At 72.2% G+C, this 55,577-nt stretch carries 47 protein-coding genes; 40 read left to right on the top strand and 7 right to left on the bottom strand.

Annotated elements, in window-relative coordinates:
* Positions 1–40 precede the first annotated feature (40 nt).
* Both ACFWTE_RS14370 and ACFWTE_RS14365 read left to right on the top strand, forming a co-directional pair.
* Positions 41–172, top strand: coding sequence for a hypothetical protein (locus ACFWTE_RS14370; RefSeq protein ID WP_378779822.1), 132 nt, complete (start codon positions 41–43; stop codon positions 170–172).
* A 30-nt stretch (positions 173–202) separates the two neighbouring features.
* The gene (locus ACFWTE_RS14365; RefSeq protein WP_378779821.1) at positions 203–961 is read left to right on the top strand and encodes a hypothetical protein; all 759 of its coding nucleotides are present in this window, start codon (positions 203–205) and stop codon (positions 959–961) included.
* 65 nt (positions 962–1,026) lie between these two features.
* On the opposite strand, the gene ACFWTE_RS14360 is transcribed toward ACFWTE_RS14365, so the two are convergent.
* On the bottom strand, positions 1,027–2,259 hold the full coding sequence (locus ACFWTE_RS14360) for a DUF349 domain-containing protein (RefSeq protein WP_378779820.1): 1,233 nt from the start codon (positions 2,257–2,259) through the stop codon (positions 1,027–1,029).
* 452 nt (positions 2,260–2,711) lie between these two features.
* Here ACFWTE_RS14360 and ACFWTE_RS14355 point away from each other — a divergent pair, with 452 nt between their 5' ends.
* Together ACFWTE_RS14355 and aspS are read left to right on the top strand one after the other, a co-directional pair.
* Complete coding sequence (locus tag ACFWTE_RS14355) at positions 2,712–3,389, top strand: MBL fold metallo-hydrolase (protein WP_378779819.1); 678 nt, start codon at positions 2,712–2,714, stop codon at positions 3,387–3,389.
* Positions 3,390–3,659: 270 nt separating this feature from the next.
* Complete coding sequence (gene aspS, locus ACFWTE_RS14350; protein ID WP_378779818.1) at positions 3,660–5,420, top strand: aspartate--tRNA ligase; 1,761 nt, start codon at positions 3,660–3,662, stop codon at positions 5,418–5,420.
* Positions 5,421–5,522: 102 nt separating this feature from the next.
* Here the strand turns inward: aspS and ACFWTE_RS14345 are convergent, their stop codons facing one another.
* Entirely contained in the window at positions 5,523–5,657 is a 135-nt protein-coding gene (locus ACFWTE_RS14345) for a hypothetical protein (RefSeq protein WP_378779817.1), read from the bottom strand.
* A 586-nt stretch (positions 5,658–6,243) separates the two neighbouring features.
* Between ACFWTE_RS14345 and ACFWTE_RS14340 the strand changes: the two genes are divergently transcribed.
* Positions 6,244–8,316: a SpoIIE family protein phosphatase gene (locus tag ACFWTE_RS14340; RefSeq protein WP_378779816.1), complete on the top strand. Its 2,073-nt coding sequence runs from the start codon at positions 6,244–6,246 to the stop codon at positions 8,314–8,316.
* A 61-nt stretch (positions 8,317–8,377) separates the two neighbouring features.
* Positions 8,378–9,787: a replication-associated recombination protein A gene (locus ACFWTE_RS14335; protein WP_378779815.1), complete on the top strand. Its 1,410-nt coding sequence runs from the start codon at positions 8,378–8,380 to the stop codon at positions 9,785–9,787.
* 277 nt (positions 9,788–10,064) lie between these two features.
* Here the strand turns inward: ACFWTE_RS14335 and ACFWTE_RS14330 are convergent, their stop codons facing one another.
* Positions 10,065–11,627, bottom strand: a complete 1,563-nt coding sequence (locus tag ACFWTE_RS14330; protein WP_378779814.1) for a serine/threonine-protein kinase — start codon at positions 11,625–11,627, stop codon at positions 10,065–10,067.
* 387 nt (positions 11,628–12,014) lie between these two features.
* Between ACFWTE_RS14330 and ACFWTE_RS14325 the strand changes: the two genes are divergently transcribed.
* From ACFWTE_RS14325 to ACFWTE_RS14165, 33 genes are all read left to right on the top strand, one after another.
* Positions 12,015–12,407 carry a DUF948 domain-containing protein gene (locus ACFWTE_RS14325; RefSeq protein ID WP_378779813.1) on the top strand — a complete coding sequence of 131 codons (393 nt, stop codon included), beginning with the start codon at positions 12,015–12,017 and terminating at the stop codon, positions 12,405–12,407.
* Positions 12,404–12,685: a hypothetical protein gene (locus ACFWTE_RS14320; RefSeq protein WP_378779812.1), complete on the top strand. Its 282-nt coding sequence runs from the start codon at positions 12,404–12,406 to the stop codon at positions 12,683–12,685. The genes ACFWTE_RS14325 and ACFWTE_RS14320 overlap by 4 nt, the downstream gene beginning before the upstream one ends.
* A 557-nt stretch (positions 12,686–13,242) precedes the next feature.
* Complete coding sequence (alaS, locus tag ACFWTE_RS14315; RefSeq protein WP_378779811.1) at positions 13,243–15,912, top strand: alanine--tRNA ligase; 2,670 nt, start codon at positions 13,243–13,245, stop codon at positions 15,910–15,912.
* 544 nt (positions 15,913–16,456) lie between these two features.
* Positions 16,457–16,651 (top strand): hypothetical protein, encoded by a 195-nt coding sequence (locus tag ACFWTE_RS14310; protein ID WP_378779810.1) that lies wholly within the window; start codon positions 16,457–16,459, stop codon positions 16,649–16,651.
* A gap of 352 nt (positions 16,652–17,003) precedes the next feature.
* Positions 17,004–17,489, top strand: coding sequence for a Holliday junction resolvase RuvX (ruvX, locus tag ACFWTE_RS14305; RefSeq protein ID WP_378779809.1), 486 nt, complete (start codon positions 17,004–17,006; stop codon positions 17,487–17,489).
* Positions 17,489–19,909 carry an endolytic transglycosylase MltG gene (gene mltG, locus ACFWTE_RS14300; protein ID WP_378779808.1) on the top strand — a complete coding sequence of 807 codons (2,421 nt, stop codon included), beginning with the start codon at positions 17,489–17,491 and terminating at the stop codon, positions 19,907–19,909. Before ruvX ends, mltG begins: the two co-directional genes overlap by 1 nt.
* Entirely contained in the window at positions 19,909–20,733 is an 825-nt protein-coding gene (locus ACFWTE_RS14295; protein ID WP_378779807.1) for a shikimate dehydrogenase, read from the top strand. Before mltG ends, ACFWTE_RS14295 begins: the two co-directional genes overlap by 1 nt.
* Positions 20,734–21,138: 405 nt before the next feature.
* Complete coding sequence (gene infC / locus ACFWTE_RS14290; RefSeq protein ID WP_276567191.1) at positions 21,139–21,723, top strand: translation initiation factor IF-3; 585 nt, start codon at positions 21,139–21,141, stop codon at positions 21,721–21,723.
* 185 nt (positions 21,724–21,908) lie between these two features.
* On the top strand, positions 21,909–22,103 hold the full coding sequence (rpmI, locus tag ACFWTE_RS14285) for a 50S ribosomal protein L35 (protein WP_267948934.1): 195 nt from the start codon (positions 21,909–21,911) through the stop codon (positions 22,101–22,103).
* Between the two features lie 168 nt (positions 22,104–22,271).
* A complete protein-coding gene (rplT, locus tag ACFWTE_RS14280) occupies positions 22,272–22,643 on the top strand; it encodes a 50S ribosomal protein L20 (protein WP_378779806.1) in 372 nt (123 codons plus the stop codon).
* A gap of 27 nt (positions 22,644–22,670) precedes the next feature.
* The gene (locus ACFWTE_RS14275; RefSeq protein ID WP_378779805.1) at positions 22,671–23,513 is read left to right on the top strand and encodes a TrmH family RNA methyltransferase; all 843 of its coding nucleotides are present in this window, start codon (positions 22,671–22,673) and stop codon (positions 23,511–23,513) included.
* Positions 23,514–24,047: 534 nt separating this feature from the next.
* Positions 24,048–25,283, top strand: coding sequence for an ATP-binding protein (locus ACFWTE_RS14270; protein WP_378779804.1), 1,236 nt, complete (start codon positions 24,048–24,050; stop codon positions 25,281–25,283).
* A gap of 179 nt (positions 25,284–25,462) precedes the next feature.
* Complete coding sequence (gene pheS, locus ACFWTE_RS14265; RefSeq protein WP_378779803.1) at positions 25,463–26,581, top strand: phenylalanine--tRNA ligase subunit alpha; 1,119 nt, start codon at positions 25,463–25,465, stop codon at positions 26,579–26,581.
* Positions 26,581–29,070 (top strand): phenylalanine--tRNA ligase subunit beta, encoded by a 2,490-nt coding sequence (gene pheT / locus ACFWTE_RS14260; RefSeq protein WP_378779802.1) that lies wholly within the window; start codon positions 26,581–26,583, stop codon positions 29,068–29,070. Before pheS ends, pheT begins: the two co-directional genes overlap by 1 nt.
* A 465-nt stretch (positions 29,071–29,535) precedes the next feature.
* Positions 29,536–30,762, top strand: coding sequence for an aspartate aminotransferase family protein (locus tag ACFWTE_RS14255; RefSeq protein ID WP_378779825.1), 1,227 nt, complete (start codon positions 29,536–29,538; stop codon positions 30,760–30,762).
* 242 nt (positions 30,763–31,004) lie between these two features.
* Positions 31,005–31,499, top strand: coding sequence for a MarR family winged helix-turn-helix transcriptional regulator (locus tag ACFWTE_RS14250; RefSeq protein WP_378779801.1), 495 nt, complete (start codon positions 31,005–31,007; stop codon positions 31,497–31,499).
* Between the two features lie 194 nt (positions 31,500–31,693).
* Complete coding sequence (locus ACFWTE_RS14245; RefSeq protein ID WP_378779800.1) at positions 31,694–33,109, top strand: NAD(P)/FAD-dependent oxidoreductase; 1,416 nt, start codon at positions 31,694–31,696, stop codon at positions 33,107–33,109.
* A gap of 158 nt (positions 33,110–33,267) precedes the next feature.
* Entirely contained in the window at positions 33,268–34,296 is a 1,029-nt protein-coding gene (argC, locus tag ACFWTE_RS14240) for an N-acetyl-gamma-glutamyl-phosphate reductase (RefSeq protein WP_378779799.1), read from the top strand.
* 18 nt (positions 34,297–34,314) lie between these two features.
* Positions 34,315–35,091 carry a bifunctional ornithine acetyltransferase/N-acetylglutamate synthase gene (locus ACFWTE_RS14235; RefSeq protein WP_378779798.1) on the top strand — a complete coding sequence of 259 codons (777 nt, stop codon included), beginning with the start codon at positions 34,315–34,317 and terminating at the stop codon, positions 35,089–35,091.
* A complete protein-coding gene (argB, locus tag ACFWTE_RS14230) occupies positions 35,088–36,086 on the top strand; it encodes an acetylglutamate kinase (RefSeq protein WP_378779797.1) in 999 nt (332 codons plus the stop codon). Before ACFWTE_RS14235 ends, argB begins: the two co-directional genes overlap by 4 nt.
* Complete coding sequence (locus tag ACFWTE_RS14225; RefSeq protein WP_378779796.1) at positions 36,083–37,294, top strand: acetylornithine transaminase; 1,212 nt, start codon at positions 36,083–36,085, stop codon at positions 37,292–37,294. The genes argB and ACFWTE_RS14225 overlap by 4 nt, the downstream gene beginning before the upstream one ends.
* Complete coding sequence (argF, locus tag ACFWTE_RS14220) at positions 37,291–38,235, top strand: ornithine carbamoyltransferase (RefSeq protein WP_378779795.1); 945 nt, start codon at positions 37,291–37,293, stop codon at positions 38,233–38,235. Before ACFWTE_RS14225 ends, argF begins: the two co-directional genes overlap by 4 nt.
* Positions 38,235–38,768, top strand: coding sequence for an arginine repressor (locus ACFWTE_RS14215; RefSeq protein ID WP_378779794.1), 534 nt, complete (start codon positions 38,235–38,237; stop codon positions 38,766–38,768). The genes argF and ACFWTE_RS14215 overlap by 1 nt, the downstream gene beginning before the upstream one ends.
* Before the next feature lie 125 nt (positions 38,769–38,893).
* Positions 38,894–40,312, top strand: coding sequence for an argininosuccinate lyase (argH, locus tag ACFWTE_RS14210; protein WP_378779793.1), 1,419 nt, complete (start codon positions 38,894–38,896; stop codon positions 40,310–40,312).
* A 296-nt stretch (positions 40,313–40,608) separates the two neighbouring features.
* Positions 40,609–43,134, top strand: a complete 2,526-nt coding sequence (locus ACFWTE_RS14205) for a nitrate- and nitrite sensing domain-containing protein (RefSeq protein ID WP_378779792.1) — start codon at positions 40,609–40,611, stop codon at positions 43,132–43,134.
* A 1-nt stretch (position 43,135) separates the two neighbouring features.
* Positions 43,136–43,570, top strand: coding sequence for a roadblock/LC7 domain-containing protein (locus ACFWTE_RS14200; RefSeq protein WP_378779791.1), 435 nt, complete (start codon positions 43,136–43,138; stop codon positions 43,568–43,570).
* Positions 43,567–44,061 carry a DUF742 domain-containing protein gene (locus ACFWTE_RS14195; protein WP_378779790.1) on the top strand — a complete coding sequence of 165 codons (495 nt, stop codon included), beginning with the start codon at positions 43,567–43,569 and terminating at the stop codon, positions 44,059–44,061. Before ACFWTE_RS14200 ends, ACFWTE_RS14195 begins: the two co-directional genes overlap by 4 nt.
* On the top strand, positions 44,042–44,638 hold the full coding sequence (locus ACFWTE_RS14190) for an ATP/GTP-binding protein (RefSeq protein WP_378779789.1): 597 nt from the start codon (positions 44,042–44,044) through the stop codon (positions 44,636–44,638). Before ACFWTE_RS14195 ends, ACFWTE_RS14190 begins: the two co-directional genes overlap by 20 nt.
* A gap of 157 nt (positions 44,639–44,795) precedes the next feature.
* A complete protein-coding gene (locus tag ACFWTE_RS14185; RefSeq protein WP_378779788.1) occupies positions 44,796–45,713 on the top strand; it encodes a sirohydrochlorin chelatase in 918 nt (305 codons plus the stop codon).
* 273 nt (positions 45,714–45,986) lie between these two features.
* Entirely contained in the window at positions 45,987–48,632 is a 2,646-nt protein-coding gene (locus tag ACFWTE_RS14180; RefSeq protein WP_378779787.1) for a nitrate- and nitrite sensing domain-containing protein, read from the top strand.
* Positions 48,622–49,074 carry a DUF742 domain-containing protein gene (locus ACFWTE_RS14175; RefSeq protein WP_378779786.1) on the top strand — a complete coding sequence of 151 codons (453 nt, stop codon included), beginning with the start codon at positions 48,622–48,624 and terminating at the stop codon, positions 49,072–49,074. The genes ACFWTE_RS14180 and ACFWTE_RS14175 overlap by 11 nt, the downstream gene beginning before the upstream one ends.
* A gap of 68 nt (positions 49,075–49,142) precedes the next feature.
* A complete protein-coding gene (gene lhgO / locus ACFWTE_RS14170; protein WP_378779785.1) occupies positions 49,143–50,366 on the top strand; it encodes an L-2-hydroxyglutarate oxidase in 1,224 nt (407 codons plus the stop codon).
* Positions 50,367–50,613: 247 nt separating this feature from the next.
* Entirely contained in the window at positions 50,614–51,024 is a 411-nt protein-coding gene (locus tag ACFWTE_RS14165) for a hypothetical protein (RefSeq protein WP_378779824.1), read from the top strand.
* Between the two features lie 54 nt (positions 51,025–51,078).
* Here the strand turns inward: ACFWTE_RS14165 and ACFWTE_RS14160 are convergent, their stop codons facing one another.
* The 4 genes from ACFWTE_RS14160 to ACFWTE_RS14145 form a co-directional block, all read right to left on the bottom strand.
* A complete protein-coding gene (locus tag ACFWTE_RS14160) occupies positions 51,079–51,768 on the bottom strand; it encodes a DUF1524 domain-containing protein (protein ID WP_378779784.1) in 690 nt (229 codons plus the stop codon).
* Positions 51,769–51,913: 145 nt separating this feature from the next.
* A complete protein-coding gene (locus tag ACFWTE_RS14155) occupies positions 51,914–52,495 on the bottom strand; it encodes a permease (protein WP_378779783.1) in 582 nt (193 codons plus the stop codon).
* Complete coding sequence (locus ACFWTE_RS14150) at positions 52,495–53,124, bottom strand: TetR/AcrR family transcriptional regulator (RefSeq protein ID WP_378779782.1); 630 nt, start codon at positions 53,122–53,124, stop codon at positions 52,495–52,497. The genes ACFWTE_RS14155 and ACFWTE_RS14150 overlap by 1 nt, the downstream gene beginning before the upstream one ends.
* Positions 53,117–53,926, bottom strand: coding sequence for an alpha/beta fold hydrolase (locus ACFWTE_RS14145; RefSeq protein ID WP_378779823.1), 810 nt, complete (start codon positions 53,924–53,926; stop codon positions 53,117–53,119). The genes ACFWTE_RS14150 and ACFWTE_RS14145 overlap by 8 nt, the downstream gene beginning before the upstream one ends.
* 311 nt (positions 53,927–54,237) lie before the next feature.
* Here ACFWTE_RS14145 and tyrS point away from each other — a divergent pair, with 311 nt between their 5' ends.
* A complete protein-coding gene (gene tyrS / locus ACFWTE_RS14140; RefSeq protein WP_378779781.1) occupies positions 54,238–55,536 on the top strand; it encodes a tyrosine--tRNA ligase in 1,299 nt (432 codons plus the stop codon).
* Positions 55,537–55,577: the final 41 nt, after the last annotated feature.

The raw sequence follows: 55,577 nt of genomic DNA, 5'->3' as shown, positions 1-55,577 counted from the left end.
GGCCGCGGCACGTCCTCGTTGACATGCTGGTAGGCGATCGGTGGCCGCGCTGATCCTCACCGCCGGGGTGTTCGCCGACGTGCACGGCCGCAAGAAGGTCTACCAGGCTTCCTCCCGCATGGCGCACGGCCAAAATGATTACTACGTGTTATCAAATATGCACGTAAAGTAATTACCTGTGCTCTCACACGGAGGAAGCACCATGGCCGTGACCACGGCGATGTCGGCGCTGGGCCTGGCCGCCCTGATCGCCCTGCCCGGTGCCCACCACGCGCCCGGTACGGGCCCGTCGTCGGACGACGGGCCCGTACCGGGAGCGGAGAGCCTGCACGTGTCACTGGAGAGCCGCTCCGACGACGAGCGGCTGGGCCCCGGGGACCAGGTCGGGTACACGATCCGGGTACGCAACTCCGGAGCCGGGGAGCTCCCGGAGGCCGAGGTCGTCCAGTTCCTTCCACCGACGGTGCGCTACGTCTCCGGCTCCGCCGGAACCAGGACCGGGGTCGAGGACGAACGGGTGACGTGGACCCAGGACCTGGCACCGGGAGAACAGGCGAGCTTCCGGGTCACCGTCGAGATCACCGGAGTCCTGGAGGACGGCGCGCATCCCGTCACCGCCGTGTGCCTGCGGCCGGAGCCCGGCGCCGCACTGGCCGCCTGCTCCTCCGCGGTGCACCGGGTCCACGGATCCGTGCCCCCGGTGTGGGTGGCCGCGGGACTGCTGCTCGCGGTCGCCACCGCGGCCGGCGCCGCCGGCCTCCTGCGCCACCGGGGCCCGCGGCGGCCCCGCCCCGCCCCGGAGGCGCCCGACAGCCACACGCCGGCGCCCGCCCCGAACGTCCGGACGCTCACGGACCGGGCCACCGTCCACGAGCTGGACACGCCCCGCTGGCGGTACGCACGGGCGGGGCGGGGGAGGACACCGGGAACGGCGTCCGGGCCCGCCGCACACGGGCCCTGACAGGCGGACGGACCGCGCCCCGCAAGGGGGGCGCGGCCCGTCCACCGCCGCAAGACCCGACCGGCTCAGCTCAGCTCGTCGAGGGCCTTCTGCGCCTCGGACAGCCACGAGCGGCGCGCCTCCAGCGCGTCCTCGTGCTCCTTGACACGGCGCGCGTCGCCCCGTTCCCTGGCCTTCTCCAACTTGGCCTCCAGGCCGGCGATCGCCGACGCCAGCTGGGAGACCGTGTCCCGGGCGCGGGCGAGCGCCTCCGGGTTGCTGCGCTCCCACTCGGCGTCCTCGGCCCGGCGCACGCCGTCCTCGACCTGCCGGAAGGCGCCTTCGAGCTGGTCGCGCACGTCGCGGGGCAGCTCGCCGGCCTCCTCCCAGGCCTCCTGGAAGTCGCGCAGGCGGGCGCGGGCCCGGCGCGGGTCGGAGATCCCCGGGATCTCCGCCCTGGCCTCGGCCAGGATGCGCTCCTTGGCGTCGGCGTTCACGCGCAACTCGGCGTCGCGCTCGGCGAAGGTCGAGTTACGCGCGTCGAAGAACCGGTCCTGGGCGGCCTTGAAGCGCGTCCACAGCTTGTCCTCGCTCGCTCTGTCCGCGCGGCCGGTGCTCTTCCACTGCTGCATGAGGTCGCGGTAGGCGCGGGCCGTGGGCCCCCAGTCGTCGGAGCCCGACAGGGACTCCGCCTCCGCGACGATGCGCTCCTTCTCGACGCGCACCGAGTCGCGCTCCTGGTCCAGGTTCGCGAAGTACGTCTTGCGCCGCTTGGAGAAGGAGTTGCGCGCCGCGGACATCCGCTTCCACAGTGCCTGCTCCGTGGGGCGGTCGGCCCGGGGGGCCTTCTTCCACTCCTCGATGAGCTCCAGCATCCGCTCGCCGCCGGACTTCCAGTGCGTCGTCTCCGTCGCGACCCGCTCGGCCTCGGCGACGATGCGCTCCTTGGTCTCCCTGGCCTGGCCGCGGGCCTCCTCCTGGGCCTGCTTCTGCTCGACCTTGCGCTCCTCGGCGCGGTCGGTGAGCGCGTCCAGGCGCCTGCTCAGGGACTCCAGGTCGCCGACCGCGTTCGCATCGGTGACGGCGGTGCGCAGCTTGTCGATGTTCGACATCGCGGTGGCGGCGGACAGGTCCGTGCTGCGGAGCCTCTTCTCCAGAAGCTCCACCTCGGTGACCAGGGCGTCGTACTTGCGCTGGAAGAACGCCAGAGCCTCCTCCGGCGCCCCCGCCTGCCACGATCCGACGACCCGCTCACCTTCGCTCGTGCGGACGTAGACCGTGCCGTCGTCGTCTACGCGGCCCCAAGGGTCCGTGGTCACCGTGTCCTCCTGCTGTCATGAGCCCGGCCGTGGGGGGCGGGCTCGGGTCGTCGCGCCGCTCTCGCGCCGCTTCGTGATGGGAACCACCGTGCTGAGCACGATATCCATACGATTCGACGGGCGGCGACGCGCCGTGATTCACATCGGCGCAGATCATGCGTGTCCGCGCGTCCCCGTGTGTCCCTCCGGGCCGCGCACCCGCCCCGAAGAGGCGCAGGTCGGGGCCTCGGCGCACACGACGACGGTGACCAATATGGCATTACCACGCGGTTTGGCAAAGAGGCCAGCCGTGCGCGGTGATCGAATGGTGATCAAACGCTTTCGGCGACGCCTCGGACGGGTCGCCCCTCCTCCCGTGCCTCGGTAGGCTCTGCACCTGAGGGTTCGCACGTCCGAACCGCGGGCCCGCCCCTCCGACCGCGCACCCAACCGAGGACAGGACGACAACCGCCGTGCTCATCGCCGCACTTCCCACCGGGCCCCTCGCCGCGAACTGCTACGTGCTCGCACCGGCCCCCGGCGGCGACTGCATCATCGTCGACCCCGGCCAGGAGGCCGCGGAACAGGTCGAGAAGGCGTTGGCGGAGCACTCCCTGACCGCCGTCGCGGTCCTGCTCACCCACGGGCACTTCGACCACGTGTGGTCCGCCGCCGAACTCGGCGAGCGCCACGGTGTGCCGGTCCACGTGCACGCCGAGGACAGGCGGCTGCTCACCGACCCCGCCGCCGGAGTCGACCCGGGCTTCGCCGCGCAGCTGTCCTCCCTGCTGGGCGAGGGCCCCCACACCGAGCCCGCCGACCTCGTCGAGGTGGCCGGAGGCGACACCCTGGCCTTCGCCGGGCTGGACGTCGAGGTGGAGCACACCCCCGGACACACCCCCGGATCGGTCGTCTACACGGTGACCACGGAGGACGGGGTCCCCGTCATGTTCGCGGGCGACCTCGTCTTCGCCGGATCCATCGGACGCACGGACTTCCCCGGCGGCGACCACGAGGCCATGCTGCGCAGCCTCGCCGACGCGGTGCTGGCCCGGCCCGACAGCGCCCAGGTCCTGCCCGGCCACGGTCCCGCCACCACTGTCGAGCGCGAACGCGCCACCAATCCGTACCTGCGCGATATCGCCGGCTGACCGCTGCCTCGGACGAACCACCTGCGCAGGAACGACGTGATGACCACCGAACACCACCGAGGCGTCGACAGCCCGAGCGCGTGCCCCTGGCCGCGCGGCGGACGAGATACCCGCACCGGTCCCGCCTGAGGCGGGTCCCGGTGGTTTTCACACCGCCCTCCCCGGGCCGCAGGGCCCGGGTGCGCGTGGGCGGTGTGCACAGGACTGGCCCGTACCAAAGCGCAGGTCGGGCACACTTGACACGAACCAAGACGCTGAAGGAGAAGTTCGTTGATACGCACGCATGAGGCAGGTGCGTTGCGCGCCGAGCACGCCGGCGCGACCGTTGTCCTCGCCGGCTGGGTGGCACGCCGCCGCGACCACGGCGGCGTGGTCTTCCTCGACCTGCGCGAAGCCTCCGGAGTGGCCCAGGTCGTCGTCCGCGAGGACGACCTCGCCCACGACCTCCGCGCGGAGTACTGCATCAAGGTCACCGGCACGGTCCGGGTCCGGCCCGAGGGCAACGAGAACCCCGAGATCCCCACCGGCGCGATCGAGGTCGCCGCCGACGAGATCGAGGTGCTCAGCGAGTCCGCCCCCCTGCCCTTCCAGCTGGACAGCGCCGCGGACGTCGCCGAGGAGACCCGGCTGCGCTACCGCTACCTGGACATCCGCCGCCAGGAGATGGCGGAGAACCTGCGCCTGCGATCCAGGGCCACCTACGTCGCCCACGACGTGATGCGCGACCTCGGCTTCGTGTACGTCGAGACGCCCTACATGACCCGCTCCACCCCCGAGGGCGCCCGCGACTTCCTGGTCCCCGTCCGCCTCCAGCCGGGCCACTGGTACGCCCTCCCGCAGTCCCCGCAGCTGTTCAAGCAGCTGCTCATGGTCGGCGGCATGGAGCGCTACTACCAGCTCACCCGCTGCTTCCGCGACGAGGACCTGCGCGCCGACCGGCAGCCGGAGTTCACCCAGATCGACCTGGAGATGAGCTTCGTCGACGAGGAGGACATCTTCGCCGTCGGCGAGACGCTGTTCACCCGCCTGCTGCGCGAGGTGCGCGGCATCGACCTGCCCGAGCGGTTCCCGCGGATGCGGTTCGCCGAGGCCATGGACCGTTTCGGCTCCGACAAGCCGGACCTGCGGTTCGGCCAGGAGCTGGTCGAGGTCACCGAGTACTTCTCGGACACCCCGTTCCGGGTCTTCAAGGCCCCCTACGTGGGCGCCGTGGTCATGCCGGGCGGCGGGTCCCAGACCCGCAAGGAGCTGGACGCCTGGCAGGAGTGGGCGCGCTCGCGCGGTGCCAGGGGCCTGGCCTACGTGCTCGTCCAGGAGGACGGCAGCCTGGGCGGCCCGGTCGCCAAGAACCTGTCCGACACCGAGCGCGAGGGGCTGGCCGCCAAGGTCGGCGCCGTGCCCGGCGACGCCGTCTTCTTCGCGGCGGGCAAGCGCTCCGACAGCCAGGAGCTGCTGGGGGCGGCGCGCCTGGAGATCGGCAAGCGCTGCGACCTGATCGACACCTCCCGCTGGGAGATCCTGTGGATCACCGACATGCCGCTGTTCGAGGAGGCCGACGAGGAGGGCGCCTGGAAGCCGGTGCACCACCCCTTCACGGCTCCGGCGGTCGAGGACGAGGCCGACTTCCAGGACCACCCGGGCACCACCAACTCCCGGGCCTTCGACCTGGTGCTCAACGGCTACGAGCTGGTCTCGGGCTCCATCCGTATCCACCGCGCCGAGATGCAGCAGCGCGTCTTCGACACGATCGGCCTCAGCAAGGCCGAGGCGGAGTCGAAGTTCGGGTTCCTGCTGGAGGCGTTCAAGTTCGGACCGCCCCCGCACGGCGGCCTGGCCGTGGGCTGGGACCGGATCATCATGCTGCTGGCCGGCCAGCCGACCATCCGCGAGGTCATCGCGTTCCCCAAGACCGCTTCGGGCGGTGACCCGCTGACCGGGGCGCCCACGCCGATCACCGGGGCCCAGCGGGCCGAGGCCGGTGTGGACGTGGACCCGGAGGCCGAGGCGCAGGCCAAGGCGGACCGGAAGTAGGCCGGGAGGGTCCCGAGGGCTCTGCCGCGGGGGCGGTGCGCGATGACGCGCGCCGCCCCCGCCGTGCTCCCGGGAGTGTGTCCGGACCCCGGGGCGCGACGGTCACCGCTTTCTGCCGCCGCAGCTCCAGCAGGACTGGTCGTCCTCGGTGTTGCTGCTGCCGCACAGACGGCAGTCCCAGTCCAGCACAGTGCCGCGGACGAACGTCATGACGGCACGCTTGAGCACCAGTGACATGGGCGTGTCCTCAAGGGGTCGGAGAATTTCACACTGCATGTTCGGTGCCCGAATTCGGCCTACTTTGAACCTTCCTAAACGGTCACACGGAGAAGTCTGTCGACTATCGGGCGTAGGCACCCGGGGTGAAGGTGACCGAACACGGCCGCGGTGTCCCGGTGCGGATGCGCCGGGGGCCGCCATCCCCTACCGTTGAAGGCGAATCACCCTTCCCGCGCCGCGATCCACACGTGTCCTGGAGTGAACACGATGTGCCGGTGGGGATGTCCCCCTTCGCGTGCGGAGTGGTGGCGGAGTGCAGTCTGCGCTATTGAGTCACACGCGCGTAACGATTCATGTCCCGTGTCCGGACTAATACGGCCACGGGCGTGGAACCCGGCGCCCACCCCCTTCACTGGTGGACCATGGTGGTCCGGGTCCGACCGGGTCCCGTCGGTGCCGGACGGCGCAGGACGTGCCGCCCGCTTCGGCCCACCACCGGAACAGACCCTGCCCCGGACACTAGAATGAGCCGATCGGCACGTTCCAGGGTGACCGCGCCTGAACGCGGGTGTGACGTCCGAGACGACATGAGGATGAGTCATACGTGAACGGAAAACGCGCTTCGGGCGACGGCTCCGAGAGCACGCTCGCGGGGGCGTTCGCCCATGCTCCGGAGCCCATGGTGCTGGCTGCGGCCGACGGCGCGATCGTGCACGCCAACCACGCCTTCACCGAGCTCCTCGGATGTGAGGGGAGCGACCTCGCCGGCCACGTGTGGCACGACCTCCTCGACGGCGACGACGCCCAGCGCGGGGCACGCGCCCACGCGGAGGCCGTCGCCGGGAGCCGGGGCCGCCGTTACCGCCTGCACCTGGGCGTCACGGGCAAGGGCGCCCGCCTGGTCGAGGTCGAACTTCGCCCCCTGCCCGCTCGCGAGGACGCGGGGACGGCCGACGGCGGCGACGGGCCGGGGGACGGCCGCGTCGTCGTCCTGATGCACGTGCTCTCCACCGAGGAGGCGGACCTGCGGGTCGTCGGTGAACTCCGCACCGACAACTCCGACTCCGTGCTGTGGAGCCTGGACCTGGGCACCGGCCGACTGCGCGAGCTCTTCGGCCCGACCCCGCTCGGCGCCCTCCTGGCCGGGAACGACCGCGAACTCGAACGCATCCTCGCACGGGTGCACCCCGACGACATCGCCCGCGTCCGGGACGCCATGGCCGCGTCCTTCGCCGGACGGGACTACGAACAGCGCTTCCGCGTCTTCGACCGCCTCGGCGACGAGCGCTCCCTGCACGTGCGCGCACGCTTCGTCCCCGGAGACCCCGACCGGCTCGTCGGCATCGTCGACGACGTCACCGAGCACGTCCAGCTGGTCCGCCGCCTCGCCGACCGCCGCCGCACCGAGGCCGAGCACGGCCGCCTGGTCACCGAACTGTCCTCCAAGCTCGTCTCGGCCACCACGGTCGACAAGGTCATGGACCTTCTCAGCGAGGAGTTCCTGCCGATCTTCGGAGGCGTCCAGGCCGCCGCCCTGTACGTCGAGGACGGGCTCCTGCGGGGCTCGCCCGGCGCACGCACCCGCGGCGGCAACATCGACCACATAGACGGCCGCCGGGCCGACGACACCGACTTCCCCATGGGCGCGGTCATCCAGGACCGCCAGCCCCGCTTCTTCGAGAGCCGGGCGGAGATCATCAGCCGCTTCCCCGCCGCCGTCGAGCTCATGCGCCAGGTGCGCGGCCAGGCCTGGGCGACCGTGCCCATCTTCGGCGACGGCAAGGTCGCCCTCGGCGTCTGGCAGATGGTCTGGGACCGCCCCCACCACGCCAGCCGCGACGAACGCGCGCTCATGCTCACCTTCGCCGGCCTGGCCGGCCAGGCCCTCCAGCGCATCAAGGCCCAGCAGGCCGAGCTCGAACTGGCCGACGCCGTACAGCGCCGCATGCTGCCCCGCCAGGTGGCGAGCTTCCCCGACATGGACATCGCCACCAAGTACCTGCCCTCCCGCGCGGACTGGCGGATCTGCGGCGACTTCTACGACGTCATCGAACTCCCCGACAACAAGGTCGGGCTGCTCGTCGGCGACGTCCAGGGGCACGGCGTCGAGGCCGCCGCGGCCATGGGGCAGATCCGTGTGGCCTTCCGCGCCTACGCCACCAACCAGTCCGACCCCGGTGTCGTCCTCGGGGAGACCAACCGGCTGCTCACCGAGACCGGAGAGATCGTCTTCGCCACCTGCGGCTACCTCGTGATCGACCGCGAGAGCGGCGTCATGCAGGCCGCCTGGGCCGGACAGCCCCCCGTCGTACTGGCCTCCGGGCACGGCTACGAACTGTGGGAGCCCGAGACCGGTCCGCCCCTGGGCGTGCTCGCCGACTCCGAGTACGCCGTCACCACCCGCATGCTCCCTCCCGGCAGCACCCTGCTGCTCTGCTCCGACGGCCTCGTGGAAAGCTCCGAACTCCCCATGGGAGAGGGACTCGCCCAGGTCGGCGAAGCCCTCGCCGAGCACTACGAGAACCCCGAGGCGGCCGCGCACGTCCTCGCCGAGATGGCTCCCGCCGGTCGCGGCGACGACATCGCCCTGCTCATCACCCGGATGACCCCGGTCCCCGCCGAGACCGCGCCGGACACCGCCACCGTGTCGACCACGACCGCGACGCCCGCGCCCTGACCCCGCGGGGCGCCGCCGCGTTCCGGCCCGAACGGTCTCCCGCCCGGCCTACCCTGGGTAGGTGTCCGAAACACTGTTCGACGATGCCGGGGCCGAAGCGGCCAGGGGACAGGAACCGCTCGCGGTGCGCATGCGCCCCCGCACCCTCGACGAGGTGGTGGGCCAGCGGCACCTCCTGGGGGAGGGCAGCCCGCTGCGCCGCCTGGTCGAGGACGACGCGCCCATGTCCGTGTTCCTGTGGGGCCCGCCGGGAACAGGGAAGACCACCCTGGCCACGGTCGTCAGCAGGGTCACCAAGCGCCGGTTCGTGGAGCTGTCCGCGGTCAACGCCGGGGTGAAGGACGTCCGCGCGGTGGTGGACGAGGCCAAGCGCCGGATGGGCATGCACGGCACACGCACCCTCCTGTTCGTCGACGAGGTCCACCGGTTCAACAAGACCCAGCAGGACGCGCTCCTGCCCGCCGTGGAGAACCGGTGGGTGAGCTTCATCGGCGCGACCACCGAGAACCCGTTCTTCTCCGTGGTCAGCCCGCTGCTGTCCCGTTCGCTCCTGCTCTCCCTCGAATCGCTGGACGACGACGACGTCCGCGCGCTGGTGCACCGCGCGCTGACGGACGAGCGCGGGCTGGGCGGCCGGTACGCCCTCTCCGACGACGCCGCCGACCACCTCGTCCGCCTGGCCGGGGGCGACGGGCGCCGCTCCCTGACCTACCTGGAGGCCGCCGCCCTGGTGGCGGGACCCACCCCGCCACAGCCCGGCGGAGCCCCGAACGGGGACGGTTCCCCCGCAGCTGAGGACACCTCCGACGGCGCGCGGCCGGGGCCCGGACCGGTGACCATCACCGCCGAGAACGTCGAGCGCGCCGTCGACCGGCACGCCGTGCGCTACGACCGCTCGGGCGACCAGCACTACGACGTCATCAGCGCCTTCATCAAGAGCATGCGCGGCTCGGACCCCGACGCCGCACTGCACTACCTGGCCCGGATGATCGAGGCGGGGGAGGACCCCCGCTTCCTCGCGCGCAGGATCGTCGTGCACGCCAGCGAGGACGTCGGCATGGCCGACCCCACCGCCCTCCAGACGGCCGTGGCGGCCGCCCGGGCCGTGGAACTCATCGGCATGCCCGAGGCGCGCATCAACCTCGCACAGGCCGTCATCCACATCAGCCTGGCGCCCAAGTCCAACTCCGTCATCACCGCGATCGACGCCGCCATGGCCGACGTGCGGGCGGGCCACGCCGGGCCGGTGCCCCCGCACTTGCGCGACGGCCACTACAAGGGCGCTGCCGAACTCGGCCACGGCAAGGGCTACCGCTACGCCCACGACTTCCCCGGCGGGGTGGCACCCCAGGAGCACGCCCCCGAGGGGCTCACCGAACGCGAGTACTACAAGCCCACCCAGCACGGGGCGGAGCGGCGGTTCTCCGAGGTGCTCCAACGCATCAAGGGCGTGCTCAAGAGCGGAGGGTAGGCACGCCGAAGGAGGGGGACGCAAGTCCCCCCGCCCACCCTTTTACGTCCAGTCTCCACGCGAACGGGCGGGTGGCACAGCCCCCGCCCGCTCCTGTGGACAACCCTGCCCCTCCGCCCGGACACCGCACCTGTGGCACGCGGCGTCCGGTCGGGGCCCAAGGGCCCGGGAACCCGGGAGCGCGGGCCGAAGCGGCGCACGGGGACGGGGCCCGTGTTCTGTCCCGAAGCGTTGCCGCTGCGACGTGAGGGGCCGGTGGCCCTCTCCGGTCACCGCACTACTCGGTGTACAGCTCTGTGATCTGCACGATCTCGCGGGGGCCCTCGCCCGACTCCCCGTCGGCGAAGGTGACCTCCACGATCACGACGGGTCCCCACGACAGGTAGTCGACGAAGTCGTTCCCGGTCAGCTCCCAGGTGCCGCGCCCCTCCTCGTCGAGGAACACGTGGTCGGGGGCGGCGCAGAACTTCGCGCACAACACCTCGGCGTCGGGCGCGACCGTCGCCTCTGCGGGCTCCCCGGCCTCGTCCCACTGCTCGGCCCACGCCGAGTGGCTGGGCACGCCCTGGCCGCGCACCGGTTCGTCGTCGCGGTCCACCGGGGTGTAGACCCACGGCCCCTCCGCCAGGTCGTCCTGGTCGGCCGGGTCGAACCGCACCACCAGGGTCTGCGGCTCGTCGTCGGCCGACGGGCTCTCCGCCGCGGTGTCCTCCTCCGAGGCGTCCGAGACCAGGGCCTCCTCCTCCGCGGCCCCCAGCAGCTGCGACACCCCCCACACCCCGGCGCCGACCAGCGCCAGCGCGATCACCGCGCTCCCGGCCACCAGCACGGCCTTCGTGGGACGCCGGTTGGACATCCGCCCCTCCAGGCGGATCACCTCGGGCACCCGCGCGGGAGGCTCCACGGCGTGCCACTCACGCTCCAGGATCCGCGTCAGCTCGTCACGGCCGGTCGGCGCACCGCCGGAGGCGGCGCCCTCGTCGTCGTGCTCCGACTGCCAGACCGCGATGACCGCCCCGATGACCTCGCGCAGGCTCGGACGGCCGTCGGCGTCCGGGGCCAGCGCCCGGCCCACCACCGGCTGGAGGCCCTTGGCGAGCCCGTTCAGGTCGAAGGTCCCGTTCGCGGCGCGCTCGGCGATCTCCTCGGGCTCCCCGGGGCCGAAGGGGAGCCGGCCCGTCCCGGCGAACGCCACGATCGCACCCCAGGCGAACACGTCGGAGGCGGGCGTGGCCGCCCCGCCCCGGAACCTCTCGGGGCTGAGCCAGGTGGCGCCCAGTCCCCGCATCCGGTCGGGGGAGGCGGCGACCGCGCAGTCCATGATGTGCGGGCCGTGCGACTCCAACAGCACCTCGCTGGGGCGCAGCGACCCGTGCGCCACCCCGCGCGCGTGCAGCACGGACAGGCCCTCGGCCAGACCGGTGGCCAGGGCGATCAGCTTGCCGGTGCCCAGACCTCCGCGCTTGGTCACGTAGTGCGACAGCCGCTCGCCCGCCAGGTAGGGCATGGACAGCCACGGCGGGTTCGCGTCGGTGTCGAAGGCCAGCGGCACGATGACGCGCTTGGAGTTCACGTTGGCCAGGGCGCGCAGGCGCCTCTCCAGGGCGGGGTAGACGTCGGGCGACTCCAGCTCGGGGGCCCTGAGCACCTTCACGGCGACCAGCCGGTCGCTTGAGGTGGGCGACGACACGTCGACGGCGGCGTAGACGGTACCGGTGGCCCCCTGCCCCAGCCGCCCGAGGACGAGATAGGGACCGATCCGTGAAGGGTCGTCCGGATAGAGGGGGGCGAGGTCCGGCGGTACCAGTACGGAGATCTCTCGGGGAGAACGAGGGCTCATGGGTTTCCTGTCGACGCTTCTGGGGCAGGGGAGGCTGGGTGTCCGGCCATCGTAGTGAAGTTCCCGCCCCGTAGTGATTCTCCAGCAGAGCCGGGCCCGCGTCGATCCCCGCGTCCTCCACCGGCCACCGTGCGTGGGGGGCCAGAGGGTACGTGATCGTCGCCACCCCACCCGCCACCGTGGCGTCGCCGCGCGCCCGTCGCCGGGACGCGATAGGGTCAGCCGAAACCGGCCCGACCCGTCCGCGGAGGCCCGGTTCACCACCCGGGAGGCCCGACCCGGCGCAGTCACCGGCTCCCCCGCACACCCGGCCCCCAGCCCCGACGCGTGAGCGAGGGGGCCGCCGCACACACTTGAAGTACACCTCTATCTGCTCACGGAGCCCGCATGCTTACCGGAGGAGAGGTCGCCGCGCTCGTCGCCGCGGTGGTCTGGGCGGTGCTGGCCACGTTCATGTGCGTGGCGCTCGTCAAACTGATCAAACTCATCAACGAGGCGACCAAGGTCGTCTCGGAACTGGGTGACCGCACCCCGCCGCTCCTGGACGACGTCGCGTCCACGGTGGAGCGCACCAACACCTCGCTCGAACGGGTCGAGGAGATCACCGCCAACGTGCAGGCGTCCTCGGAGGACGTCTCCACGATGACCGCGCTGACCCGCTCGGTGGTCACCGGCCCCCTGGTACGGGTGGCCTCCCTCTCCTACGGGGTGCGCCGCGTGCTCGGCCGGCGCCGGGCCCTGGCCGTGGTGCGGAGCCGCAAGAGGAAGGCGAACCGGTGATCGGCAGGCTGTTCTACCTCACAGCGGGAGCCGTCATCGGCGGCTACGCGGTCCACCGGGTCAACCGGGCCAGGCGCGCCCTCACCCCCGGCGGTATCGCCGAACGGGTGGAGGGCCAGGTCACCGAGTACCGGGGTGCCCTGCGCGAACTCAACGAGGACCTCGCGGACGCGGTCCGCGAACAGGAGGAGGAGCTCCTCCGCCGGTACGCCCCCGCCGGAGAGCGGGGCCTGCCCGCCTCCCGCCGACGCGCGGCGCGGGAGATCCCCGAGGGATAGGTCCGGGGCGGTCCGCTTCCCCCCGCGGGCCCGGCGCGGCCCGAGGACACGCGCGACCGCTGCGGCCCGAGGACACGCGCGACCGCTGCCCGCCCGCCCCGGTGCCGAGACCGCCCGCCGTCGGGGCGGTCCGGACCATGGCCTCCACCGGCGTCGGGGCGGCCCTCCTCCCGCCCCGGTCATGGGAGGCCTCTTCCCGGTCCCTTGCGAGTCCGGTGGACCCGGGGACCCGGGCGAGCTCCTCGTCGGCACGGCCACCCTCGGGGTCCACGGGGCGCCGCCACCTCCGAGGCCGCCCCCCCCGGCCAGCCGGGCCCCGGCTCCGCACCCGGGCCACCGCCGGGCCGGGGCCCGGCGGTGGTCAGCGGCGATAGCCTTGGAACAACCAGGCCGCCGCGGTTGTCGTCATCAGGACGGGCCCCGGCGGCCACCCGTAAACCACGCGCGCTGGCAGGCGGTTCCCCCTAGCATGGGCCACCACCGACCACGCGTCAGACGGTCCCGAGCAGGGACAACCCGCCGCCCAGGGCGGCGGAGCCGAGCACAGGAGGGCATCAATGGAGACGGCAGAGATCGCGCGCCGCTTCCTCAGTTTCTTCGAGAAGAACGGACACACCGTGGTGCCCTCGGCGAGCCTCATCGCCGAAGACCCCACGCTGCTGCTGGTCCCCGCAGGCATGGTCCCGTTCAAGCCCTTCTTCCTGGGTCAGCGCACGCCCCCCCACGCCACCGCGACCAGCGTCCAGAAGTGCATTCGCACCAAGGACATCGAGGAGGTCGGCAAGACCTCCCGGCACGCGACCTTCTTCCAGATGCTCGGGAACTTCTCCTTCGGCGCCTACTTCAAGGAGCAGGCGATCCCGCTGGCCTGGGAGCTCGTCACCACCCCGGTGGAGGACGGCGGCTTCGGCATCGACCCGGACAGGTTGTGGGTGACCGTCTACCTCGACGACGACGAGGCCGAGCAGATCTGGCGCGAGAAGGTCGGTGTGCGGCCCGAGCGCATCCAGCGCATGGGGATGGAGGAGAACTACTGGTCGATGGGCGTCCCCGGACCCTGCGGACCGTGCTCCGAGATCTTCTACGACCGCGGCCCCGAGTTCGGGGTCGAGGGCGGTCCCGAGGCGGACGAGAACCGCTACATCGAGATCTGGAACCTCGTCTTCATGCAGTACGAGCGGGGAGAGGGCGGTGACAAGGGCGGTTTCCCGATCCTCGGCGAGCTGCCCAAGAAGAACATCGACACCGGCCTGGGCCTGGAGCGCCTCGCCGCGGTCCTCCAGGGCGTCGACAACATCTACGAGACCGACATCATCGGCCGCGTCCTGCACCGCGCGGCGGAGCTGACCGGCACCCGCTACGGCGACAAGCACGACCAGGACGTCATGCTCCGCGTGGTCGCGGACCACGTGCGCAGCGCGGTCATGCTCGTCGCGGACGGCGTCAAGCCCGGCAACGAGAAGGCCGGGTACGTCCTGCGCCGCATCCTGCGGCGCTCCATCCGCAACCTGCGCCTGCTGTCGGGTACCGACACCTTCCATCTGCACGAGCTGACAGAGGTCAGCATCGACGCGATGAAGGACATCTACCCCGACCTGGTCGACAAGGCCGACGTCGTCCACGGTGTGATCGACACCGAGGAGCGGAACTTCGCCGACACCCTGCGCGCGGGCACCACGCTGTTCGGCCGGGCGGCCGAGCGCACCCGCCAGGCCGGCGGCACCACCTTCTCCGGGTCGGACGCCTTCCAGCTGCACGACACCTACGGCTTCCCGATCGACCTCACGCTGGAGATGGCCGAGGAACAGGGCCTGACGGTGGACGAGGCGTCCTTCCGGGAGCTGATGCAGAACCAGAAGGACACCGCGAAGGCGGACGCGAAGGCGAAGAAGCTCGGCAACGCCGACATCTCCCTCTACGCCCAGCTCCTGGAGGGCGCCGGGACGACCGACTTCCTCGGCTACTCCGACGCCGAGAGCGAGTCCCATGTCAAGGGCATCGTCGTCGGCGGCGTCTCGGCTCCCGCGGCCCGCGCGGGTGAGAAGGTCGAGATCGTCCTGGACCGCACCCCGTTCTACGCGGAGAGCGGCGGCCAGCTCGCCGACACCGGCACCCTGACGGTGGACGGCCGCGGCGTCGTGGACGTCGAGGACGTGCAGAAGCCCATCCCCGGCCTGTTCGTGCACCGGGGCACCGTCCGCTCGGGCGAGGTCGTCCTGGACGACGTCGTTCACGCGAACATCGACACGGGCCGCCGCCACGCGATCGAGCGCTCGCACTCGGCGACCCACCTCATCCACTCGGCGCTGCGCAACGCGCTCGGCCCGTCGGCGGGTCAGGCCGGTTCCGAGAACCGCCCCGGCCAGCTGAGGTTCGACTTCACCTCCGACAGCGCGCTGGGCGGCGCGCGCCTTGCCGAGGTCGAGGAGGAGGTCAACACGGTCCTGGCCGGCGACATCGCGGTGAGGACCGAGGAGAGGAGCCTGGACGAGGCACTGAAGATGGGTGCCCTGGCCATGTTCGGTGAGAAGTACGGCGACCGGGTGAGGGTCGTGCAGATGAGCGACTACTCCGTCGAGCTGTGCGGCGGCACCCACGTCCCCTCCACGGCCAGGCTCGGCATCGTGAAGCTCCTCGGTGAGTCCTCGATCGGCTCGGGCGTGCGACGCGTCGAGGCCGCGGTGGGTGTGGACGCGTTCAAGCGGCTGTCCAAGGAGTCGGCTCTGGTCGGCCAGTTGTCGGAGCAGCTCAAGACCCCCCGTGAGCAGCTGCCCGAGAGGATCGACTCGATGGTCTCCCGGCTGCGCGCCGCGGAGAAGGAGATCGAGAAGCTGCGGGCCTCCCAGGTGCTCCAGGCGGCCGGTTCGATCGCCGACGGCGCCCGCCGCCACGGTGCGGCGCTGGTCGTGGCGGCCTCCGCCCCGGAGGGGGCGAGCGGCGACGACCTGCGCACCCTGGTCCTGGACGTGCGCGGACGCCTGGGGGAGGAGGAGCCGGTGGTCGTGGCGATGACCGCCGTGCCCAAGGACCGCCCCGTCGTGGTGATCGCGACCAACAAGGCCGCGCAGAAGGCGGGGATCAAGGCCGGCGACCTGGTGGGCGTCGCGGCCCGCGCGCTCGGCGGCGGCGGCGGCGGCAAGCCGGACATCGCCCAGGGCGGCGGCACCGACCCGGCCAAGGTCGAGGAGGCGCTGCGCGCCGTGGAGGCGCGCGTCGCCGGCGCCTAGACCGTTGACCGAAGGGCATGACCGTGCCGCCCCGCGCGGAGGTTCCCCGTGCTTTCAGGGGACCACGCGCGGGGCGGCCGGGGAAGCCCCCGGTCCTATCTGTGGACGGCCCCCGTTCGCGGTGCGCCCCGCCGCGACCGGGTGGCCCCGCAAGGGTCCCTCCGCCCTGCCTCCCCTCGGGGAGGCAGGGCGGTTTCCACGCCGGACCCGGCCCGTTCCACGGCGGGGGAACCCCGGACGGGACACGGCGACGAAATCACACATAGTCACACAGGGCCCTGTAATGTAACTTTGTGTGACTATGAGGGTGGCTGTAGGAAAACCCGTCCCGCGCGTCCCGGCCCCGCACGGGACACCGACTGCGGCCGAGGTGGTGTCGAGCCTCTCACCCGGGGCCCACCGCGCATCCGACTCCGACGTCCCACCCCACCGGGCAGGGGGCGACCCGCGACCGTCGCCCCAGCCCTCGTCCGGACCCGGGCCCGTCCCGGAACCCGAACCGGACCCGACCCCTCGACCCGGCACCCGGTCCAGCTCACCGGGCGTGCCCGGCACATCCGCGGGGGGCCTGGTCGGCCACGGGGGCCTGGTCGGCCACGGGGGCCTGGTCGGCCACGGGGGCCTGGTCGGCCACGGGGGGCACGACGCCCCGGCCCCCTCCGCGGCGGGCACGGCACAGCACTCCCGGTCCGCCCTTCGCACCGGCCCCGGGCTGAGGAGGAGGACCGCCCGTGGGTGAGTACACGGGGGAGGGCGGGCGCGGGGGCCATCGGCCGCCCCGCGGGGGAACGAGCGTGATTTACACTCGAACCGAACGCGCCCGATACGAACCCCGTCGCGACCCCCTCGCACCGGGCTGCCGGTACGGGCAGCGGCTCCGGACGCCGGCGACGGCTGCCGAGGCTGCGCACTGTCATCGAATCGGGCATACTGTGGCGCGTCACAGCCGATCACACGGCTGTCTGTGCGGAACTTCCCGCAATCCAGCTGACGAACAGGACCACCGTGTTGAGGATTCTCCAACCGCGGTGCCGTGCCGCCAATCGCACGGCTCGCCCGCGGACCAACCCCGGGCCGGGGAAGAGGTCCTGGTGAGACACGGTGTGCGCCTGGCCGTCGATCCGGGTAACGCCCGCATCGGTGTGGCCGCCAGTGACCCCAGTGGTACTCTCGCGAGCCCGGTGGAGACCATCCCGCGCGGCAGGGGAGACCGGCAGCGCATAGCCCTGCTGGTCCTCGAACGCGAGGCGCGGGAGGTCGTCGTGGGCTACCCTGCCTCACTGTCGGGTGAGGAGGGCCCCGCCGCCCGGTCCGCCAGGGAGTTCGCGGGCTCCCTCGCCGGACTCCTGCACCCCGTCCCCGTCCGTCTGGTCGACGAACGCCTCACCACAGTGACCGCCCAGAGCCAACTGCTCTCCGGCGCCTCCTTCGCCAAGAAGGGCGCCAGGGGCGGCAGGGCCCGCAGGTCGGTCATCGACCAGGCCGCGGCCACCGTGCTCCTCCAGAGCGCCTTGGACCAGGAACGGTCAACAGGCCAGCCCCCGGGCGAGATCGTCCGCTCCAGCCAGGGAGAATGATGAACGACAGGGATGACTACCCCGATAATCCCTATCGTGGACGTAACGAACGCGAGCGCGGTTACGACTACGACCCGCTCAGCGATCCGCTGACCGCGCAGCCGACCTCGCGCGGCCGCCGGGCGCGTCCCGAGCGCAACGACCGCCCCGCCGCCCCCGAACCCGCTGACACAGGTGAATTCCGCCGGGGCGGGTACTCCGCCGACGAGTCCCGCACGTCCCGGCCCTCCCCTCGGGGCGGCACGGAGTTCGACCAGCAGGGCAACGACGCGGCACCGCCAGGACGCCGCCGCAGGGCCGAACCGCCGACGGAGCCGCCGCCGGGACCGCCCCGCCGCACCGGGGCCGCCGACGCACTGCGCGGAGGACGGGCCGCCCGGTCCGGAGCCAACCGCTCGCGGGACGCCGAGGCCCCGGGGGCCGGGGACCGGCCCCAGGCCCAGGACCCCGCGCGCACGCGCAGCGCTCCCGCGGCAGACCCCACCCAGGACGCACTCGCCGCGCTCGCCAACCTGGGCGCGCCCTCGGCACCCGCACGCCCCGCCGAACCCGCGCCGCCCCAGGACCGTTCCGACGCCGAGCCCCCGCCCCGTCGCGGGCGCCGGGCCGAAGCCGGGCCCGAGCCCCGGCGCCGTCGTGGTGCTCCGGTGGAGGAGGGCCCCGCGGACACCGGTGAGCTGCCGGTGGAGGAGGAGCAGACAGGTCGTCGGGGCCGCCGTAAGCGCGGCCGTCGTGACGATGAGCCCACGGGCGGGTTCCTGTCCGACGCGCCCGAGGACAGCGGGGTCTTCGACTCCGGAAGCTTTCCCGGTGTGACCGGGTCCGCCGACACGGGGGCGTTCGCCGCGATACCCGGGCCGACACGCCGCCGCGGTGCCGGACGCGCACCCGCGGACCGTGCCGAGGACGAGCCCCGCGGCGGCGCCCCGGAGGAGGAGCCGGCCTCCGGAGCCTTCGACGAGCTGGACGAGGCTCCCAGGAGCCGTCGCGGCGGGCGCCGCCGCAGGCGCGGTGCCCCCGTGCAGGAGACGCCCCTCGAAGCGGACGCCCCGTACGACAGGGACGAGGACGACGGCTCCGGTGCGGAAGCGCCGGAGGAGGAACCCGAGCCGACGGGACGCCGCAGCCGCCGCAGGCGCGGCGCCGACAACGAGGACGGTGAGCCCGCGGGCCGCCGTGGCCGCCGCAAGCGCGGAGGCCGCCGGGTCGAGGAGCCCGAGGAGGAGGTCGACGAGTACGAGGAGCCCGGACTCGCCGACATCGCCGAGGCGTACGGCGGCGGACGCAGCAGCCGCAAGAAGGCCAAGGAGCTGAAGCGGGCCCGGGCCAACGCGAACCGCAGGGGCAAGGGCCGCCGCGCAGGCATGAGCAGGGGCCTGGTCATCGTCCTGGTCCTCCTCCTGATCCTGGTGGTCGGGGGCGGCGGCTACGCCGTCATGCGCACCTACGTCTTCCCGCCGGACTTCACCGGCGAGGGCAGCGGTGACGTCGTGTTCGTGATCAACGACGGCGAGAGCGGTTCCGCCATCGCCGGCAACCTCGCCGACCAGGGGGTCGTCGCCAGCTCGCGGTCGTTCGTCAACGCCCTGGACGCCGTCCCCGCGGACGAGATCGGCGACGGGCTGGTCCCCGGCACCTACGGCCTGGCCGAGGGCATGAGCGGAGAGGCCGCCGTGGCCGCCCTCCTGGACCCCGCGAACCGTCTCGGCGGCCAGGTCACCATCCGCGAGGGCCTGCGCAACGATCAGGTCCTGGAGCACCTGTCCGAGAACGTCGGCGTCCCGCTGGAGGAACTCCAGGAGGCCCACTCCCAGACCGGAGAACTCGGCCTCCCCGACTACGCGTCGGAGGGACCGGCGGGCTACCTGTTCCCGGAGACGTACCGGTTCGACCCGGACACCGAGGCGATGTCCATCCTCAGGACGATGGTCACCCGGTACCGGGAGGTCGCCGAGGAGACCGAACTGGAGGACCGGGCCGCGGCGCTGGGGTACGACCCCAACGAGATCATGGCGATCGCGTCCATCGTCCAGGCGGAGAGCGGCAAGCCCGAGGACATGCCGTTCATCTCCGCGGTCGTCCACAACCGCCTGGACGACGACATGATGCTCCAGATGGACAGCACCTGTTTCTACGCCATCGGCGAGTACGGCATCGCGCTCAACGACGAGCAGCGCCTGGCATGTGAGCAGGACGACAGCGGATTCGACACCTACCACAAGACAGGCCTGATCCCCGGCCCGTTCGTGGCCCCGGGGCAGGACGCCATCGAGGCGGCCCTCGCCCCGGCTGACGAGGACTACCTCTACTTCGTGGCCACCGACCCGGAGAACGGCGTCACCGAGTACGCCACCACCTACGCCGAGTTCCTCGTGCTCAAGGAGAGGTTCGAGGAGACCTGGGGAGGTGTGGAGGAGTAGTGCGCGCCGCAGTCCTCGGCTCCCCGGTGTCCCACTCCCTCTCGCCGGTCCTGCACACCGCCGCCTACACGGCGATGGGGCTGGAGGAGTGGTCCTACGACCTGTGTGAGTGCGGCGAGGAGGGACTCGGCTCCCTCCTCGCCGGCCTCGGCGCGGAGTGGGCGGGCCTCTCCCTGACCATGCCCCTCAAGCGCCGTGCGCTGGACCTGGCCGACACGGTGACCGATCTGGCCCGCCAGGTCGGCGGAGCCAACACCCTGGTCCGCGGCGGCGCGGGCTGGGAGGCGCACAACACCGACGTCGAGGGGATCGCCGCGGCCCTCACCGAGGCCGGTGCGCAGGCGCCCCGCGACGCGGTCGTCCTGGGGGCGGGGGCCACGGCGGCGTCCGCCCTCGCCGCGCTGCGCCTGCTCGGGGTGGTCTCCACGGTCACCGTCCTGGCCCGCGACCCCTCCAGAACGGGGGAGGTGAGGGCCGCCGCCGGGCGGCTCGGCCACCCGGTGGAGGTCGCCCCCCTGTGCGCTGTCGACAAGTACCTGGACGTGGACCTGGTGGTCTCCTCCCTGCCCTCCGGGGCCGCGGACCGCTACGCCGCACAGCTCGCCGACTCGCGGGCCGACCTGTTCGACGTCGTGTACGCGCCCTGGCCGACCCCTGCCGCGGAGGCCGTGGCCGGGCGCGGAGGCCGGACCGTGGGCGGGTTCCCGATGCTGCTGCACCAGGCCGTCGCGCAGGTCAGACTGATGACCGGGATCACCGACGTCCCCGTGGAGGCCATGCGCGCCGCGGGCGAGGCCGAACTGGCCCGCCGGGCGGCGTCCTGACGGCGAAGGAGCGGCAGGACGGGCGTGTGGGTCGACCGGCCTCCGTCTGCTGCTATATTGGGTACGTAATCGACTTGGTCCGGTGTGTCTCACACCGGAGCCGCAAGCGGAGATGATCCTCCCACCTGCCGGGTACGGCCCGTGCAGGTTCCGGTTCTGACGATGGAGAGCTCGCGCTCTGTTCGTCGGGCACCCGTGTCCGGGGTGCCCGGTGCGCGCGGTGCCCCTCGTCAGGAATATCCGATCGGATCACCCCGCTTGCACACGCTGGCGGGGTTTTCGCTGTACGGGGACCCCGACGCTATCGGGTGGCCCGACGGACTCGGGCGGCCCGGTCGAACAGATCGTCCGCCGCCTGGCGGACGGTCGGTCCCAGGTAATCCGAGAAAGCTAGGGAGGGGTCTCATCAGCGCCGAGCCCCGTATCAATGACCGCATCCGGGTGCCCGAGGTCCGTCTCGTCGGACCCAACGGTGAGCAGGTCGGAATCGTCTCCGTGCAGGACGCGCTGCGTCTGGCCCAGGAGTCCGACCTCGACCTGGTCGAGGTCGCGCCGACCGCGCGCCCGCCGGTCGCCAAGCTGATGGACTACGGCAAGTTCAAGTACGAGTCCGCGGTCAAGGCCCGTGAATCGCGCAAGAACCAGTCGAACACGATCATCAAGGAGATCAAGCTCCGCCCGAAGATCGACCCGCACGACTATGAGACCAAGAAGGGTCACGTCGTCCGGTTCCTCAAGAGCGGGGACAAGGTCAAGGTGACGATCATGTTCCGCGGCCGCGAGCAGTCCCGTCCCGAGCTGGGACGCCGACTGCTGGCGCGGCTGGCCGAGGACGTCCAGGACCTTGGCACCGTGGAGTCGCAGCCCAAGCAGGACGGCCGCAACATGGTCATGGTGATCGGCCCGCACAAGCGGCGGTCCGAGCACAAGGCCGAGGCCCGCGCGGCGGCGGGGGACAAGACCCGCCGTGAGCAGGACGAAGCGGTCTAACGGCGGAAGTAGTCCCCCACCGCCCGGACGCCGGGAAGGCACCGGGTGGTGGGGTGGGCTGTGCACACACGGCCAGGATGCGTCGGAAGTTCCGGCGCGCAGGGGCCCCCGCTGTAGCAGCGCAAGAACCGTGCCGTCCGCCTCGCGCGGGTGGTCACGCCGACGGAGTAGGAGACACGGCGAACATGCCGAAGAACAAGACCCACAGTGGGGCCAAGGACCGCTTCAAGGTCACCGGCTCCGGCAAGATCATGCGCCGCCGTGCCAACAAGAACCACATCCTTGAGCACAAGACCTCCAAGCGCAAGCGCAAGCTGGGCAACGAGGCCGTGCTTTCTCCCGCGGACACCAAGAGCATCAAGAAGCTTCTCGGCAAGTAGTAGCGAGAACCTTCCCCTCCCTCCCGGAAGCGCCCACGTGCGGGCTCCAGCCAGCACGGTGACGGCCCCCGGGAGGGAACAACCCGAAGCGAACACGGCCGCCGGGCTTCTCGGAGCCGGGCCGGTCGGCGCGCCGCGCGCGCCGGAAGACACAACGAGGGAGTCACTGTGGCACGCGTGAAGCGGGCTCTCAACGCCAAGAAGAAGCGCAAGGTCGTTCTCGACCGGGCGAGCGGCTACCGCGGGCAGCGTTCGCGCCTGTACCGCAAGGCCAAGGAGCAGATGCTCCACTCGATGACCTACTCCTACCGGGACCGCAAGGACCGGAAGGGGCAGTTCCGTCGCCTGTGGATCCAGCGCATCAACGCTGCCTCCCGCGCCAACGGCCTCACCTACAACCGCTTCATGCAGGGCCTGAAGCTGGCCGGCATCGAGGTCGACCGTCGCATGCTGGCCGAGCTGGCCGTCAACGACGAGGCCGCGTTCGCGACCCTGGTGGAGTCGGCCAAGAAGGCCCTCCCCGCCGAGGCCGCCGCGTAAGCGGTCCGGATCGAGCAGCGAGTAGCGATGGCGAGCCACGAGTTCACGAGTATCCGGTCACCCAGGATCAAGGGGGTTCGGCGGCTCGCCAAACGCACCTTCCGCCAACGGGAGCGGCGCTTCCTCGCGGAAGGGCCGCAGGCGGTGCGCGAGGCCCTCGCCGCCGCCGGCGGCGGCGAGGGGCGGCCCCTCCGGACCGCCCCCGGCGTTGCGGAGGTCTACGCCACGGCGGAGGCCATGCAGCGCCACATCGACCTGGTGGACGCCGCCCGTGAGGCGGGCGTACCCACCCACAGGGTCAGCCTGGACGTGATGTCGGAGCTGGCCCAGACGGTGACCCCCCAGGGGATCATCGCGGTCTGCGAGTTCGTCGACGTCCCTCTGGACAAGGTCGGTGACGTCCGTCTCGCGGTCGTCCTCTCCCACGTCAGGGACCCCGGCAACGCGGGCACGGTGCTGCGCACCGCCGACGCGGCCGGTGCGGACGTCGTCATCTTCACCGACGCCTCCGTCGACCCCTACAACGGCAAGTGTGTGAGGGCCTCCGCCGGAAGCCTGTTCCACCTCCCCGTGGTCGTGGGCGTTCCCGTGTCCCGCGCGGTGGACTTCCTGCACGACAGGGGAGCCAAGGTGTGGGCCGCGGACGGCGGCGGTACGACGGACCTCCACGGTGTCGCGGACGGCGGCGATCTCGACGGTCCGGTCGGATGGGTGTTCGGTAACGAGGCCTGGGGCCTGCCGGAGGAGGTCGTCGGCCTGACGGACGGCGCGGTGAGCGTCCCGATCTACGGCGGGGCCGAAAGCCTGAATCTGGCCACGGCCGCAGCGGTGTGCCTCTACACCACCGCGCGGCAGCAGCGGCGCTCCTGACCCGCTTCACGGGCCACCCGATCGTGCCAGCTCACGCGCCAGATCATCACTCCCCGTAGTTGGGCCCGCGAGTACGGAAGGCCCTCCCCTCGCCCGCTCTGCTCCCGGTGACCAGGCAATGACGGTCTGCCCCATCCACCCGAAATGCACGTGCACGGGGCCCGAGTGCAGATAGGGTCTGACCAGGATCACGGAGGTTCATGCGTGTTGTGCGTGAACCCCGGCGGCCCTACCCGTGTCACGGGTGGGCGACTGCGCGGGCCCGCCTCCACCCGGCAGGCTTGACGACACGGTGTGAGCAGATCTCACGCGGAAGGGCCGCCGACCCCTGTTCCCGGGTGGCGGTTCGCGCGGAGGGTGCTTGTACGCTCGTCTCCCGTCGGACGCCCTGTCCCGGGCCGCAAGGCGTACCAGGTGGAAGTGCAGGGTAGACAACCTGCGGTGGTGTCCGCGGGCGTTCGCGGACACGGCCGGTCAGCGGTCCTCGGCCCAGGAGCCTGTGGTCGTGGACCTTCAAGGGGAGCGGGGAGAGGCGTGGGCAGCGGCCGGAAGGCGGATCACCCGGCGGAGGACGCGGGCGGCGGAGCCGCTCACCCGTCGGACGACCCGGGGCAGGGAGCCGACCCGGCCGACGCCCCCGCCGAGGCGCACGGGCGCGCCGTCCGGGCCCGTTCCGCACTGCGGAACGACCCTCCTTCGGTCGCGCTCCTGGACGTCGCCGGGGCCTCCGCCGGTCTCGCCGGCACCCCCCTGCACGCCGACGACCTCCCCGACGGCGTCGTCGTCGCCGACGCGGCGGGCCGCGTGGTCCTCTTCAACGCCCAGGCGGCCCAGCTCACCGGTGTCCCCACCGAGTCCGCGCTCGGCCGCGACTACCGCTCCGTCCTGCCCCTCGTCGGCCACGACGGCCACGACTGGTGGGAGGCCAGCGACCCCTACGGCGGCGCACGCGACCGGGTCCGCCAGCCCGAGCGGGCCCTCTTCCTGCCCGACGAGCGCGAGATACTCGTCGCCGCGCGCTACGTGCGGGCCCGCCCCGGCGGAGAACTCGTCCGCCTGGTCCTGACCCTGCGCGACGCCTCCACCCGTGCCGAGCGCAGCCGTGCCGACCTGGTCTCCGAGGTCGCCCACGAACTGCGCTCCCCCCTGACCAGCGTCAAGGGCTTCACCTCCACCCTGCTCACCAAGTGGGAGAGGCTCACGGACAAGCAGAAGCTGTTCATGCTGGAGACGGTCAACGCCGACGCCGACCGCGTCACCCGCCTCATCCACGACCTGCTCGACGTGTCCCGCATCGAGTCCGGACGTCTGGAGATCCGCCGCCAGGTCGTCGACCTGCCCGGTGCCGTGCGCCGGGTCGTCGCCGGGTTCGTCGCCGCCGGCGAACCCGAGGAGCGCTTCCGCGTCGAAGCCCGCGGTGATCTCCCCCAGATGTGGATCGACTCCGACAAACTCCACCAGATCCTGTCCAACCTCGTCGAAAACGGGGTGCGGCACGGCGCTGGTACTGTCAGTATCGTGATCGAGCCGTGTGAGGGAGGAACAGCGGTGTCGGTGCGCGACGAAGGCCAGGGCATAGCACCCGAGACCATTCCGCGCGTCTTCCGCCAGTTCTGGCGCAGCAAGCGCCGGAGCGGGACCGGCCTCGGGCTGTTCATCGTCAAGGGCCTCGTCGAGGCCCACGGCGGCACGATCACCGTCGGACGCGCCCCCAGCGGCGGCGCCGAGTTCCGATTTACCATGCCCGCCGGGACGCCCGAGTTCGTCTGAGCCCTCAGACCTCCAGCGCCCCCGGTGGGCTTTACGGCGTGTCCCGGAACCGGCAACGGTTCCTTCCCCGGGCATGCTCGACATCCACCTGTGCTCTTCCTGTCGGCTTCGTCCGCCCCGTCGCGGACCGTGACTGCTGCCCGACCCCTCCACGGGGGACGGCGGCGAGGCAACCAACCATGTCTGCACCGAACAATTCCTTCGACCCGGTCGAGGTGACCCCCCTGCACCCCGACGAGGTCGCCCGCATGCGCGAGGAGGCGCTGGCCGCCATCGAGGCAGCCGGCGACCTCGCCGAACTCAAGGAGGTCCGGCTCGCGCACGGGTCGGACCGCTCCCCGCTGGCCCTGGCCAACCGTGAGATCGGCGCCCTGCCGCCGGCAGCCAAGGCCGAGGCCGGCAAGCGCGTGGGCGGTGCCCGCCGCGACGTCGGCCAGGCGCTCAAGACCCGCCAGGCCGTCCTGGAGACCGAGCGGGACGAGCGGGTCCTCATCGAGGAGCGCGTCGACGTCACCCTGCCGTGGGACCGCATCCCGCGCGGCGCCCGCCACCCGCTGACCACCGTCGCCGAGCGGATGGCCGACATCTTCGTCGGACTGGGCTTCGAGGTCGCGGAGGGGCCCGAGGTCGAGGCCGAGTGGTTCAACTTCGACGCGCTCAACTTCCAACCCGACCACCCGGCCCGCACCATGCAGGACACCTTCTTCGTGGAGGGGCCCGACGGCGGCGAGTCCGGCCTGGTCATGCGCACCCACACCTCGCCGGTGCAGGTCCGCGCACTCCTGTCGCGCGAGCTGCCGGTCTACGTGGTGGCGCCCGGCAAGACCTTCCGCACCGACGAGCTCGACGCCACGCACAGCCCGGTCTTCCACCAGCTGGAGGGCCTGGTCGTCGACCGGGGCATCACGCTCGCACACCTGCGCGGCGCCATCGACGCCTTCGTCGAGAACATGTTCGGAGCGGGTCTGCGGACCCGTTTCCGCGCCTCCTACTTCCCGTTCACCGAGCCGTCCGCCGAGGTGGACATGGAGTGCTTCGTGTGCCGCGGTACGTCCGTGGGCAACCCGGACGCGCCGTGCCGCACCTGCTCCAGCGAGGGCTGGATCGAGATCGGCGGCTGCGGCGTGGTCAACCCGCGGGTGCTCACCGCGGCCGGAGTGGACCCGGAGGTCTACAGCGGTTGGGCCTTCGGCCTGGGAATCGAACGGACACTGATGTTCGCGCACGGCGTGCGCGACATGCACGACATGGTCGAGGGCGACATCCGCTTCACCTCGGCGTTCGGGAGTGAGAACTGATGCGCGTCCCCCTTTCCTGGCTGCGGGAGTACGTCGACCTTCCGGCGGACGTCCTCGCGCGCGACCTCGCGGGCCGGCTGACCCTGGCCGGTCTGGAGGTCGAGACCGTCGACGAGCTCGGCTCCGACCTCACCGGCCCCATCGTCTACGGCCGCGTGCTGGAGATCGAGGAGCTCACCGGTTTCAAGAAGCCCATCCGCCACTGCCGTGTCGACGTCGGCGACGCGAACGGCACGGGCGAGCCGCAGGAGATCGTCTGCGGTGCCCGCAACTTCGCCCAGGGCGACCTGGTCGTCGTCTCCCTGCCCGGAGCCGAGCTGCCCGGCGGGTTCCGGATCGGCGCCCGCAAGACCTACGGCAAGATGTCGGCCGGCATGATCTGCTCGGCGAGCGAGCTGGGCCTGTGGGAGGACCACAGCGGCATCGTCGTGCTGCCCGAGGGCTTTGGAGCCCCGGGCGAGGACGCCATCGGCCCCCTGGGCCTGCGCGAGGACGTCCTCGACATCGCCGTGACCCCCGACCGCGGCTACGCGCTGTCGGTGCGGGGTGTGGCCCGCGACACCGCCGCCCTGTACGGGGCGGACTTCCGCGACCCCGCTGACGTCGCCGTCGCCGCGCCCACCGGCGAGGGGCAGGCCGCGGAGATCGACCCGGCGCTGTGCGACCGCTACGTCCTGCGCGGCACCACGGGGTTCGACCCCGACGCCCCCAGCCCGCTGTGGATGAAGCGCCGTCTGCACCAGAGCGGCGTACGGCCCGTCTCCCTGGCCGTCGACGTCACCAACTACGTGATGCTCGAACTCGGGCAGCCCCTGCACGCCTGGGACCGGAGCGCCCTTCGGGGGCCGCTGCGGGTCCGGGCCGCGGAGGCGGGGGAGAAACTGGAGACCCTGGACCACGTCCAGCGCTCCCTGGACCCCGACGACACCGTCATCGCCGACGACAGCGGGCCGGTCAACATCGCGGGCGTCATGGGCGGTCTGACCACCGAGATCTCCCTCACCAGCACCGAGATCCTGGTCGAGGCCGGCCACTTCGACGCCATGCACATCGCCCGCGCCTCGCGGCGCCACCAGCTCTCCTCGGAGTCCTCCCGCCGCTTCGAGCGCGGCGTCGACTCCGCGGTGCAACTGGTCGCGGCCACCCGGGCGGCCGAACTCCTGGCCGAGCTGGGCGGGGCGACCGTCGAGACCGCCTACACCCACATCGACCGGACCGCCCCGCGCGAGCCCGTCGTGCTGCGCGCCTCGCACGCGAGTTCCGTCGCCGGGGTGGACTACCCCGAGGGCACCGCCGAGGCGTGGCTGCGCATCATCGGCTGCCGGGTCGAGTCCGACGGGGACGTCCTCATGGTCACCCCGCCCACGTGGCGGCCCGACATCACCGACCCCAACGACCTCGCCGAGGAGGTCATCCGCTTCGAGGGCTACGAGAACATCCCCTCGATCCCGCCACGGGCCAGGAGCGGGCGCGGCCTCACCGCCGGGCAGCGCCTGCGCAGGGCGGTCGGCCGTACCCTCGCAGACGCCGGGTACCACGAGGTGCTCAACTACCCCTTCGTGGGCGAGCGCGACCTCGACGGCCTCCAGCTCCCCGCCGACGACGACCGCCGTGTCAGCCTGCGCCTGGCCAACCCCCTCAACGAGGAGGAGCCGCTGCTGCGCACCACGCTGCTACCGGGCCTGTTCAAGGCCCTGGCCCGCAACGCGGGGCGCGGCTTCACCGATGTCGCGCTGTTCGAGACCGGTCTGGTCTACCGGCCCAAGCCGGACGCGGCCCGCGCCCCGCTCCTGCCGGTCGACCGAGGCCCCGGAGCAGGGGAGCTCGCCGAGATCGAGGCGGCCGTGCCCCACCAGCCGCGGCGTGTGGGCGCGGTGCTGGCCGGGAACATCGAGCGCGCCGGTTGGTGGGGTCCCGGCCGCGCGGCCACGTGGGCCGACGCGGTCCAGGCCGCCCGGCACGTCGCACGGACCGCCGGGGTCGAGCTGGAGGTCGAGGCCGACCAGCACGCCCCCTGGCACCCGGGCCGCTGCGCCGCGCTCTACGTGCGGGTCGGGGGCGAGCGCCTGCTCGTCGGCCACGCGGGTGAGCTCCACCCGCGCGCGCTGAAGGCGTTCGGTCTGCCCGAGCGCTCCGCGGCCGTCGAGGTCGACCTGGACCGGATCGAGAGCGCACGCCCGCCCGTGGTCGCGCCGGAGGTGTCCACCTACCCGGTGGCCACCCAGGACGTGGCGCTGGCCGTGGACGAGTCGGTTCCGGTCGGGCTCGTCAGCGCCGCCCTGGCCGAGGGCGCGGGCGATCTGCTGGAGAGTGTCAGGCTGTTCGACGTCTACACCGGCGAGCAGGTCGGCGAGGGCCGCAAGTCGGTCGCCTTCACCCTGAGGTTCCGCGCCGGGGACCGCACGCTGACGGCGGAGGAGGCCGGTGCGGCCCGCGACGCCGCCGTCGCCCTGGCCGCCGTGCGGACCGGCGCCGTCCTGCGCGGCTGACCGGCGCCCGGACCCCGGGCGAGCACGACGGGGCCGGTCCTTCCCGAGAGGGGAGCGACCGGCCCCGCCTCTTTGTGTTAAGACAGTGCTGCGAACGCGGTTCCGAGAGCCTGCATATTGCGAAACGCCTCGCCGGGGAGTCCGGATTCCAGACTAATTTGAGCCCTGTTTTTCCAGCCCAGCAAGGGTTTTGGTGCGAACCGCCGAGGGTAACCGGAATGAAGTTTGGGTTTCGGGGCATGAATCTTCGTTTTGGCTCTTGCTGTGAGGTGGGTCGCAAGCTTAGCCTGCAATCACCTGCCGCATCCGGGCGCCCGGTGTAGGTCGGATCAACCTGAGTTTTCCGCTGCGCGCTTGCGCATGACACGGCTCGGAGGTCGCCATATGACCGAAACGGTTGTCTCGTCCGCGCTCACTCCCAAGGAGTACAGGGAGCCCAGCCGTCTCTGGCACACGTTCTGCGATATGAACACCGTGGCCAGAGGGCCCGAGTTCATGGTGGCCCGCGCCGACGGCGTGTGGTTGTGGGACGCGTCCGGGGACCGGTACCTCGACGGTACCGCCAGTCTCTGGTACTGCAACGTCGGGCACGGACGCACCGAGATCGCAGACGCGGTCCACCGCCAGATCAGCACTCTGGACGCCTACACCGTCTACGGGGACTTCTCCAACGGTCCCGCCGTGGAACTCAGCGAACGACTGGCCGCCCACGCGCCGGTCGCCGACCCCAGGGTGATCCTCACCTCCGGGGGCGGGGAGTCCATCGAGACCGCCGCCAAGCTCGCCCGGCGCTACTGGGCGGTCATGGGGCAACCCGAGCGCACGCACCTCATCAGCCGGACCGGCGGCTACCACGGGTTGCACGGCTTCGGCACGAGCATCTCCGGCATGGACCGCTTCCGCAACGGCTACGGCCGGGTGGTCGAGGACACCTCGGTGGTACCGCACGACTCGGCGGCGGCGCTGGAGGCCGAGATCCTGCGGATCGGCCCGGAGCGGGTCGCCGCGTACTTCGCGGAGCCGGTGATCGGAGCGGGCGGCGTCTACCCGCCCGGGGAGGGCTACTTCACCGAGGTCGCCCGGATCTGCCACAAGTACGGTGTGCTGTTCATCGTCGACAGCGTCATCTGCGGGTTCGCCCGGATGGGGAACTGGTTCGGGATCGAGCGGTTCGGGGTGAGCCCGGACATGGTGGTGTTCGCCAAGGGCGTCTCCAGCGGCTACCTGCCGCTCGGCGGCATCGTGGTCAGCGGACGGGTGGCCGACCCGTTCTACAACGGCGAGGGCAACGCGTTCCTGCACGGGACCACCTACGCCGGGCACCCGACGGCGTGTGCCGCGGCCATGGCCAACCTGGACATCCTGGAGCGCGAGGACCTCTTCACCGTTTCGCTGGAGGTGGAGCGGCACCTGGACGTCGCACTCCAGGGACTGGCCTCCCACCCGCTGGTGGCCGAGGTCCGTTCCGGGGTCGGGGTGATGGGCGGGGTCGAGCTCACGGAGGAGGCACTGACAGGCCGGGGGATCACCACGGCGGAGGTGTTCGCCGAGGCGCGCGCCCGCGGCGTCATCGTCCGGCCGATCCCCACGTCGCTCCTGGTCTCGCCGCCGCTGGTCATCACCTGGGAGCAGATCGACCACATGGTGTCCACGCTCTCCGCCGCGCTGGACGCGGTGGCCGCACGCCACTGAGGATCGGGTCCCGCCGCCTCCGGGGGGTGCGGCGGGACCCGGTCGAGAACGACGGGGCACCCCTGCGGGAGAACCGGTCCCCGACATCCACGCCTGGCCGTCCTGCCGACGGGCCGGGCGCGACGCGTTCCGGCCGAAATCCCTTGAGAAGTCTCAGCATTCGAGTAATGTTTGCTGGGAAGATATTTCTTTTGGGTGAGATGCGAGCCGGCGTCCACCCCGGAACGGACAGGGAGTGGGCCATGACGACGCAGCCGATCGACGCCGAGACGGACACGGGGGCCGCCGCGCCGAGCGACGACGACCTCATCACCGCCTGGGGGCTGGTCCATGAGGCGATGAACGCCGTCCAGCCCAAGCTCCTGGGCGGCATAACCCCCGACGGCAAGGACATGGCGGGGCCGTGGTTCGAAGTCCTCATCCGGCTTCAGCGCACCCCCGGGCACCGCCTGCCGATGAGCCGGCTGGCCAGGGAGGTCAGCCTCAGCACGGGCGGCTTCACCAAGCTCGCGGACCGGTTGGAGCGCGAGGGCCACCTCGTGAGGGAGAACTGCGCCTCCGACCGGCGGGTCGTCTACGCCGCCCTCACCGAGCAGGGCCTGGACTTCATCGGCAGGACTCGGACCAGGCACGTCGAACGGCTTCGTGAACACGTGCTCGCCCCGCTCGGAGCCGGGGGAGTGCGACAGCTCGCCTCCATCGCACGCACTCTCCGTGACACCTCGTGTGGCGGATGAGCGTTGCGGTCCGTGACTGTGAGTGGTCGAACCCCCTCCTGTAGCGGGTGGAACGGCGCGTGGGCGCCGAAAACATCCCATGGGTTGACGTTCCCGTGTAGGTTGGCGGGAGTTCGTGGGTTCCGCGCGGGGATGGGTCGCGGGCGTGCAAGGTTCCGGGGGGAATGATGAGACCGTTCACCACTGCGGCGCAGATGAGGCCGATTCCCCGGTCCTCACGATTCGCCAACGGCGGCGTTTCCTTCTGGTTCCGGGACGGGGGGCTCCCCGACCGCAGGCCGTCCCTCTCCGGCGCCGCTGACTACGACGTCTGCGTGGTCGGAGCCGGTTACACCGGCCTGTGGACCGCCTACTACCTCAAGAAGGCGCAGCCGGACCTGCGGGTGGCCATCATCGAACGTGAGTTCGCAGGGTTCGGAGCCTCTGGTCGTAACGGAGGGTGGCTCTCCGCGGAGTTCGCCGGTCCTCGTGAGCGTTACGCGCAGTCACACGGCAAGTCCTCGATGATCGCTCTCCAGCGGGCCATGATGGAGACCGTCAACGAGGTCGTCGCCGTCGCGCAGGCGGAGGGCGTCGAGGCCGACGTCGTCCGGGGCGGCATGCGCCTGGTGGCCACCAACGCGGCCCAGCAGGAGCGCCTGACCGCCGAGATCGAGTACCTCCAGGAGTGGGGCTACTGGCCCGACGACATCCATCTCCTGGCCCACGACCACGAGCCCCGGCTGGTCGTGGCCGGGGCGGTCGCCTCGGCCTACTCCCCGCACGCCGCGCGCGTGAACCCCGCCAAGCTCGTCACCGGGCTGGCCCGCGTGGTGGTGGACCTCGGTGTCGACCTCTTCGAGGGCACCGCCGTCGAGGAGATCCGGCCAAGGCAGGGCGCGGCCCGTCCCGCGGTCGTCACCGACCACGGCACCGTCACCGCCGACCACGTCGTCCGCGCCACGGAGGGCTTCGCCTCACCCCAGCGCGGACAGCGCCGCGAGCGGATCCCGATGCGCTCCTCGATGATCGTCACGGAGCCGATCCCCGCGGATCTGTGGGAGAAGATCGGCTGGGAGGGGCGCGAGGTCCTGGGCGACGCGGCCCACTCCTACGTCTACGCCCAGCGCACGGCGGACGACCGCATCGCCATCGGGGGGCGCGGAGTGCCGCACCGTTCCGGTCCCGACCAGGACGGTTCCACGCAGCCGCAGGAGATCGCCGGACTGTGGCGCGCCCTCACCCGGATGTTCCCCGACGTGGCAGACGTACCGGTCGAGCACGCCTGGTCCGGGCTGCTCGGGGTGGCGCGCGACGGGTGCCCAAGCGTGCACATGGACTCCGGCTCCGGGCTGGGCTGGGCCGGCGGCTACGCGGGCAGCGGGGTGGCGGCGGCCAACCTGGCCGGGCGTACCCTGCGCGACCTCGTCCTGGGCCGGCAGACGGACCTGACCCGTCTGCCGTGGGTCGGACACAAGGCCCGGGGCTGGGACCCCGAGCCCCTGCGCTGGGCCGGTACACGGGTCGTCGACGGCCTGTACCGCACCGCGGACCGCCGCGAGTCCAAGACCGAGGACAAGGGTCACACCTCCCGCCTCGCGGGGATCGCCACCCGCATCGCGCGCCGCTGAGACCGCCCGGGGCCGCTGGGCGGCTCCGCGCCCGCGAGCCGCCGCCCTGCCCGCCGCTCGGTGAGCCCCCTGCCGGGACGGCGGGGCTTTCCGCACTGGGTTGCATAAATTTGCAGTGGGATGCATGATAGTCCAGTCGGACGAGATGAGGGAGCGGCATGGGATACAGCGCGGCGATCGCCGGAGCCAGCGGCTACGCGGGGGGAGAACTCCTGCGCCTGCTCCTCGGCCACCCCGAGATCGAGATCGGCGCGGTCACCGCCGCGAAGAACGCCGGAACCCCTCTCATCCAGCACCAGCCGCACCTGCTGCCCCTGGCCGACCGAGTCCTGGCCCCCACCGACGCCGACGCCCTGCGCGGGCACGACATCGTGTACCTCGCGCTGCCGCACGGCCAGTCCGCCGACCTCGCGCAGCAGCTCGGCGACGGTGTCCTCGTCGTCGACTGCGGAGCCGACTTCCGGCTCAACGACCCCGCCGCCTGGGAACGCTTCTACGGGACCCCGCACGCCGGCACCTGGCCCTACGGCCTCCCGGAGCTCCCAGGACAGCGCGAACGGCTCGTCGGCGCCACCCGTGTCGCCGTCCCCGGCTGCCACGTCACCGTCGCCACCCTCGGCCTGTTCCCAGGACTGGCCGAGCAGCTCGTCGAGCCCGACCTGACCGTCGTCGCCGTCACCGGCACCTCCGGCGCCGGCAAGGCCCCCAAGCCCAACCTGGTCGGCAGTGAGATCATGGGCGCCCTCAGCCCCTACGGGGTCGGCGGCACCCACCGGCACAACCCCGAGATCATCCAGAACCTCACCTCCGTGACGGGCGAGCCGGTCCGGCTCTCCTTCACCCCGGTGCTCGCACCGCTGCCCCGCGGCATCCTCGCCACCTGCACCGCGCCCCTCCGGCCCGGCGTCACCGCGGAACAGGTCCGCGCCGCCTACGAGACCGCCTACGCGGACGAGCCCTTCGTCCACCTGCTCCCCGAGGGGACCTGGCCCAGCACCGCCATGACGCTGGCCGCCAACACCACCCTCGTCCAGGTCACCGTCGACCCCGAGGCGGGCCGCATGGTCGCGGTCGCCGCCCTGGACAACCTCACCAAGGGCACCGCCGGCGGCGCCGTGCAGAGCACCAACATCGCCCTCGGGCTGCCCGAGACCGCCGGCCTGCCGCTCGCCGCGGTCGCGCCCTAGGACGAGGACCACACCACCGTGAGTGTCACAGCACCCCTCGGGTTCCGCGCCGCCGGAGTCGCCTCCGGGCTGAGGGCCGACGGAGCCCGGGACGTCGCCGTCGTCATCAACGACGGCCCCTCCCGCGCCGCAGGAGCCGTCCTCACCAACGCCCGGGACGCCGCGGCCCCGGTCCTGTGGACCCGCCAGGTCGTCTCCGGAGGGCGCGTGCGCGCCGCCGCCCTCAACTCGGGCGGGGCCAACGCGGGCACCGGCCCCCTCGGGTTCCAGGACGCACACGCCGAGGCCGAGCACACCGCCGCACTGCTGGACGACTCCGCCGCCGAGATCGTCCTGTGCTCCGCCGGCCCCGTCGGGCCCCGCCTCCCCATGGACACCGTCCGCGCGGGCCTCACCGCGGCCGTCGCCGAGGCGGGCCGGAGCGGCGGGCTGCACGCGGCCGACGCCGTCCGCACCACGGACACCGTCGTCAAGATCGCCTTCAGGCGCGCCGACGGCCACACCGTCGGTGCCATGGCCAAGGGCCCCGACTCCTCCCTGTCCACCGGGCTGTACGTCCTCACCACCGACGCCGACGTCACCGGGGACCAGTGCCAGCGCCTGCTGGCCGACGCCGTCGGGAAGACCCTCGGCCCGCTCACCGCCACCAACGACACCGTGCTGCTCATGGCCAGCGGCGCCAGCGGCACCATCCCCGACGAGGACGCCCTCGCCGCACTGCTCACCGAGGTGCTCGCAGAGCTGGCCGCCCAGGTCGGCGCCGACACCCCCGACACCGACGAGAACCCGACATGATCGCGCGCTCAGCACATCCGACAGCGGACCAGGCCCAGGCCATCGACAAGGCCTCCCACCTCATCGAGGCGCTGCCGTGGCTCTCCCGCTTCCACGGCCGCACCGTCGTGGTCAAGTACGGCGGCAACGCCATGATCAGCGAGGAACTGCGGGTCCGCTTCGCCGAGTCCATCGTCTTCCTCCACTACGCGGGCCTGCGCCCCGTCGTCGTCCACGGCGGCGGCCCCCAGATCAGCGCCCAGCTCGCCCTGGCCGGGGTCGAGTCCCGCTTCACCGCCGGACTGCGCGTCACCACGGACGAGGCCATGGACATCGTCCGCATGGTCCTCACCGGACAGGTCAACCGCGAGATCGTGGGGCTCGTCAACCAGCACGGCCCCTTCGCCGTGGGCATGTCGGGCGAGGACGCCAACCTTTTCGTCGCGGAGCGCAAGAGCGTCGAGGTGGACGGCGAGACGGTCGACATCGGCCGCGTCGGCGAGATCACCGGGGTCCACCCCGGTGCCGTCGCCGCGCTCATCGCCGACGGACGCATCCCCGTCGTCTCCAGCATCGCCCGCGCGGACGACGGGGGCGTCTACAACGTCAACGCGGACACCGCGGCGTCGGCCCTGGCGGTCGCGCTCGGTGCCAGCAAGCTCATCATGCTCACCGACGTCGAGGGCCTGTTCGCCGACTACCCGGCCAACACGGAGCTGATCAGCCGCCTCACGGTCGAGGAACTCAAGGTCCTCCTGCCCTCCCTGTCCTCGGGCATGCTCCCCAAGATGGAGGCGTGCCTGCGCGCGGTCGAGGGCGGCGTCCCCCAGGCCCACATCATCGACGGCCGCGTCCCCCACTCCCTGCTCCTGGAGGTCTTCACCGACCAGGGTGTGGGAACCATGGTCGCCGACCAGCAGCTGGAGGCCGGACTGGCCGCCGGAAACGGACACACCCCGCGCCCCGGGCGCACCACCGACACCATCGCCGTCACGAACGCAGGAGGCGCACAGTGACCAGCAGTTCCACCCTGCGCGAGCGCTTCGCCGCCTCGCTCATGCCCAACTACGGTGTTCCGCCCGTGGTCCTCACCCTCGGCCGCGGCTGCGAGGTCTACGACGCGGACGGGCGCCAGTACCTCGACCTCATCGCCGGCATCGCCGTCTCCAGCCTCGGGCACGGCCATCCCGCCATGGTCAAGGCGGTCGCGCACCAGGCGGCCACCCTCGCCCACACGAGCAACCTGTTCGTCCACGAACGCGAGGTCGAGCTGGCCGAGCGCCTGGTCGGACTGCTCGGAGGCGACGCCAAGGTCTTCTTCGCCAACTCCGGCACCGAGGCCAACGAGGCCGCCCTCAAGCTCGTCAAGCGCGCGGCCGGTCCCGGACGCCACTACTTCGTCGCCGCGTCCAAGGGCTTCCACGGGCGTACCTCCGGTTCCCTCGCCCTCACCGGCAAGGACTCCATCCGAGAGCCCTTCGGTCCCTTCGGCATGGACGTGCGCTTCGTCCCGCACGGAGACCTGGACGCGCTCCGCGAGGCCGTCGACGAGTCCTGCGTCGCCGTGTTCACCGAACCCACCCAGGGGGAGGCCGGGGTCGTCCCCGCGCCCGAGGGCTACCTCGCCGGGGTCCGCGAGATCTGTGACGGGAGCGGCGCCGCCTTCGTCCTGGACGAGATCCAGAGCGGCATCGGCCGCACCGGCGAGTGGTTCGCCCACCAGGCCGAGGACGTGCGCCCCGACGTGCTCACCCTCGCCAAGGGCCTGGGCGGCGGACTGCCCATCGGCGCCTGCGTCGGCTTCGGCGAGTACGCCGACGCCTTCCACAAGGGCGACCACGGCTCCACCTTCGGCGGCAACCCCGTCGCCTGCGCCGCCGCCCTCGCCGTCATCGACACCATCGAGAACGAGGGCCTTCTCGCGCACACCTCCGTCATGGGCGACCTGCTCGCCGAGCAGCTCGACGGCATCGACCACCCCCTGCTCGCGGGACAGCGCGGCTCCGGGCTGTGGCGGGCGCTGGAACTCTCCGGCCCGCACGCCGCCCACGTCCAGGAGCAGGCCGCCGTCCGCGGGTTCCTCGTCAACGCGGTCGCCCCCGACGCGGTGCGGATCGCCCCGCCCCTGGTCATCACCCCCGAACAGATCGGCGTGTTCATCGAGGCACTGCCGACCATCCTGGACGCGGCCGAGGCCGCGGCGACGAAGGAGACGCAGCCGTGACCCGCCACTTCCTGCGTGACGACGACCTGAGCCCGCACGAGCAGGCCCGGGTCCTCGACCTCGCCGACGACATGAAGGCGGACCGCTTCGGCCACCGGCCGCTCGCCGGGCCGCGCACCGTCGCCCTGATCTTCGACAAACCGTCCACCCGGACCCGCCTGTCCTTCAGCGTCGGCGTCACCGACCTCGGGGGCAGCCCGCTCGTCCTGGACTCCGGCAGCACCCAGATGGGCCGCGGCGAACCACTGGAGGACACCGCACGGGTCCTGGAGCGCCAGGTCGCCGCCGTCGTGTGGCGCACCTTCGCCCAGAAGGACCTGGAGACCCTGGCCGCCCACATCTCCGTCCCGGTGGTCAACTCGCTCACCGACGAGTTCCACCCCTGCCAGATCCTCGCCGACCTCCAGACGATCCGCGAGCACAAGGGGAACCTGGCGGGGCTCACCCTCGCCTACCTCGGCGACGGCGCCAACAACATGTCCCACTCCTACCTGCTGGGCGGGGCCACCGCCGGACTCCACGTCCGCGTGGGCGCGCCCGAGGGCTACCACCCCGATGCCGAGGTGCTCGCCCGCGCGGCGCGGATCGCGGAGCAGACCGGGGGATCGGTGTCGGTCACCACCGACCCGGGGGAGGCCGCGGACGGCGCCGACGTCCTGGCCACCGACACCTGGGTCTCCATGGGCCAGGAGGACGAGGCGGGCGACCGCGAGGCGCCCTTCCGCCCCTACATCGTCGACGCCGCGCTGCTCTCTGCCGCGGACCCCGCGGCGATCGTCCTGCACTGTCTGCCCGCCTACCGGGGCAAGGAGATCTCGGCCGAGGTCATCGACGGCCCCCGGAGCGTCGTGTGGGACGAGGCGGAGAACCGCCGCCACGCACAGAAGGCCCTTCTCACCTTCCTGCTCGAAACCAGTGACGCCCCCGGTCCCGACCAGTGATGACCGGGGAGAACGGCGGCACCGCGCCGATGACCAAAGCGGCCAGACACGCCCGGATCACCGACGTCCTCACCCGTGAGGACGTCCGGTCCCAGGGCGAACTGGCCCGCCGCCTCTCCGAGGCGGGCGTCCAGGTCACCCAGGCCACCCTCTCCAGGGACCTGGACGAACTGGGCGCGGTCAAGCTCCGCACCGCCGCCGGACACCTGGCCTACGTGCTGCCGGGCGAGGGCGGCGAACGCCTCCAGCGCACCCGGCCCGGCGGCCTCGACCTCGAACAGGTCTCCGGTGCCCGCCTCACCCGGCTGGCCGAGGACCTGCTGGTCTCGGCAGAGGCCTCCGCCAACATGGTCATCGTCCGCACCCCGCCCGGCGCGGCGCAGTACCTGGCGTCGGCCATCGACCACACCGACTTCCACGCCATCCTGGGCACCATCGCGGGCGACGACACCATCATGGTGATCTCCCGCGACCCCCAGGGCGGCGAGGAGCTGGCCGCCGCCCTCCTGCGGCTGGCGGACCGCAGACCGTAGCCCCGACCGCGCTGTCGCGAGCGAGGCCACCCGCGTGGACGCCGGGTGCGCCGCGGCAGGAGACATCCCGGCGGTGCGGAGCCGTTGCGGCCCCGCACCCACCCACACACGTCAAGGAGACCACCATGGCCGACCAACCCGAGGCGCTGCGCCTGTGGGGAGGCCGTTTCGAGGGCGGCCCCGACCAGGCCCTGGCGAGGCTGTCGCTGAGCACCCACTTCGACTGGCGCCTCGCCCGCCACGACATCGCCGGTTCGCGCGCCCACGCGCGGGCCCTGCACCGTGCGGGCCTGCTCGGCGCGGACGAGCTGGACCGCATGATCGAGGGCCTGGACCGGCTGGAGACCGACGTGGCGTCCGGTGAGTTCACCCCCGTCCTGGAGGACGAGGACGTGCACACCGCACTGGAGCGCGGCTTCATCGAGCGGGTCGGCCCGGAGCTCGGCGGCCGTCTGCGCGCCGGACGCTCCCGCAACGACCAGATCGCCACCCTCGTGCGCATGTACCTGCGCGAGGAGGCCAGGCAGATCGCCGACCGGCTCCTGGACCTCGTCCAGGCCCTGGCGGACCAGGCCGGGGCCCACCCCGGCGCCGCCATGCCCGGCCGCACCCACCTCCAGCACGCCCAGCCGGTGCTGCTCGCCCACCACCTGATGGCGCACGCCTGGCCGCTGCTGCGCGACATCGAGCGCCTGCGCGACTGGGACCGCCGCGCAGCGGTCTCCCCCTACGGCTCCGGCGCCCTCGCGGGTTCGTCGCTGGGTCTGGACCCGCGTGCCGTCGCCGAGGAGCTGGGCTTCCCCGACTCGGTGGAGAACTCGATCGACGGCACCGCCGCCCGCGACGTCGTCGCCGAGTTCTCCTTCGTCACCGCGATGATCGGCGTCGACCTGTCCCGCCTCTCGGAGGAGGTCATCCTGTGGGCGACGAAGGAGTTCTCCTTCGTCACGCTCGACGACGCCTTCTCCACGGGCTCGTCGATCATGCCGCAGAAGAAGAACCCCGACGTCGCCGAGCTGGCACGCGGCAAGGCCGGTCGGCTCGTCGGTGACCTCACCGGCCTGCTGACCACCCTCAAGGGGCTGCCGCTCGCCTACAACCGGGACCTCCAGGAGGACAAGGAGCCGGTGTTCGACGCGGTCGACACCCTCCACCTGCTGCTGCCCGCCATGACGGGCATGGTCGCCACCCTGACCTTCCACACCGACCGGATGGCGGAGTTGGCGCCACAGGGCTTCTCCCTGGCCACCGACATCGCGGAGTGGCTGGTGCGCGAGCGGGTGCCGTTCCGCGAGGCGCACGAGATCGCGGGTACCTGCGTGCGGGTGTGCGAGGAGCGCGGTATCGACCTGCCCGATCTCGGTGACGACGACTTCGCCGCGATCTCCGGGCACCTGACCCCGGCCGTGCGCGAGGTCCTCACCGTCCACGGATCCCTGGCCTCCCGCTCGGGGCGCGGCGGAACAGCCCCTGTCCGGGTCGGCGAGCAGCTGGAGCGGCTGCGCGCCGGCGTGGAGGAGCACCGCAAGGGCTTCCCGGCGTAGCCGCCCGGGGCCCGCAGCGGGCGCGCACCCCCACCGGGTGCGCGCCCGCGGTCGTTCGCGCGGCCCCGTTCCGCGCACGCCTTCGCGCTCCCTCCTGCCGTGCGGAACCCATTTCGTCATTTCTCCCGCACCCGCCGTCCGGGTGCTGTAGCGTCCTGAGTCTGCGGGCACCATGCGTGGCCCTTCCTGTGCACAACGTGACGGACCCCAGGTGTAGCGACCCTTCGGCACGCCTCAGCGGGTAAGGCGCAGCCACACCCGATCGGGGCCCGCGACCAGTCCGTGGGAGGAACACAATGGGGCAGTCGGGAGGCGCCGGCCGCGGTATCAGGGCGCAGATCAACAGGATCGTGCTCATCCCCAGCATCACCTTCCTGGTGCTCTTCGTGGTGCTCAGCACCGCGACGCTGGCCCAGGCCGTCTCTTTGCGCTCCGCCGTCGGCGAGGGGCGCGCGGGGATCCAGCTCGCCGAAGCCCTCGGCCTCCTCCAGGAGGAGCGCCGTCTGAGCGCGGAGTACATCGCGGCTCCCGGGGCGCGTACCCGGGCGGCCCTCGTCGAGGAGGCCGAACGGACCGACGAGGTACTCGACGGGGTCCGGGACCTGCGCGAGACCCTCGGCGACCGGGAGGATCCGGCGACCGGTTCCCTCACCACGGAGTTCTTCGACTCCCTGACGAGCGTCCAGGAGCTGCGTGCGAACAACCTCGTCGACCCGGGGCCGGCCGACGGCACCGTCGCGGCCTACACCGAGGCCATCGGTCAGGGCATCCGCCTCTACGCCGGCACCGCGCGCGCCCTCGACAACGGTCCCGCCTCCTCCGAGGCCTCCGCCGCCACCGACCTGATGTGGGCCCAGGAGAGTTTCAGCCACGCCGACGCCCTCGTCAGCGCCGTCATCGCCCGCGGGGACCTCGACCGCGACCAGCAGACCAGGGTCGCCGAGCTCACCGCCGACGCCCGCCACCGCGTCGACACCGTCCACCCGGGAACCGCGCCCGACGACCGCGAGCCGCCCTCCCTGGCCGCCCTGGCCGGGAGCGGGGCGTGGCAGGACGCCCTCGCCATCGCCGACACGATCGCCAGCCACGAGGCTCCCGTCAGCGTCGACCCCCTCACCGCCGAGGTGGTGCGCGATCCGGCGCCACCGCCCGGACTCGGCGGCTGGCGCCAGGTCGCGGACCAGGTCAACGCGGACCTCGGCGTCATCACCGCCGACAGGACCGAGTCCGTGGTCACGGCCACCGAGGAGGCCAGCACCTGGATGCTCACGCTCGCCCTCGGCGGCGGCATCACCTCCCTGTTCGCGGGCACCGTCGCCTACGGGGTGGCCGCCCGCTCGGCGGGCCGCCTCACCTACCGGCTCGCCAAGCTCCGCGCCGACACCCTGGGAACCGCGCGCAGCGACCTGCCGCGCATCGTGCGCCGCCTGGAGGCGGGCGACCAGGTCGACCTCGACTCCGAGATGAAGCAGCTGGACCACGGGGACGACGAGGTCGGACAGGTCGCCGACGCCTTCAACATCGCGCAGCGCACCGCCGTCGGCGCAGCCGTCAAGCAGGCAGACATCCGCGCGGGGGTCAACCGGGTCTTCCTCGGCATCGCCCACCGCCACCAGTCACTGCTGCAACGCCAGATCCAGCTGCTGGACCGTGTCGAACGCGAGGAGGAGGACCCCGACCTGCTGGAGAGCCTCTTCCAGTTGGACCATCTGGCCACCCGGGGCCGCCGCCACGCCGAGAACCTCATCATCCTGGGCGGCGCCCAGCCGGGGAGGCGCTGGCGCCACCCCGTTCCGCTCATCGACATCCTGCGGGGCGCCATCTCCGAGACCGACGAGTACGCCAGGGTCAGGCTGACGTCCGTACCGGACCTGGCACTCGCGGGTGCGGCCGTCGCCGACGTCATCCACATGCTCGCCGAGCTGGTCGAGAACGCCACCGCCTACTCGCCGCCGCACACCGAGGTCACCATCGCCACCGAGTCGGTACCCAAGGGCGTGGCCATCGAGATCGAGGACCGAGGGCTGGGTATGCCCGAGGACGTCCTGAACAGGTCCAACAGGACTCTCGCCGAGGCGCCCGAGTTCGACGTCATGGCGCCGGGCGCCGACTCGCGCCTGGGCCTGTTCGTCGTCGCACGCCTTGCCGTCAAGCACGACATCAAGGCCCAGCTGCGCCCCTCCCCCTACGGGGGGACCCGGGCCGTGGTGCTCATCCCCGGTGTCCTGGTCGCCTCGTCCTCCGCGGCTTCGGAACGGCCCCCGGTCGCCGCCCGCCAGGCCGCACGGGAACGGCGCAGGCAGGAGGAGGCCGACGCCTCCCCGGACCTGCTCGCCGGCGGCCACGCCCCCCGCCGGGCCAGGCCCGTCCTGCGGCCGGTGCCCCCGCACCGGGAGGACGACCACGACCCCGCCACCGAGGACGGGAATTGGGACTCCACGCTCCTTCGCCGGGGCCGGGGCCCCGAGGTCGGCGAGGACCCGTTCGCCCCCCCGCCCCCGCAAACCGTCACCGCCCCGGGCACGGGAGCGGCGCACGAGACGCGTGTCGGCGCCGGACCCGACAGGGAGGGGCTTCCCCGGCGCAGGCGCCAGGCCAGCCTCGCACCCCAGCTCAGACAGGAGGCCGAAGCAGAGCGGACCTCCCCGGACTTCCCAGGTTCCAGGCAGAGGAGCCCCGAACAGGCACGCCGGATGATGGACGCCTTCAGCGCCGGGACACGGCGAGGTCGGGAGGCGGACGTCGATTTCGACGGGCGCGAACACGGCAGTGACGGTCAGGTCGGTGGCAGCGCCGACGATCACACGGGAGAAAGCGACTGAGATGGTGGGCAAGAGCAACGCCGCGGACAACCTGGACTGGCTCCTGGACGACCTGGTCGTCCGCGTCGTCGGCGCCGAGCACGCGATCGTGCTGTCGGCCGACGGGCTGCTGCTCGGACGCTCGCGGAGGTTGGCCTCTGACGACGCCGAGCACCTTTCGGCGCTGGCATCCGCGTTCCAAAGCCTCGCGCGGGGCACGGGACGGCACTTCGGCGGCGGCGACGTCCGCCAGACCGTGGTCGAGATGGAACACTCCTACCTCTTCGTCACGGCCGCGGGTGCGGGTGCGTGCCTCGCGGTGCTGGCCACGGAGGACGCCGACGTGGGGCTGGTCGCGTACGAGATGAACCTGAGGATCAAACGGGTGGGCCAGTTCCTCACCGCGGCGCCGCGCAGGCCGGGGCAGCTCACGACGATGGGGGGTGCCGGTTCGTGAACACCTCCGAGGAGCAGCGCGGGACGGGGTGGACCGGTCCCGCGCCCGGCAAGACGGGAACCGGTCCGTTCCCGCGGCGCCCGGCGCCGCCGTGGAACCGGGGGAGGGGACACCCGTCCTCGGAGGGCCCCTCGGGGGGTGTCGGAGACGCCCCGGCCGGATCCCTGGTCCGCCCCTACACGATGACCAGGGGCCGCACCCGTCCGCCCACGGGGCAGAGGCTGGACATGATCACCATCGTGGTGGCCGCCCGTGACCGGGAGGAGCGGGCCCTGGAACCCGAGTACCAGGCGATCATGCGGCTGTGCCGCAGACCCATATCGCTGGCGGAGATCTCCGCCAGGCTCGACATCCCCCTGACCGTGGTGCGGGTGCTCCTGGGCGACCTCGTCGCCGCCGGCGACGTGCGCACCCGCGCGTCCGCGCCCGTCACACGGCTCCCCGAGAAGAAAGTACTTCAGGCGGTACTCGATGGCATCCGCAGACTCTGAGAACCGGCCGCCGGAGGCGATTCCGCAGGCCGTCAAGATCATCGTCGCCGGGGGGTTCGGCGCGGGGAAGACCACGCTGGTCGCCTCCGTCAGCGAGATCACCCCGCTCAGCACCGAGGAGGTGATGACCGAGGCCAGCTACGGGGTGGACGACCTCGGGGGAGTGGAGGAGAAGACCACGACGACGGTCGCCCTGGACTTCGGCCGGATCACGATCAACTCCGACATCGTCCTGTACCTGTTCGGCGCCCCCGGCCAGAACCGGTTCTGGTTCATGTGGGACGAACTGGCCGAGGGAGCCCTGGGCGCGGTCGTGCTGGCCGACACCCGCCGCCTGCACACCTGCTTCCACGCGGTCGACTTCTTCGAACGCAGGGGTGTGCCGTTCGTGGTCGCGGTGAACCGCTTCGACGCGTCCGCCCACTACCGTCACGAGGAGGTCCGGGAGGCCCTGGACATCTCCGACGACGTGCCGATCGTCATGGCCGACGCCCGTGAGCGCGCTTCCTGCAAGGAGGTGCTGGTGGAGCTGGTCACCCACGTGATCCAGGGCCGCAGCCCCGTCATGAGCGGCTGATCCGGACCAGGCCTCCCCCCCGGTCCCCCGACGCGGGGAGGCCCCGGTATACGTTCGGGAGACACGTCCGTCAATATGGTGGTGAACGCTACAATGTCGCGTCAGTGACCACCCTTCCGACTGGGCACTCCAATCCGCCTCTCATCTGAATCCTGGTATGCGAAACTCTGACCGACTTCCTCCACGCGAACTGCCCAAGCGGCGTTCCGGCCGCCACCGCAACCCGCTGTCCTTCGACAACTGGTTCGGCACTCCCGCGCTGATCATGGCGGTCCCGGGTACGGCCGAACAGGCCAGGGGCGCCGACGGCGAGTCGATCGGTGCCCGGATGGCAGACCTCGTGCGGGCCTACCGCCCTGAGGTGACCATCCGCTACGGGCACACCGAGGGCGACGAAGAGACCCTGACCGAGGCGCTCGCCGACCTCGGCCCCTCCGACGAACGGCCGCTGGGCGGCGTCGTCGTCCCACTGGTGACCGCCCCGCACCGGCGGGTGTCGGCCGCGATCGAGGACGCGGCCGCCCGAACCGGAGCCGACATGCGGGTCACGGAAGGGCTCGGCCCGCACCCCATGCTCGCCGAGGTCCTGCACCTGCGTCTGGCCGAGGGCGGGTACGTCCGTGCCGACCGCATGCGGCTGATCAGTGTGGTCGCCCGCAACACCACCATGGCGGACGGCGTCGTGGTGGGAGCCGTCGGCGGCGAAGGAGCCGTCGGCGCCGCGGGCGTGACCGCTGTGCTGCTCGCCGCACGCCTGGGACTGACGGTGCTGCCCGCCGACCTCGAGAACGAGGCCTCGGTGGAGCAGATCATCGGCCAGTTGCGCCAGGGCGGCTGCCGGCGCCCGGTGATCGCGCCCAGCGCCCTGGGCCCGGAGATCCCCGTGCAGGAGATGGAGGGGATCGCGGCACGCTTCGGTGCCCGTCTCGGCGCGTCGCTCGGCGCGGACAGCCTCCTCGGAAAGATCGCCGCCCTGCGCTACGCCGAGGTCCTCAACTCGCTGGGCGTGGAGCAGCCGCCGACGGCGGAGGAACTGCCCGCCCCGGTGGGGTCCCGGCACCGACCGGAGCCCTGAGGGGCGCGACACGCCGCGTTCCGGTGGGCGCCGGAGAACGTCGCGAAGGGGTCGTCCGTGGCAACGGGCGGCCCCTTCGCTGTCCCCACCTGCGGATTCGCCGCGCTTGAGAGCCGCTGCTAGCACAGCCGAAGCGATTTCACCCAGGAGAAAAGACAACTGCTAGTGATCATTTGACAGCATAAGGCAACGATTCTTCGATAGCCTCGGCAGGGCCGAAAGCCGCCGAGGTGCCCTCCCGGGCCCCGGCATCCGCACAGGCCGGAGGGGGCCATGCGCAGAATCCGCGACAACGCTTCCACGATTCGAGGTCAGCTCACCCGTATCGTGCTCATCCCGAGCCTGTGCTTCCTGACGCTCTGGCTCGTCGTGGCCGCCGTGGGCATGGTCCAGGCGGTCCAGCTCATGGGCGCGGTCACCCAGGCCCGTGAGGGGACCGCGGTCTTCTCCCGCGCGGCCGACGAGCTGCGCGTCGAACGCAGGCTCTCCCTCGTCTACCAGGGACGCTTCGAAAGCAGCGGACCCGACGAGGAGGCGGGTGCGGCCCTCGACGAGCAGCGGGTGGCCACCGACGCCGCACTGGGCTCGGCCGTCGAACTCGCCGAACGCCTGAGCGGGACCCGCGACGACGAGGTCCAGCGCAGCGCGGCCGCGCTCACGAACGGCCCCGAGGTCCTCGCCGGGATCCGCACGCGTGTCGACGAGCACGCCGCCAACCGGGAGGAGGGCCTCCTCGGCTACGGGGAGATGCTCGACGCCACCACCGACGCGACCACCGCCCTGGTGCACACCACCGACGGCGGTGAGAACCTCACGGACGCCGTCCTCACCAGTGAGCTCCTCGGCGCCGGCGCCGAGAACGCCACCGCCGACGCCCTGCTCGCGGGGAGCATCGCCCGCGGAGAGATGAGCTACGCGGAGACGGCACACTTCACGTACCTGACCGCCTCCTACCGCGACACCCTGGAGTCGGCTGCTGCCGTCATGCACCCGAGCGTGCGGGAGCGCTACGAGGAGATGACCGCCACGCAGGAGTGGGACCGCACCGAGGACCTCAGCCGTCAGGTGGTCACCCGGCCCCCGATCACGGTGACCGAGCCGGACACCGCCGGGGAGGCGGAGGGCGCCCCGACCGCCGAGCTGAACACCGATGTCGACGTCGACGCGGGGGAGTGGGACGAGGCCTCGCCCGACGCCGTCGCGTACCTGGACGGACTGGCTCTCGCCCAGGCGGAGCGCACCGTCGACCTGGCGTGGAGCGCGGCACTGCTCCGCGTGTCGCTGGGAGCGGCGGCGGCCGTGGTGCTCCTCGTCGGCGGCGTGGCCGCGATCGCCGTCGTGGGCCGGTCCTCACGCCGCCTCACCGAGCGCCTCCTCCGCCTGCGGGGGCAGATCCTGGAGCGCGACGAGGACCTGCCCGACATCGTCGACCGGGCCCAGCGCGGCCAGAAGGTCGACGTGCAGGAGGAGCTTCCGCCGCTCGACGAGTGCGGCGACGACGAGATCGGACAGGTCGCCGAGGCCTTCGACAGCGCCCAGCTCACGGCGGTGGAGGCGGCGGTGCGCCAGGCGGAGATCCGGCGCGGCGCCAACCGGGCCTTTCTCGGCATCGCCTTTCGCAACCAGAACCTCGTCCAGCGACAGCTGCGACTGCTCGACGAGATCGAGTACCACGAGCAGAACCCCGACGCCCTGCGCCGGCTGTTCCGCCTCGACCACATGGCCACCCAGGCGCGGCGCTACGCCGACAACCTCATCATCCTCGGCGGCGGTCAGTCGGCGCGGCGGTGGCGGCAGCCGCACCCGCTCGTGGACGTGCTCCGCGCAGCCATCGCCGAGACGGAGGACTTCGAGCGCGTCCGCCTGACGTCCGCTCCCCGCGTGCTGATGCACGGCCAGGTGGTCGCCGACGTGGTCCACCTCCTCGCCGAGCTGGTCGAGAACGCCACCCAGTTCTCCCCGGCGGGCACCCCGGTGGACGTCAGCTGCACCCCGTCCGCCGAAGGTCTGGTGGTCGAGGTCGAGGACCGGGGCCTGGGGATGTCCGACCACGGCTACGCGGCGGCCGAGCGGACCCTCAACCAGCCTCCCGAGTTCGACGTGATGGCTCTCCCGGACGACCCGCGCCTGGGCCTCTTCGTCGTCGCCCGCCTCGCCGAGCGGCACGGGGTACGGGTGTGGTTGAGGCCCTCCCCCTACGGGGGGACGCGCGCGACCGCGCTCATCCCCAAGTCACTGCTGGAGCCGGTGGAGAACGCGGTGACGGTCGCGGGACCGTCGCAGACCGCACACGGGGCTCCCGCGGTCCGGTTCGGGCCGGAGCAGCTGAGCGGTCCGCAGAGTCCCGTGCGCACGGACGGGCAGACCGGCACCCAGGGCGTCGTTCTGCCCTACGAGCACACCGGCCCCCAGAACGCGGTCCCGTCCTTCGGGAACGGCGCATGGGGTGCCGAGCCCTCCTACGGGCCCCGCGGCCCCCAGGGGGCGTCGGCCGCACTCCGCTCCGACGGATGGCGCGAACCCGGCCCGTCCGGGGGAAGGGCGGACCCTTCGACAGCCACTCCCGCGCCCGCCCCCGGAGGCCCTGCCCCGGCCACCGGCCCCCAGGGAGCACTGCCTACGGACGGTAGGGGGATCACGTACGCCGCCGACCGCAGCGGTCCCCAGAAGCCCGTGCCACCGGCACCGTCCACCGCCCCCCAGGACGCCCCTGCGCCACACGACCCCGACGCCCCGACCGGCCCGCAGAGCGTCGTCCCGCCCACGCACAGGGAGCCCGCGCCGGGGGGCGACCCCGATGGTCCCCGGCATCCCGCGCTGCCCCAACGGTCAGGACTGCGCCGTGGCAAGGGCCCCACCGGCCCCGTGTCCCCCCGGCCGCCGGCGTCGGCACCGCCGGGGGGACACGGTGAGCGCTGAGGGCGCGTCCACGCGCCGGACCGTCGGCGGGGCCTTCGAGACGGTCCCGGGCCCGACGCACGACCGCCCGGCCGGGTGCGGGGAGGAGCGCTTCCTGCGCCCCTTCGCGGTCGCGGCGGGGGACCCGGAGGGCCGCGCGCTCGACGGGTCAGCCGGTGCCCCGACGCCCTCCGGGATCGACCTGCTCACCCTGGTCGTGTCGGCCCGCACCCCCGGTCGGGGCGAATGGCTGCGGCCCGAACGCGAGGCCATCCTCGACCACGCCCTGCACGCCCGCACCGTCGTCGAGCTGGCTGCGGAGGTGGGCCTTCCGGTCGGGCAGGTCAGGGGCATCGTCTGCGACATGGTCGCCGAGGGGGCGCTCCAGCGGTGCGGCCCCTCCCGCCCGCTCCGCCGCGGGGACATCCCGCACGCCGTCCTCGTCGGCCTGCGCTCGCTCTGACCTCGGGGTCCTCGGGGCCGCTCCTCCCCGCCCGCGCGGATCCGCGCGGGGGTTGCTAGCGTGCGGCCATGCGCAGCAGCGAACACATCGGCGTCATCGGAGCGGGAATCGTCGGCCTCGCCCTCGCGCGCCGGCTCGCCCTCCACCGCCCCGGCACCCGGATCACCGTCCTGGAGAAGGAGAACCGGGTAGCCGCGCACCAGAGCGGACACAACAGCGGAGTCGTCCACGCCGGGCTCTACTACCGTCCCGGTTCCCTCAAGGCCACGCTCTGCCGCCGCGGGGCGGGACTGCTCAAGGACTACTGCGCCGAGCACGCGCTGCCCTACGAGGAGGTCGGCAAGGTCCTCGTGGCCGTGGACGCCGCGGACGAGGCCCGGCTGGACGACATCGAGCGCCGCGCCGAGGAGAACGGCGTCCCCGGTGTCAGGCGGCTCGGCCCCGAGGGGCTGCGCGAGATCGAACCCCACGCCGCGGGGATCGCGGCCCTGCACTCGCCCGGTACGGCCATCACCGACTTCGTCGCCGTCGCCGAACAGCTCGCCGACGACGTCCGCCGGTCCGGGGGCCGGATCCTGCTGAACACCCCGGTCATCGACCTGCGGCAGGACCACGGCGGAGTCAGCGCCCTCACCGGGGACCCCCGCGGGGAGCGGGCCATCCACCGGTTCGACCGCCTCGTGGTCTGCGGTGGACTGCACAGCGCCCGCCTCGCCAGGATGGCTGGCGCAGCCGACGACCCCCGGGTCGTGCCCTTCCGGGGCCAGTACCACGAACTCGTCCCCGAACGCCGCCACCTGGTCAACGGGCTGCTGTACCCCGTCCCCGACCCCGGGTACCCCTTCCTCGGGGTGCACCTGACCCGCCATGTCCACGGTGAGGTCATGGCGGGCCCCAACGCCATCCTCGCCACCGCCCTGGAGGGCTACAGCGCCAGGGACCTGAACTCGGGCGACCTCGTGAGCACCCTGACCTGGCCGGGGTTCTGGCGGCTGGCGCGCCGCCACTGGGCTGTGGGGGCGAGGGAGACCCTCGTGTCGGCCTCACGCGCGGCCTTCGCCTCCCAGGCCAGGAAGCTGCTGCCCGAGCTGGTCGCAGCCGACCTCCGCCCGGCGCCGGCCGGGGTGCGCGCACAGGCACTGGGAAGGGACGGCTCCCTCCTCGACGACTTCCGGGTGGACACCCACGGCAGGGTCGTGTGCGTGCGCAACGCGCCCTCGCCCGCGGCGACCTCGTCACTGGCGATCGCCGAGTTCCTCACGGACACGTTCGTCGACCGACCCCGCGGGTAGGACCCCGACCCTGGTCCGGTACCGCCCCCGGGCGCGCCGGACCAGGGTTGTCCACAGGCCGGAGAAGACTCTGGAAGTGGCCGGCGAGGCGCCCCACCATGGGAATCAGCGGTGGTCCGGGACGGTCCCACGACCGTCGCCGGAGGTGAACATGTCCGTTGTCCGGTGGATCGCGGTGGCACTCGCCACCGCGCTCGCGCTCGCACTCACGGCGGCCCCGGCCGCCACCAGCCCACGAGGGGGAGAGTTGGACGGTTTCAGCATCGGGCACCTGCCCGCACAGATCGACGACCGCACCTCGGTCTCGGACTTCGACTACGAGTGGGGCGACGTGTCCTTCTCCACCCGGGTCTGGGAGAAGACCGTGGAGGGGGGAGGGACCAGGGTCGTCCTGCAGGTCCTGGTCATGCGCGGCGCCACGCTCGCCGACCTGTCCGCCGTCCGCGCGTTCCTCACCGAGTACCACGAGCGGTCGTCCGACTGGGCGCTCGAGGAGTTCGACAACAACGGCCACACGGCCCTGCACGGCGAGACCGAGGCCTTCTGGGCCCCGGCCAAGGGTGTGGCCGTGGAGGTCCGCGACGCCTTCGGCCTCGTCGGCAAGGAAGAGCTTCTCACCACGGCCAGGAGTATTGCCCCGAGCGAGGCCTCCGGCTGACCGTCCGGGGCCCCGGCGGGGGTGCGGGACCCGCACCTCCGCCGGGGCGGTGGATCAGCAGGCGGAGAGGATGTCGCGCAGGGCGGACTCCTCGTCCGGGTCCACGGTCAGGTCCCACACGTGCTTGACCTCGATCCAGGACACCACGTAGTCGCAGTGCGAGGACTCCAGCGGCGGCATCCACTCGGCGGGGTCGGCATCGCCCTTGGACCGGTTGGTCGAGGCGCTCACCGCCCACAGTTGAGTGGAGTCCATGTCGTTGGCGAACCGGCCGCGCTCCTCGGTCGTCCACGCGTGGGCTCCCGAACGCCAGCCCTCCTTCAGAGCGACCATGTGGTCGATGTCGAGGTCCTGCGCATCGGTGAAGGTCTCCCCGTCGTAGGGGCTGTACCACGAGCCGGACACCGGCTTGCAGTCCTCGTCGGTCTCCACGGCGTCACCGTCGCGTACCAGGACCGCCTGGCGGGTCGTGCAGTTCTCCTGGACGCTGCTGTCCCAGTGGGGGAAGAGCGCCCGGTCGTACCCGGGGGGATCGTCCTCCTCCTCGATTCGGAGTTCCTCCAGCTGGGAACGCGCCTGTTCCACGGACAGCTCCGAGGCGGGGGCGTCGCCACCCTGAGGTTCGGTGGTGCCCTCGGGCGCCAGGTCGATCACACCCAGCTGGTACAGGGCGAACACGGCGACGACGAGCACACCGACCACGGCGGACAGACCGCCGCCGATCTTCGACGACTTCTTGGGCATCAGGGGACTCCACAACAGGTCGGGCACCACACAAGGGGGCGAAACGGTCTCGTCCACCAGCTTGGCCCATGCCCGCACCCAGCGGGAACTCCGCCGGGGTCAGGAATCCCTCACCCGGCGGTGCCGGGGCCTGAGGGAGGGAGAATCAGGAGGCGGTGAGGTCGTACACGAACGACCCCACCAGGAGGAGGCCGATACCGACGCTGTAGAGCCACGCCCGGGTGCGGTCCGGGCTGTCCCGGAGGGTGCGCCACGCGTACAGGGCGGTTCCGGCCACGACCAGCCCTCCCTCCACCACCGCGGCCGCCACCGGGGATTCCCACAGGCCCAGACCGAGCAGGGGCAGGTCCCCGGCCCCACCGGGCAGGAACGGCATGTCCGGCCGGTGCACGAGGAGGTCCAGGACCCAGTGGCTGAACACCACCCCTCCCAGGACGAGGCCGGCGTCCCGGCCCCAGCGCTCCCGTAGGAACACATGCACCAGCACCCCCACCAGGAGCGCGAACACCAGGTTGCCGACCAAGGAGTGCGTGTACGGCGCCGAGATGAGCAGGGACCCGTACCCGCTCAGGCCTTCCTCGGCGGGAGCCCCGGTCTCGATCCCCGCCACGGCCAGCGGCGCGAACAGCAGGTCGGGCAGTTGGGTCGCCACCAGGAGGGCGCCCATGGGCAGTGCCGGCCGCCAGGCCTTGACGATTCCCGCCACCCCGAAGTGTCCTGCCAGCATCAGTGCCGTCCTCTCGTCGTTCCGTCCACCGTGTCCCCGTGCGTCTGCCGCCGCGGTGCGGACGCGCCCCCCGGCCACCGCTCGAAGGCACGCACGAACCCCTCCACCAGGAGGGCGAAGCTCTCGTCGACGTCCTCGGGCAACCCGAACCCGCCGTTCGTCTCCAGGTCCACGAACCCGTGCAGCGCGCTGCGCAGAGCCCGGATCGCGTGCACCGTCTGACCCTCGGCGATCCCGAACCCGCGCAGCACCGCGGCGAGCACCGCGACGGGGTCAGGGGAGAGCTCCAGGTGGGCGCCGACAAGCTTGGGCGCCTGCTGCAGAGCCGCGTAGCGCCCCGGGTGGGCGTGGGCGTAGCCGCGGTAGGCGTCGGCCGACGCGCGCAGTGCCTCCGGACCGGACCGGCCGACCGCGGCACGCTGCACCCACACACCGAGGCCCGTCGCCCCCAGCACCGCGACCTCCCGGCGGAGCCCCGCCAGTCCGTCGACGTGCTTGTACAGGCTGGGCGTCGCGACCCCGAGCCGTTTGGCGACCGAGGCGAGGGACAGGGCCGCGAACCCCTGTTCGTCACTGAGCACCGCCGCCTCCTCGGCGACCGAGGCGGGGGTGAGTCCTGCCCTAGGCATGGGACCTGACCTCCTCGGCGAGGTCGAGCAGGGCGGGTACGACCACGTCGGGCCGCTGCGACTGGGGGTAGTGGCCGCACTCGGGGACCATCACCACGGAGCCGCGCACCACCGAGGCCGCCCAGACCGCCTCGGCACGCGGGTCCTTCCAGTCGGGGTCCTGTTCGCCGACGATCACCACGGCCGCGGCCCGTGATCCGCCGGCCTCCAGGACCTCCTCGCTCGGGGCGTAGACGGTGGCGTACACGGCGCGGTAACGGTCCGCGGGGAGCAGCATCGCGTGGATGCGGTCCAGGTGCTCCCCATGGCCCTCGGGGGTGCGTCCGGCGTTCAGGCTGTCGTAGTAGCTCCTCAGTGTCCGGGGCCCCCAGAGCCGGACCAGCATCAGCCGCTGGGCGATCCGCACGAACACCCCGGGGGCGGGCCGGCGCAGGAACGGCCCGAGGAGGGCGATCCCCGCCACCAGGTCGGGGCGCTCCTGCGCGGCGATGGCCACGGCCGCGCCTCCCACGGAGTTGCCGACCATGATCACCTCCCGGCCGTCGAGCTCCTCGGCGAGGGCGATCGCGTCGGTGGCCGCGGCGCGGTTGGTGTGGTCGTCGAAGGTGGTGTCGCTGTCCCCGTGGCCGCGCAGGTCCATGGCGGCGACCCGGTACCCGGCCTCGGCGAGGGCGGTGCCGACGAACCGGAAGGAGGCGCGGTGGTCGAACATGCCGGGGACGCAGACCACGAGCGGTCCGGAGTTCCCGGCTCCGTAGAGGTCGTAGGCGATCCGGCCCAGGGGGCGCTGGAGGTGGTGCATGCTGTGCCCTTCCATGTGGCTCATGCTCATAGCCAAAAAGCTAATGCCATTAGCCAAGGGTGTCAACAGGGGGTGTCGACGGAGGGCGTCGACAGGGAGTGCCAGCAGGAGGGGCGCGAACGCGCGGGGTCTCTCCGAGAACCTGTGCCGAACCCGTTCGCGCACACGGGGCGCGGACCGCGCGACCAGCGGTGCCGACACAGCCGATAGCGTGGAGGCGAGGGAAAACCGGGTGATGCTCCGTGGCATCGCGTCTAGACTTCAGGGCAGATCGGGCCCTGGGGCCCGCCTACACAACAGAGAGCAACACAGTGACCGACATCATCGACGAACTCCAGTGGCGCGGACTGCTCGCGCAGACGACCGACCTTGACGCACTCCGCAAGGCACTCGCCGATGGTCCGATCACCCTGTATTGCGGCTTCGACCCGACGGCGGGCAGCCTGCACGTCGGCCATCTCACCCAGATCCTCACCCTCGCCCGATTCCAGCAGGCCGGACACCGTCCGATCGCGCTCGTCGGCGGAGGCACCGGACTCATCGGCGACCCGAAGCCCAGCGCGGAGCGCCAGCTGAACTCGGTGGACACGGTTCGGGGCTGGGTGGACAACCTCGCCGGGCAGCTCTCCGCATTCCTGCGCTTCACACCCGAGGGCGGGCAGCCGGGTGCCACCGACGCGGTGCTCGCCGACAACGGGGACTGGCTCGGCGAGATCAACGCCATCGAACTGCTGCGCGACGTGGGCAAGCACTTCAGCGTCAACCAGATGCTGGCCAGGGAGACGGTCAGGAGTCGCCTCGACGGCGAGGGCATGAGCTACACCGAGTTCAGCTACGTGCTGCTCCAGTCCTACGACTACGTCCAGCTCTACCGGCGCTACGGTTGCACCCTCCAGACGGGGGGCTCGGACCAGTGGGGCAACATCACCGCGGGTCTGGACCTGGTCCGCCGGATGGACGGCAACGAGCCGCACGGCCAGGCGCACGGGCTGACCACGAACCTGCTCACGAAGGCGGACGGCACCAAGTTCGGCAAGACGGAGTCGGGCACGATCTGGCTCGACCCCGACTTGACCTCGCCGTACGCCTTCTACCAGTTCTGGTTCAACGCTGACGACCGTGACGTGGTCCGCTACCTGAAGACCTTCAGCTTCCTCTCGGAGAGTGCGATCGCCGAGCTGGAGCGCCAGACCGAAGAGCGCCCCCAGGCCCGTGCCGCCCAGCGCACCCTGGCCGAGGGCCTCACCACGCTGGTGCACGGCGAGGAGGAGTGCCGCAAGGTCATGGAGGCCAGCCTGGCGCTGTTCGGTCGCGCGGACCTGTCCGAGCTGGACGGCCGCACACTCGACGCGGCCCTGGCCGAGGTGCCCAAGGCCCAGATCACCGGTCCCGTCGACGAACTGCTCGTCGCCGACCTGTTCGCGCAGAGCGGTCTGACGCCCAGCAAGTCCGCCGCCCGGCGTGCCATCCAGGAGGGCGGTGCCTACGTGAACAACGTGAAGGTCACCGACGTGGAGGCCAGGCTCAGCACCGCCGACGTGCTCCAGGAGCGCTTCGTCGTGCTGCGCAAGGGCAAGCGCAACATCGGCGGCGTCGTCCTCGACGGCTGACGACAGGCCGCGGTCGTGGGCGGGGGGGCGGGCGCGGGCGC

The sequence above is a fragment of the Nocardiopsis sp. NPDC058631 genome (genome assembly GCF_042716955.1).
Taxonomy (GTDB): domain Bacteria; phylum Actinomycetota; class Actinomycetes; order Streptosporangiales; family Streptosporangiaceae; genus Nocardiopsis.
The sequence above is the reverse complement of the archived record's forward strand: the minus strand, read 5'-3'. Positions and strand labels throughout refer to the sequence as shown.

Coding starts and splice junctions, on each gene's coding strand:
- ACFWTE_RS14150 (WP_378779782.1), bottom strand. CDS start 53,124: ATGCCTAGGGCAGGACTCACCCCCGCCTCGGTCGCCGAGGAGGCGGCG.
- ACFWTE_RS14275 (WP_378779805.1), top strand. CDS start 22,671: ATGGCGAGCCACGAGTTCACGAGTATCCGGTCACCCAGGATCAAGGGG.
- ACFWTE_RS14215 (WP_378779794.1), top strand. CDS start 38,235: ATGACCGGGGAGAACGGCGGCACCGCGCCGATGACCAAAGCGGCCAGA.
- ACFWTE_RS14245 (WP_378779800.1), top strand. CDS start 31,694: ATGAGGCCGATTCCCCGGTCCTCACGATTCGCCAACGGCGGCGTTTCC.
- pheT (WP_378779802.1), top strand. CDS start 26,581: ATGCGCGTCCCCCTTTCCTGGCTGCGGGAGTACGTCGACCTTCCGGCG.
- ACFWTE_RS14160 (WP_378779784.1), bottom strand. CDS start 51,768: ATGCCCAAGAAGTCGTCGAAGATCGGCGGCGGTCTGTCCGCCGTGGTC.
- ACFWTE_RS14185 (WP_378779788.1), top strand. CDS start 44,796: ATGCGAAACTCTGACCGACTTCCTCCACGCGAACTGCCCAAGCGGCGT.
- ACFWTE_RS14205 (WP_378779792.1), top strand. CDS start 40,609: ATGGGGCAGTCGGGAGGCGCCGGCCGCGGTATCAGGGCGCAGATCAAC.
- ACFWTE_RS14200 (WP_378779791.1), top strand. CDS start 43,136: ATGGTGGGCAAGAGCAACGCCGCGGACAACCTGGACTGGCTCCTGGAC.
- ACFWTE_RS14190 (WP_378779789.1), top strand. CDS start 44,042: ATGGCATCCGCAGACTCTGAGAACCGGCCGCCGGAGGCGATTCCGCAG.
- argC (WP_378779799.1), top strand. CDS start 33,268: ATGGGATACAGCGCGGCGATCGCCGGAGCCAGCGGCTACGCGGGGGGA.
- alaS (WP_378779811.1), top strand. CDS start 13,243: ATGGAGACGGCAGAGATCGCGCGCCGCTTCCTCAGTTTCTTCGAGAAG.
- pheS (WP_378779803.1), top strand. CDS start 25,463: ATGTCTGCACCGAACAATTCCTTCGACCCGGTCGAGGTGACCCCCCTG.
- mltG (WP_378779808.1), top strand. CDS start 17,489: ATGAACGACAGGGATGACTACCCCGATAATCCCTATCGTGGACGTAAC.
- ACFWTE_RS14345 (WP_378779817.1), bottom strand. CDS start 5,657: ATGTCACTGGTGCTCAAGCGTGCCGTCATGACGTTCGTCCGCGGCACT.
- ACFWTE_RS14255 (WP_378779825.1), top strand. CDS start 29,536: ATGAACACCGTGGCCAGAGGGCCCGAGTTCATGGTGGCCCGCGCCGAC.
- rpmI (WP_267948934.1), top strand. CDS start 21,909: ATGCCGAAGAACAAGACCCACAGTGGGGCCAAGGACCGCTTCAAGGTC.
- ACFWTE_RS14180 (WP_378779787.1), top strand. CDS start 45,987: ATGCGCAGAATCCGCGACAACGCTTCCACGATTCGAGGTCAGCTCACC.
- ACFWTE_RS14250 (WP_378779801.1), top strand. CDS start 31,005: ATGACGACGCAGCCGATCGACGCCGAGACGGACACGGGGGCCGCCGCG.
- ACFWTE_RS14155 (WP_378779783.1), bottom strand. CDS start 52,495: ATGCTGGCAGGACACTTCGGGGTGGCGGGAATCGTCAAGGCCTGGCGG.
- ACFWTE_RS14330 (WP_378779814.1), bottom strand. CDS start 11,627: ATGAGCCCTCGTTCTCCCCGAGAGATCTCCGTACTGGTACCGCCGGAC.
- lhgO (WP_378779785.1), top strand. CDS start 49,143: ATGCGCAGCAGCGAACACATCGGCGTCATCGGAGCGGGAATCGTCGGC.
- ACFWTE_RS14145 (WP_378779823.1), bottom strand. CDS start 53,926: ATGCACCACCTCCAGCGCCCCCTGGGCCGGATCGCCTACGACCTCTAC.
- argH (WP_378779793.1), top strand. CDS start 38,894: ATGGCCGACCAACCCGAGGCGCTGCGCCTGTGGGGAGGCCGTTTCGAG.
- ACFWTE_RS14325 (WP_378779813.1), top strand. CDS start 12,015: ATGCTTACCGGAGGAGAGGTCGCCGCGCTCGTCGCCGCGGTGGTCTGG.
- argB (WP_378779797.1), top strand. CDS start 35,088: ATGATCGCGCGCTCAGCACATCCGACAGCGGACCAGGCCCAGGCCATC.
- ACFWTE_RS14365 (WP_378779821.1), top strand. CDS start 203: ATGGCCGTGACCACGGCGATGTCGGCGCTGGGCCTGGCCGCCCTGATC.